This is a genomic window from Pseudomonas sp. B10 (assembly GCF_900156235.1).
GTDB classification, from domain to species: Bacteria; Pseudomonadota; Gammaproteobacteria; order Pseudomonadales; family Pseudomonadaceae; genus Aquipseudomonas; species Aquipseudomonas siliginis.
This window is the reverse complement of record NZ_LT707063.1, coordinates 5,756,768-5,813,721: the sequence shown is the minus strand read 5'-3', so window position 1 is coordinate 5,813,721 and position 56,954 is coordinate 5,756,768. Positions and strand designations below refer to the sequence as shown.

Sequence of the window (56,954 nt, the reverse complement as noted above, 5' to 3'; positions counted from 1 at the left end):
CACAGATTTTTCCTTGGCATTGACCATCGCTTATCAATTGGAAGCTGAACGTGACGTAATGCACGAAACCTGCTTTGTGCTCCGTGACCTGCATATTATTAGCTCACCTTATAGGCGCGATCCAACGCGCGGTGTCTTTAAGCTTGATTCTGCTGACTCGTTGCCGATTGGCATAAGTAAATCCCAATTCATATTGTTCAAAAAAGAAGATTTGGGGACCATCGATGCTTAAAAGCCTTTTCAAGCGCGGCGCTAAATTCACTACTTCTGAAGCCGCAGCGGACATCCGTAGCGAGAGGCCAAGGGCTGGAGAAGTCCGCGTCCGTGGAATGAATGAAACTTTGTTTCTATCGCCATTACCGGTCTATACAGGACAAACTCAATCCTCTCGCCGGAATTTTTCAGGGATGAACGAAGTATTCCTGGAACTCGGTGGAAGTAATTGGGGAATGGTTGAACAAGGAAAAATACTTGCCGCTGGAATTTGGATGGCATTGACGACAGCATTCATTGCTCCGGTGCTTATCTGTGCTTGGCTCGCACTTTTCAGCCCTCACGGAATAGATCGAAGGTTCGTCGACCTAATTGGTGACTCGTTACTGGTTTTTGCTAGTGGCTCTCTACTGTTTATTCTCCCTCTTGGTGCGTACTTATACGGAATGCTCTCCGGCGTCTTTAAAGCAGCAAAAACCTACCCCGTCCGCTTCAACCGCCAACGCCGCGAAGTCTGCTACGTCGACAGCAAAACCCGCCACGTCCTCATCGTACCTTGGGAAAGCGTCGTCGCTTGGGTCTCCAACACTCAGGGCGTCACCAGTTATGGCGCTACTCGCCAGTACACGTTCGGCATGGGTCTGGAGGATGAGGAGCAGGACAAAGTGCAATTCCTCCTGCTATCACAACCCAGCGATGCACATGCTTTAGGGATGTGGACTTCAATTCGTAATTACATGGAAGACGGTCAGTTGGTAGATGCTCCAAACCCGATGCTCAAGGCACTGGGTTTGACTCCATCCGGTGATCGGCTCAAACCGTACGAAGGCCTACACACTTTTGAAATCGAACGCGAAGACGCACGCGCGATGGGGTCGCTGGACGAGGGTGGCGACGAACTGACGCCCGAGCAGCGCGAGCATTACGGTTACTCGAAAAAATCCCATTGGCCACTGCGCCGCTGGTACATGTGGCGCGTGCTGAGCTTCTGGAAGATGCCTTACATGCTAGCCGAATGGGCGCATCGCAAAGGGCGGCCTACCCTTCCGGAGCAAGTGCAGACATGGTCTGAGGCGTTGCCACCAGAGCAATGGGCCAAGCCCACCGCTGCATTGGTGAAAGCCAATCAAATGGTCAAGACTGCCATGGACAAAAAAGGCGCCACGTTCGTCGAAGCGTGCAAAGCGGCGGGTTTGCATGGATGAAATGTGAGCAACCAAGGTCGTCTATTTCTTTGAATTTTTAACATCTGTTAAAACGTAAAGCCGATTTGTTTCGGTTTATCCGACACCATAAGTCGGAAATCTCGAGTCTGAAAAGCCAATGAATACCCGTCAGATAACGCTTGCCAATCGATGGACCGCAACCTTTCAAAACAACGGCGAGTTTCGCATGGGCGTCGAGGGCTGGAGCTTGCTTCTACAGGGTCCGGATAACCAGACGATCAAATACTTCGCAGATCAGATTGTTCTGGCGAACGACTGGGACGGCAACCAAGCCAACACCTGCATCCTGCTCTCGGTCGATGGTGTTTACGGCTATTTGCGTACGGCCATAGACGGCGGCTGGGTAATCGATTTTGCGCGAGAGATGATTGCCCCTCATCTAGTAACGATTCGCCACCATCACGACGCTTACGACGAAAGCCTTTCAGTATACGAACAGCCGGCCTTCAAACGTGCGCGCCAGTACGTCAGTGTTGTCGGAAAACACATCTACCTGACTTTTCCGCTAACCAGAGATGAGGATTTTCCCAAGGTATGGGACGAATACCTGGCAATCCGCAAGCGCCAACTGGATGAGCTTTACTTCGGAACCTGACAATCGCATGGAGAGGTCTGGTAGTCATCTCCAACCGTATAAGTCGTCATATTCCCGCAGGTCCAACCCTCCCAAATTAAGCTTCACCTAAGCTTCCCCCGCTAGCATCCCGGCTCATCAACCTGTCGTCTTGAGCCGTGGATGAGTCCCTCCGACATGAAAGCCTTTGATCTGCCTACCCTGCCGCATCCCAACTTCAGTCTCGTTCTGGTCAATTACAAGACCCCGGACATTACCCGCATGTGTCTGGAGCTGTTGCGCGAGCATGTTCAGGCGCAGGGCATTCCAGTGTGGGTGGTGGATAACGATTCGGCGGATGCCAGCCTCGATTATTTGCGTTCGCTGGACTGGATCAATCTGATCGAGCGGCCGTCGCCCGGTAAGGAAATGGGGCATATTGCCCATGGCAAGGCGCTGGATCTGGCCTTGGCGAAAGTTGAGACCGATTATTTGTTTCTGCTGCACACCGATACCTTTGTCTACGACATGGAAGTGTTCGCGATGATGATGCGCGAATGCACGAAAAGTGCGGACATGGTGGCGGTCGGTTGTGTTGAGCAACTTGATCGTGGGTTACTGCGTGATACCTGGCGGTTAACTTCGCGGTTCTGCAAACATCATGTTCGTCGGCTAAAAGTTCATTTCCGCCTGCGTTCGAAACCACCACGCCCGTATAAAGAAACGCATCTGAAAAGTTTCTGTACGCTGTGGAATGCGCGTTTGATGAAGTCGCTCGGGCTGCACTTCTGCATGGATGAGGAGGTGCCTGGTTACACGCTTCAGGATCGAATGGTCGGGTTGGGCTATGGCGTCAGGTTCCTCTCGCCGCGGAAGATTTTCCGCTATCTGGATCACATCCAGGCCGGCACCGTCGCGGCGGCAGGCACGTATGGCAAGGATCATCGCCGTACAAAAATGTACCAGCAGACACTCAAGCGCTTGCAGGGGCAGCATGGCAAAACCGGTATGCAAGCTTCGACTTGATCGAAAACAATAAAAAAGGGCGACTGCAAAGTCGCCCTTTTTGTTTGCAGATTCTGTATACAACTTTCGTCAGTAGTGGAGTTCGCCCAGTGTTACGGCCTGGCAATCCTTGCACCGGTAAAGAGCCCTGACACTGGGCGAACGCCGAGGATTTTAATTCAAACAAGTGGACCTGTCGTCATGGGCAAACATGAAATTTTTGCACTGAAAAGTTAAAAACTGTGTTTTACCGATTTATCCCGGGAATTGTCTTACAAAAAACTTTATATGATTGCTCTCATACATAAAGTTGTACAAGAGCAATAAACTTGTAGAGTTAATACTCAACTATCGTGCTGACTGGTCACTTTCAGGATATCGGTGTAAGTGACAATAACGCTCTGCCCTACTTTCAGATCTTTCAACTTGGCCTGAATCTCCGGCTTCTTCACATCGAGCGTCTTCGATTGTCCGGACGGATCTTGGAGGGTGACCTGATTGGTCTTCAAATCGATTTTGCTGATTTTCAGCTGCACCTGAACCTGACGATAGGCCTCGCCGCCCGGGTTATCGCTGCCCGGAGCCTTGCGCAGTTCGCCAGTGCGCTCGGTGGTGCCTGGCAGACCTTTATCTACATCGGTGTCGAGATAAGCGGCGACAGACCGCTGCACTTCGATCTTCACCAGGTCCCCCACCTTGAGATTGGCGAGGTTTTTCGCTTTGTCGCTGAGCTGAACGTGGGCCTGACGTCCCTCAGGGCCTTCCAGCACGACTTGGTGATTGGCCGGGTCGACGGCGAGCACTTTGGTGGTAACGGAATCGGCCTCAACGACGGCGGATAACGGAATGTCGGCAGCCAGAGCGCCGAAACTCGTGACAGAAAGCAGCGTTGCGAGGGTAATGGCCTTGGCCAGAGCGTCGAGCTTCATATGCATTACTTTCCCTGTGATGAAATGGCGACGCCCGCCACCGAAACGACTTCAGCAGCAGGCGTGCCAGTGAGCATAGACGCTGTTCAGGGCTTGACTTGGGTTTGTGGCCCTCGGGTGTGTGGCTTGGCAGTCTCCTGGGCGGTGGATTCGCCACTCGGGGTGCCTTTGCCGCTGTCCTGTCGCTGCTTGGGATCAGTCGGGCGCAAGGCATCATTGTCGCGCTCGGTTTCACCGGCCGGGCGTGGTTCGTCCGGGTTGTCGTTCTGGTTGTTGGTGGTATTCATGGCAGGAGTCCTCAGGCTTCGGGATCGTCGAGTTCGCGGGCGACGTTGACCTCGGGTGACTGCTTGTGCAGATCATCGGCTTTGGCGCGCATCAACTGCCATTGCTCAAGATCGATTGCGCCTTGGCCGAGCAGGTCATCGGCGATGCGCTGCAGATCGAAATAGTGAGCGTCGGGCGATTGCTGCCAAAGCGTCTGATCGTCGAACAGGCGTTGCCAGGTGTTGAGGTCCGGGAGTTGCACGTCGTCGCTCATGGGTGAGTCCGAAAATGGCGGGTTTCTGGGTAGAGCGTATTGGCGAAGGGAGAGTTCCGAGCGGTTTGATTAGTGGTGACCTTGCTGACGCCATCGCTGGCAAGCCAGCTCCCACAGGGATTGGGATTAAGCTGTAATTCATCGGTGTTTTTGAGATAGCTATCGCGAGCAGGCTCACTCCTACAAGAGCAAGAGCAAAAGCAAAAGATCGCAGCCTTCGGCAGCTCCTACAGTCCCACGTTCACCTATAGGCGGAGTGTCAGCTCGCCTGCTCTTGATCTTGATCTTGATCCACCGGCGACGTCGGAAGGCTGAGTGGAGGGATTGATCCGGGCGTGGGAGCGCAGCGACCGTCTGGCGAAGCCAGACACAGCGGAAGGAGGTGCAGCGAAGCAAACCGTAGCCGCTGCGCCCGGATCGATCCCGCAGCGAAGGAACCCGAGCCTGCGAGGGCCGAACGTAGGAGCTAGCGTTTTTTGCTTACTTTTTTGGCGCTTGTAAAAAAGTAAGTCGCCGTAAGGGCGAAACCCTAAGCAGCCGTTACCGCAGCAACGGATATGTACCCGGTCAAGCAGAACAAATCATCGCTCGACAAAAAGCCTTCGCGAGCAAGCTCGCTCCCACAGGGAAACTGCACCTACCGTTAATACCCGGTCATTTCCAGATAGCCTTGGCCAGGATGGCTACCATCAATCTTCACCGGCCCTTCCCAGTACGGGATACGCAAATTCATCCACGCATTACGGTTGATCGCGTCAACGCTGATATCGAGTTTCTTGTCTGGAATGCGGATCGACCATTTCACCGGCATCGGTCGATCAGCAACCTTAGCCGTATCCTGCGGCACGAGGCTGATCTGCTCGCTGCGCAATGTCTGAATCTGCCCGTCAGCGGCGATCCAGGTGCCGGTCAGATAAGGCGCGCCGTCCTTCTGCCGCATGCGGTAAAGCATCACATGTTCGCCGCTGTCCAGATGCAGCGAGAACCAGTCCCAGCCAGTCTGATTGGCGGTGAGTGGCTGACTGCTCCACTCGCGATCGAGCCACGCCGGGCCGCTGACGGTGTAGGTCTGGCCGTCGATCTGCAGCGTGCCGCTGGCCTGGAAAAATGGCTGGCTGTAGTAATACGACGCCTGGCCTTCTTCGGATTTTTGGCTGAAACCGTTGTCGCCCTGCAGCACCAGCGGTCGGCTGGAGGTGAGGCGCAGTTGATAAGCGAAATTCTTGTCACGAGCACTGAGTTGCATATCGCTCAACGGATCCTGCGCCTGGCTGGCAAACATCCAGTCGTCGATCCACGCCTCGAACGGCGCCAAGCGCACACCAGCCTGGCCTACTCCGCCCCGGGCGTAGCGCTCGGCGGCATGATGCACCGCGCGCGAAGTGACTGCCGCATGGCCCAGCCAGATCGTTTGGTTGCCCCAACCGGCCTGCTCGGCGACGGGTTTCAGGCCGCTGCGAAACAGCGTCCATTGCACGCCGAAGTCATTGCCCTGCTGATCCTTGAGGTTGGCGGTGACGTACCACCACTCAATGCGAAAACCATCATGCGCGCCATGATCGGCGGGGAAGCTGAATACCCGACCGGGCACCACCGGGGTGAAGGATTGCGCCTGATCGCCCATGCCGGCAAAACCCTTTTCCTCGGGTGCGGACTGATCGCAGCCACTCAGCAACAACACCAGCATCAGCACGACGCTGTTAATCCTCATGGGCAAACGTCCTCAGCAAGTCCGCCGGTTGTGTGCGGTACAGCGAATACAGCGGCCATGCCGAAGCCAACAGAGTCGCCAGCAAGGCCAGGCCCATCAGTTGCAGCAACTGCAACGGGAACACCCGCAGCGGCAAGTGCCAGCCGAACGCCTGCACGTTGATCACCGCATCGAGGCACCACGCCAAAGCAATGCCCAGCGGCAGCGCCAACAGCAACGTCAATACAGCGAGCAGCCAGGTCTGGCCGAGGTTGAGCAGCATCAATTGTTTGCGCGTCACGCCCAGCGCCCACAGCGGTGCGAGCTGACTGAGGCGACTCTGGCTCTGGGTCAGCAGACTGATGAACAGCGCCACGCCAGCCACGGCCAAGGTCAGGCTGTTCAACGCCGCCGTCGCGGCAAAGGTGCGTTCGAAGACCTGCACCGACCAGCCCTTGAGCCGCGCCTGATCGACGATGCGGTTGTCATCCAGCGCAAAGCGCGCCTGCAAGGCGTTGAGCAGCGCCGGAATCTGCGCTGGGTCGATACGCAAATTGAAGCGGTTCGGCGTGAGTTGCGGCCAGCCGCGCAGCAGGTGCTCACTGCTGATCAGCACGTGACCCTTCGGATTGCCGTAGTCGGCGTAGATGCCGACGATGCGCGGCGACCATGTGCCGTTCGGCGTGGGAACGTTCAGATGCTCGCCCGGCTTCACTTTCAGGCGTCGCGCCAGTTGTTCGCTGAGCATCACCGCATCATCCGTGGCCAGTTTGCCCCACGGATCGCTGCCACTGCTGTCGAGCAACGGCCAATGCTGGCGATAGTAGGAGTGGTCGATGATGCCGTAGACATCGGCCGGCCAGCCTTGCAGCGTCACCGAAACCTGCCAGTTGGGCAGCACAGCGGTCACGTTGGGCTGCTGCCTGAGCCAACTGTGCATCTCGCGGGCCTGCGCCGGATTGGCCGGGTTGATGTACAACTCGGCGCTCAGGCGTTGTTCGAGCCAGTCGTTGAAGGTCTGGCGAAAACCGGCGGTCATGCTGCCGGCGCCGATGTTGGCGGCGAGCGCCAACAGCAGCGCCATCAGCGCCAGACTCAGGGCTGGCAATTGCTGGCGGCAGTCGGCGAGAAACCATTGGCCGAGCACCGACCGACTGCGCCCGAGCAACGGGTTCAACAACGCGCTGAGCAACACCGGCAAGGCCAGCGCGGCACCGAGCAACAGCCCGGCCATCAGCACAAAACCGCTGCTCAGGCTGTCGCCCCAGATCAGCGCCGCCAGCGCAATTGTCAGCAGCGCTGTCGCCAGCCAACCCTGTCGGCGCAACCAGCGCGAATACTGTTGATGCCACGCCTGCGGATCGGCCACCGCCAGCAACGGCAGGCGCGCCGCCCGCAGCAGACTGTTGGCCCCGGCCAGCAACGCGCCGAGCAGACTCAGACCGATGCCGCTGAACCACCACCAGGGACTCAAACGCAACTGCCCCGCTACTTCCGCGCCATACAACCCGCGCAGGCTGGCGGCGACGTCCGGCAGCAGCACGCTGGCCAGCCAATAGCCGCTGATCACACCGAATAATCCGCCGATCAGCGCCAGCACACCCAGTTCAACCACCAGACATGCGATCAGCATTCGTGCACTGACGCCACAGGCGCGCAAGGTGCGCAGCAAGCCTCGGCGCTGTTCCAGAGCGAGGCCGATGGCGGCGTGGACGATGAACAGGCCGACCAGAAATGACAAAAATCCAAGGGCATCGAGATTGAGGTGAAAGCTCTCGGTCAGCCGCGCGAGATTGTTTTCTTCGCCGCTGCTTTTGAGCTGCAAGCGATCGGTGAAACTGGCCGGTAAGTCTTGATGAAAGTCCTTGGGTAGCAGCAGTCGCGACAATTGCTCGGGTTGTTCGAGCAGGCGCTGCGCTACGCCGATGTCGACCAGTAAGAGGCCGGGCGCCATGTCCTTCTGCGCGAGCAGTGGCGGCAGGGTTTGGCCGTTTACGCTTTGCGGTGTATCACCTTCGCGCAAGCCGAGCATTTGCAGGGTGTCCGGAGAAATCCAGGTGCTGCCCGGCGGGCTGAAAAAATCGACGATGCGCTCGATCGGCATCGCCTGCCCGGCTACTGCGGAATCCGACGGCAGCGACACCGGCTCAATGCCCATCACTTGAATGCGTTGATCTTCCTGGCCCTTGAGCGTCAGCCGGCCCTGCAACACCGGCGACACCGGCCAGCCCTGACGGCGCAATTCGATAAACCAGCGCTGGGGAAACAGTGCCCCATTTGGCGTGCTGAGGCTGGCTTGCGGTTCGCCGCCGATCATCTGGCTGGCCCGCGCGTAGCTGTCGCGCGCCTGACTATTCAGCGCCTCGACGCCAGTGAGCAGACTAGTGGCCAACCACAGCCCGGTCAGCACACTGAAAAACTGCACGGGATGGCGCCGCCAGTGGCTGAGCAGCGCGCGCAGGGTTTGCCGCCAGATCATCAGGCGACCCGCCCGTTCGACAACACCACACGCTGGGCCAATCGCGCCGCGACGCGCTGACTGTGGGTGACCATCAGCAGGGTCGTCGGCGTGTCATCGAGCAATTCCAGCAACAGCCGCAGCACTTCATCGCTGGTCGCTTCATCGAGGCTGCCGGTGGGTTCATCGGCCAACAGCAATTTCGGCTGCGAGGCCAATGCGCGGCCCAATGCGACTCGTTGCTGCTGACCGCCGGAGAGTTGCTCGGGATAACGCGAGAGCAGATTGCCCAGACCCAGACGCTGCACCAGATGCGCTTGCCAGCGCGGCTCATGGCGCCCGGCCAGGCGCGCCTGAAAGGCCAGATTGTCTTCCACGCGCAAACTGCCGATCAGGTTGAACTGCTGAAACACCAGACCGATTTCCGTGCGTCGCCAGTTGGCCAGTTGCGCTTCGCTCATGGCTTCCAGACGATGTTCGCCGCTGCGAATACTGCCGCTGTCGACCTTGTCCAGCCCCGCCACCAGATGCAGCAGCGTGCTTTTGCCACTGCCCGATTCGCCCATCAGCGCCAGGCTGCCACCGGCCTCCAGCGTCAGGTCGACGCCTTGCAGCACCGGCAACAATCCCTGTGGCGTGGCATAGCTTTTGAAAACGTCGCGAACCTCAAGCATGGGCAAACCCGATCAGTGAACCTGGGCCTAGGATAGCGGCCCTGAATGGTTTTTGTCCGCTGATGATCATCGTCAACCTAGCGCCGCGCCTTAAGCTGCTGGCTGTTCGGCCATAACGATAATAAAACCGGAGACACCCATGCCCCGTTTCAACCTGAGCCCGCGCGGCCTGCTGACCTGCCTGATCACCGCTTGCCTGAGCCAACCGTTGCTCGCTGCTGACGGTCCGGTGGCGCCGAGCGTGCAAACCGCTGCAAGCAACGCTGCCGTGCTGCAAACCCTGCCTTTCAGCGACCGCACCGATTTCGAATCCGTCAGCAAAGGCTGGATCGCACCGTTCAAGGGCCAGATCAAGGATGCCGCCGGCAAAGTCATCTGGAACGTCAATGCCTATGATTTCCTCGCCAAAGACAAGGCGCCGGAATCGGTCAATCCGAGCCTGTGGCGGCTGGCCCAGCTCAATGCCCACGCCGGTCTGTTCGAGGTCAGCCCCAAGCTGTATCAGGTGCGTGGCCTCGACCTGGCCAACATGACCATCATCGAAGGTGACGACGGGCTGATCATCATCGATCCGCTGACCATGGCCGAAACCGCCAGGACGGCGCTGGATCTGTACTACGCCCATCGCCCGCGCAAACCGGTCGTCGCGGTGATCTACAGCCACACCCATGTCGATCATTTCGGCGGCGTGCGCGGGGTGATCGACGAGGCCGATGTCAAGTCCGGCAAGGTCAAGGTCTACGCGCCGGTCGGCTTCATGGAACACGTGATGAGCGAGAACGTCATGGCCGGCAACGCCATGAGCCGCCGCGCGCAGTACCAGTTCGGCAGCCTGTTGCCGCGCAGTGAAAACGGCCAGGTCGACGCTGGCCTCGGCAAAAGCGCGCCCAGCGGTGGCACGGTCACACTGATCGCGCCTACCGATCTGATTGCCGAGCCGTTGGAAACCCGCACCATCGCTGGCCTGCAAGTCGAATTCCAGCTGACCCCGGGCACCGAAGCGCCAGCGGAAATGAACCTTTATCTACCGCAGCTGAAAGCCTTGTGCATGGCCGAAAACGCCACGCAGATGATGCACAACATCCTCACCCCGCGCGGTGCGCAAGTGCGTGATGCCAAAGCCTGGTCGCAATACCTCGACGACAGCCTCATGCGCTACGGTGACAAGGCCGACGTGCTGTTCGCCCAACACAACTGGCCGACCTGGGGTGGCGAGCGCATTCGTACTTTGCTCGCCGATCAGCGCGACATGTACGCGTTCATCAACGACCGCACCCTGCACTTGCTCAACCAGGGCCTGACGCCGCTGGAAATTGCCGAAGCAATCAAAAAACTGCCCGGCTCGCTCGATCAGAAGTGGTACACCCGTGGTTATTACGGCTCGCTGAGTTTCAATACGCGCGCGGTGTATCAGCGTTACATGGGTTTCTACGACGGCAACCCGGCCAACCTCAACCCGCTGCCGCCGGTCGATGCGGCTAAACGCTCGGTCGAGGCCATGGGCGGTGCCGCGTCGGTGCTGGAAAAAATGCGCAGTGCGATGGCCAGCGCTGACTACCGATGGGCCGCGCAGTTGGGCAACCAGTTGCTGTTCGCCGATCCGGACAACGCGGATGCCCGCAACGCTCAAGCCGAGATGCTGGAGCAGTTGGGTTATCAAAGCGAGAACGCCACCTGGCGCAACATGTACCTGACCGGTGCGATGGAACTGCGCAACGGCGTACCACCGCAGTCTGCCAATACCGTATCGGTGGACATGGTCCGGGCGATGAGTCCGGAAATGTTCTTCGACTACCTCGCGGTACGCCTGGACAGCGACAAAGCCGTGGCCCATGACCTGACGCTGAACTGGACGTTCGACGATGTGCAAAAGGATTTCACCCTGACCTTGCGCAACGGCGTGCTGACTCACCGCGCCGGTCTGAATCCGGCGGCGGATGCGAGGGTCAGCCTGAGCCGCGATACGCTGGAGAAGATCAGCCTGAAGCAATTGGACTTCCCGACAGCGATGCAAAAAGGACTGGTGAAGTTGCAGGGCAATGGTCAGAAATTCGGATTATTGATGGGCAGCCTGGATACGTTCGGGCCGCAGTTCAATATCGTCACGCCTTAGGCCAAACGCCCCTCATGCCTGACCGGGATTCAATCTGAACTGCTTCGGCGTAATCCCGAACTGTTTGCGAAACGCGCGGATAAAATTGCTCGGCTGGCGATAACCCAGCCGCTCAGCTATCCGTTCGATCGGTTGATCACCCGCCGTCAGCCAGTTCCGCGCCATTGTCAGATTGTCCTCACGCGCAGGTGCGCGAGTTTCAGCGTGCCAGTGACGCAGCATGCTCTGATGCAGAAACGGGTTGGCGCCCAGCAAGGCCTGATCGAGCCTGGAGCGCGGCAAGATCAGGCACAGATGCTCGCCCTGCTCCACCGCGATACCCACTCCACGCAGCCAGCCACCGGCCATTTGCGCCGGGCGCAGGCTGACACTCACAAACGAATCTCCAGGCGCCCCGCCCAATCGACGGGCAATGTTGCGCACCAGCGTTATCACTGCCGCATCCAGAGCGAAATGATGCAACTGCCCCTGCTGCGAACGCAGGCGCAAATGAGCGAAATCGCCCGCCTCGACCAGTTCCACCGCAACGTAATTGATCACCCTTGGCAAGCAGTCGATGAAGCACTTCAGACTGGCCCGCAAGGTCGCGGACGAGTCGAGCAGAATATTCAGTCCTTGCAGGCAATCGGTCGCCATCCCGTCGGCCAGTTCACAGCCAAACGTCGGCGCTACCCCGGCCCATTCACACTCACGCCACAACCGTTCAAGCGCTTGTGCGGCGATCAATTGAGGCTGCCCGGCGAGCACAGACGGGCAGATCCCGACGCGCGCCATCAAGCGTTGCGGGCACAGTCCGGACTGGCGAGCATGCGCGAGAATCGTGCGGGTAAACGCACTGGAGGCGAACAGAGACTGAGACATGAAGGCGTGCCATCGAAGAACAGGCGTGTACTTATGCCAGCGGACGTGCTATCGATCCAATGCATTAAAAGTATTAACAAAATGCAGGAGACGCATGATGGATCTTCGCCAGCTTCGCCATTTGGTCGCCCTCGCTGATTACCGCAACTTCGGTCGCGCCGCCGAGGCGATCAACCTCAGCCAACCGGCGTTCAGCCGCAGCATCCAGACTCTGGAACGGGATCTCGGCTGCGAACTGGTCGAGCGCAGCAGCCGTGAGTTTCGCCTGACCGGGCAAGGCGAACTGGTGCTGCAGCACGCGCGGCGCCTGCTCGCTGGCAGTCAGGCATTGCACAACGAATTGACTCAATACAACGGCCTCACCGGCGGCGAACTGCAATTCGGTTGCGGCCCGTATCCGGCGCAAGTGCTGGTGCCGGAAGCGCTGGCCGATTTCATTCAGGCGCATCCGGCAATTCGTACGCGCTTTCATCAGGGCGACTGGCAGCAATTGTCGCTGTGGTTGCGCGAGCAGCAGATCGAGTTTTTCGTCGCCGATGCGCGGCACTTCGTCAGCGATCCGCAGTATGAGGTGCACCTGCTGCGCACGCGGCCGGGACGGTTTTTCTGTCGCGCCGGCCATCCGCTTGCCGCGCAACGAGACCTGCGCTTGCGCGCCCTGCTCGATTACCCGATCGTCGGCACGCGCATTCCACCGATGATCCGCAAGGTGCTCGCCGATATCCTCGGTGAGCAGGACTTCACCCCGAGCGTCGAGTGCGCACAATTTGACGCGATCCAGCGCGTAGTGCTGCGTTCAGACGCGGTGGGGCTCGCCACGCTTGAGGCCTTGCGTGAACAACTTGATCGAGGCCTGATCGAGCTGCTCGACTTTGTCGACGTCCCCCATGACGAGCCTGCGCTGCAACTGGGTTACGGCATCGTCAGCCGCGCCGGCTTTACCCTGACGCCAGCAGCGCGGGCGATGATCGAGGCGATCCTCAGCGTCGATCAGCGTTTGCTGGCGGCTAACGGAGCGACGGGAGACGCGCGCACAACATGAGCAAAATCGATCCGCAACCCGTCAACGCTTTTTACGCGCCGACCCTGCTGCCGGCCATTGAAGAATTGCTCGCGCGCGGCGTTACCCAAGGCGCAATCGAAGCGCAGCTGCGCCGCAGCCTGTTCGATCTGCGCACGCCGTTCACGCGCATGCCGCTGCTGATGTCGCGGCGCTTCTGGGCGTTTGCCGTGGAACAGAGCGGGGATCCACTGATCGGTCTGGCGGCGGGTGAACGCTTCGTTTCGACGGCCACCAATGGACTGACCTATCTGTTCGATGTCGCCGTGTCGCTGGAACGTGCCTGTGAGTTTTTCGCCGAGTACTTCGCGTTTTTCAACGGACATTTCCGTGTGCAAATCCTGCGTGAAGATGGCGGCGTAACACTGCGTCTGGTCGAAGCCGGCAGTCTTGGTCCTCCGGCGGCGCTGACCGACTACCTACTCGTCAGCCTGTGCAGCCTGGTGCGACGCAAATTGCTCGCCAGCGGCGTGAATCGTGATCCGGTGCTGGGTGTGGCGCTGGTGTCGGCCAGCCGCGAGGAACATGAATCGGCATTGCGCACCCCGGTGAGCGCAGAGCAATCATGCGCGGCGATTTATCTGGATCCGCAGCTGTTCGTGATGCCGTTGACACCGGGCAATCCGGCATTGGAAACAACGCTTGTCGATCTGCTGGAGCAGACCCGACGTCTCAGTGAATCGACCTTGCTCGGACAGCTCAGCGATTATCTGATCGAAGATCTGGCTTCAGCGGATTGGCAGCAGTTCTGTGCTACACAGCATGTGCTTGAGCGCACGGCGGCAAGGCGTTTGAAGGCGTTGAGCTGGACTTTCAGCGAACTGCTTGATGAGCATCGGCGCTATCGGGCCGAGGACCTGTTGCAGTCCGGGGCGCTGGAACTGGTCGAAGTGGCGGATCGGTTGGGTTACAGCGATGTGCAGGGATTCAACCGGGCTTTCGCGCGTTGGCTGGGGTGCGCGCCTGGGGAGTATCGGGCGCGGTGGCTGAAGCTTTGAATTGGCTGGTGTCAGTGCTGGCCCCATCGCTGGCAAGCCAGCTCCCACAGAGGCCAGTGCTGACACAGGATTTGTGAACAACCTCGAACCCTGTGGGAGCTGGCTTGCCAGCGAAGAGGCCCGCCCGAGCAATCAAAAACTCACTGCCCCGAAGCCACACTCGCCGGCGCCCGCTCAGGCGTCACGATGCTGCCCAGATCGATATGCTTCCACTCAGGCTTGGCCCCCAATCGCGCATTGAAGCGGTAGTTGAAAGTGAACTCATCCGCCGTCGGCACGCTCAGCGGTTTGCCATACACCGCTTCGATCGCGGCCAAGTCGTAGCCCATCACCTGCAACAGTGTCGGAAAGATGTTGTAGTGGCTGGAGCGGTCCTTGTTTGCCGGCAGATTCGCCGCCCAGTCCGGCGTCCTGAGGCCACTACCCTGAATCACCACCAGCGGCACCAGCCCCTCCTCTTCCACCGGGTCGCCGCCGCAGTGGGTATTCAAGCCCGGATTGCCGCGCTCATGCAGATCCTGGCCATGATCGGAGGTGTAGATCAGCAGCGCATTGTCCAGATTGGCTTGGGCGAAAACCCGGGCGAAGAACTCGCCGACGTTCCACAACAGCGTGTTCTTGTAGGCGTTGCGATACAGCACCCAGTCGTCCGGCTGGCCGTTGAAACCGGGGCGTTCACCAGTGTCGGCGACTTCGGTGAACTGCCCGCGCGGCAGCGTCGGCCGGTAGGCCATGAACGCGTCCGGGTATTTGTCATGCACCGGAAAATGCGCGCCGACCTTGTTGATCACAATCAGCTCGGGGCGATTGTCGTTGAGCAGTTCGATCAGCTTCGCCGCTGCCGCCATGTCGCGGTCGCGCACGCTGGTCTGGTCGAATTGCACGAAACTGTCGATGTCGTTTTTCTCGGCGGCGGTCATCAGGTTCTGCAGGTTGCCGGCCGTGCGCTGGGCGTCGATGTAGACCGTGCCGAGCCCGGCCTTCTTCGCGTACTGCCAGATCGACGGCAACGTGCTGTTGATGCGCCTGTAATCGGCGCGGGTGCCGCCGTAGCGCAAGGTGACGTTGGTGTCGGCGCTGCAGTTGGCAATGGACGCGGCATAACCGAAGTTGAAGACATCGACCCCGGCCGGCGCTTGCTTGAGGTTGCTGTGCACGCCGAACGGCGCGTTGATGTCGAGATAATTTCCGGAAATGCTTTCGTCGATGATCAGCACGATATCGTGGCTGACGGCAGGCGTGGCGCGCGCAAGCGTCACCGCTTCACGGGGGCCGACGGTGTCATGCAGCGCTTCGTAGGCAAACAGGTTCAGGTAGGCCAGCGGCGTGTACATGATCGGCAACCCACGTGCGCCCTCACCCGCTCGTAGAAACAGCAATCCGCTGAGCATCAATACGCCGACGAGGGGCGCCGCGACTCGCAACGTGTTGGGAAAGAACAGCGCATGACGCGGTTTGAGTCCGATGCCGAACAACAGCAGCAAGCCACTGAGCAGCGCGCGCAGGATCGCGTCGCGGTACTGATACGCGGCTTCCTGAATGAAGCCGCCGGAGTACACCAGCGAGACAAAATCGCTGTACCTCAGGTAATCCGCGGTGACCCGCGTGTAAACATCAAAAAAAACCGCTGCGGCAAACATCGTTAATGCGAATGCATGTCGAACGAGAGCCTGACGTATATAGGCAGTTAGATATAACGCGAAAGTAAGCGCCAAAAACATCGCGCCAAAAACAAGTACATTCAAACCCCACCCGATAGCATTTAACCGATCCAGGTAATAGTCGGAAAAGAGCAACAGATAGGCAACTAAGAGCAGTTCCTTGGCGTATTTGAACATAGCGATACCGGCCGTCCGAAATGGGAAGTTGTCAAAGCTTTGTCGGTCAGAACCTGACACTAGCACCCGGCCATCAAAGCGCAAGAAATGACTGATAGCCGGGTAAAGCGTCAAAAAAACGGTGACTCAAATCTGACACACCTGCGGGGATTAAAGCCTTTAATTTCGGGGACTTAGACCGTCTGTCGGTTAAATGGAATCTGAACAAATCTGCAAAGAAACAACAAATTCAATCGCAGCAATGACTTGATGGCCAATCGCCAAAAACGCCTCAAGTGTTATACCCGTGCAACATGTCATTTTGCTGACACGCTTTTCAAACCCTGCGCTATACCCCTTTAACAATCTCATTCCGTAGTTAACTTTTCTGGTTTTATTGAGGTGCGCAGATGGACGTGAGCGTATTTGGCACTGGCTATGTCGGACTTATACAAGCCGCTGCACTTGCCGATGTCGGCCATCGGGTTTTATGCATTGATATTGATCCGAACAAGATCAAACAATTGCAACAAGCGGTACCGCCTATCAGTGAGCCAGGCCTGTCCGCAACACTTGAAGAAAACATCAAGGCCGGGCGCTTGTTGTTCAGCACTCAGGCCAGTGATGCGGTGACTCACGCCGAGCTGATTTTCATCGCCGTCGGCACCCCGGCGGACGAAGACGGCTCAGCCGACCTCAGCCATGTACTCAACGTCGCCCGGCAGATCGCCGGTCTGATGGAGGCCGATCGTACGCTGATCATCAAATCCACGGTGCCGGTCGGGACTGCCGATCAAGTCCTGGCCACGGCCAACAGCGAATTGCTTTTGCGCGGCAAAACCGAGCTGCAGGTGCGCGTGGTTTCCAATCCGGAATTTCTCAAGGAAGGCAGCGCCCTCGCCGACTGCATGCGCCCGGACCGGATCATCATCGGCACCCGCGACGACGCTGCCCGCGAGCAGATGAGCGAGCTCTACGCGCCGTTCTGCCGCAACCACGAAAAACTGATGTTCATGGACAACCGCAGCGCCGAGCTGACCAAGTACGCGGCCAACGCGATGCTCGCCACCCGCATCAGTTTCATGAACGAACTGGCCAATCTCACCGAACTGCTCGGCGCCGACATCGAAGCGGTGCGTAAAGGCATCGGCTCCGACCCGCGCATCGGCTACCACTTCATTTATCCGGGCTGCGGCTTCGGTGGCTCGTGCTTTCCCAAGGATCTGCGTGCCCTGCTGCACACCGCCGAACACAACGGCATGCCGTTGAAACTGCTGCGCAGCGTCACCGACGTCAATGACAGCCAACGGCACATCCTGTTCAGCAAATTGCGCGCGCAGTTTCCGCAAGGCCTGGCCGGCAAATCCATCGCCGTCTGGGGCCTGGCGTTCAAACCGAACACCGACGACATGCGCGAAGCCCCCAGCCGTTACCTGATGGACGCGTTGTGGGCCGAAGGCGCCAGCGTGCAGGCTTATGATCCGGAAGCCATGTCCGAGTGCCGGCGCATCTACGGTTATCGCAACGACCTGCACTTGTGCGCGACCCGCGACGACACCCTTGAAGACGCCGACGCGCTGGTGATCTGCACCGAGTGGAAAAACTTCCGCGTAGTCGATTTCGAACTGCTCGCCGAGAAGCTGCGTTCGAAGGTGATCATCGACGGGCGCAACCTGTACAACCCGGAACAGGTTGCCGCCGCCGGCCTGCATTACAGCGGCATCGGCCTGCGCCACATCGCCCCTGAAGGGCTACGCCCATGAAAATTCTGGTGACCGGTGCCGCCGGTTTTATTGGTGCCCATTGCGTCCTGCGCTTGCTGCGCGACGGGCATTCGGTGGTCGGCCTGGACAATTTCAATCACTACTACGACCCGCAGCTCAAGCACGATCGCGTGCAGTGGGTGCGCGAGCAGGTCGGCGATTTTCCGCTGGCGACGGTGGATCTGGCCCACGCTTCAGCGATCGACGCGTTGTTTGCCCGCGAGCAGCCACAAGTGGTGATCCATCTGGCCGCGCAGGCCGGGGTGCGTTATTCGCTGGACAATCCACGGGCGTATCTGGACAGCAACCTCAACGGTTTCCTGAACATTCTCGAGAGCTGCCGCCACCACCCGGTCGAACACCTGATCTACGCCTCGTCGAGTTCGGTGTACGGCGCCAATCAACACACGCCTTACTCGGTCAAGGATGGCGTCAACCATCCGCTGTCGCTGTACGCCGCGACCAAAAAAGCCAATGAACTGATGGCGCACAGCTACAGCCATCTGTTCGGCATTCCCTGCACCGGCCTGCGCTTTTTCACCGTGTACGGGCCTTGGGGGCGGCCGGACATGTCGCCGATCCAGTTCGCCCGGGCGATCAGCGAAGGCGAGCCGCTGAAGCTGTTCAATTACGGCGAGCACCAGCGCGATTTCACCTACATCGACGACATCATCGAAAGCATCGCCCGCCTCATCGATCAGCCACCACAAGCCAATCCGCAGTGGGATCGCGAGCAGCCCGACCCGGCCAGCAGCATGGCGCCGTGGCGCCTGTTCAACATCGGCGGGCAGCAGCCGGTTGCGCTGAAAACCTACCTCGCGCTGATGGAAAAACATCTCGATCAGCAAGCCATTGTCGAGCTGCTGCCACTGCAACCGGGCGACGTGCTCAACACCTGCGCCGAGGCCAGCGATCTGGCCCAGGCCACCGGATTCCAGCCCCGGATAGAACTGGATGAAGGACTGGGCCGCTTCATCGCCTGGTTCCGCGACTACTACCCCACTGCCCGTGCGCCGCTTGCGGCTGATTGAATGCGGAGGACGCCATGACTGGACATGAAAGAAGTGTGTCGATTGCACAGATGCGCCCTGACAAGCGCGTCGACCCGGAACATCGCATGCGCCTCGACGCAGCGATCCACCGTCAGGGTCGCGGCTGGCTCAGCGGCCGCGATGGTGGCCGCCCATGGCAGCTGTCGCGGACCAACCGGGTGGTCGCCTGCCTCGGCGCGCTGACGATTCTCGTGCTGATCTCGCCAGTGCTGCTGGGCCTGGCCCTGGCCATCAAGCTCACCAGCCCGGGGCCGGTGCTGTTCGTGCAGAAACGCACCGGTTATCGCGGGCGCAAGTTCGGCATGTTCAAGTTCCGCACCATGGTCAGCAACGCCGAAGAACTCAAAGAGTCGCTGCGCCACCTGAACAAGCACGGGGCAGACGCCATCGACTTCAAGATCGACAAAGACCCGCGCGTCACCGGCATCGGCAGTTTTCTGCGGCGCACCAGCCTCGACGAGCTGCCCAATCTGATCAACGTAGTGACCGGCGACATGCGCCTGGTCGGCCCTCGTCCGACCTCGTTCAACGCCTACCGCTACAAGGACAATCACCTCGCGCGTCTGGCGATCTACCCCGGCATGACCGGTCTGTGGCAGATCTCCGGACGCAGCAACATCGACTTCGACCAGCGCGTTGAGTTGGACCTCAGCTACATCGCCGAGCAGAGCCTTCTGCTTGATCTGAAGATTCTGTTGAAAACCCCCTTCAAAGTATTCAGCGGCCACGGAGCAAGCTAATGGACGGTTCAACCAATAAAAGCCTGAGCATCGCCAGCCCCAGCGAATCGAATCTGACTTCGACCGTGCTGGATCTCGATCTGCGCATTCTGTTCCTGACCGCCGCCAACCCCGGCGCCGGCACCACCACCAGCGCGCTGGCACTGGCCAGTCAGCTGGCGCAGATGAGCAGCGGCCAGGTGCTGCTGGTCGATGCCAGCCAGTCGGCGAACAACCTCACCCAGCAGATGAACCTCGGCAAGGAGCGCGGCCTGCGCGACCTGCTGTTCAACCCGGGCAACCCGCCGCTGTTGCAGGACTGCGTGGTGCAGGTGTCGAGCCTGCCCTTCCATGTGCTGCCCAACGGCCGGCCGATCCGCACGCTGGAACACCTGACCGCCGAGCGCCTGAGCCCGTTGCTCGACCAGTTGGGCAGCCAGTACCGCTTTGTGGTGATCGACGGCGACGCGGTGTATTCCGCCGCCGACACCCTGGTCATCAGCACTCAGGTCGACGGCGTGGTGTTTGTCGTACGCGCCGAAGACACCCGCTGGGAAGTCGCCCAGGCCGCTGTGCAACGCCTGACTCAGGCCGGGGCGAAAGTGGTCGGCAGCGTGTTCAACCGGCGTAAGTACTACATGCCCAAATGGCTTTACAAAAACCTGTAAGCGAACGCAAAGGATGACGCCATGAACGCCAGAATGCTTGTCCTGCTGTTGCTGCCGCTTGCGGGCTGCACCAGCACTTCCGAGACCCGCAACATGCCGGTGAATATTCTCACCGCCACACCGGCCAACGCCCAGGCCACCGACATGCCGCGGGTCGAACAGACCTTGCGCCCGAAAGACGTGCTGGATGTGATCTTTCACATCAGCACCAGCGGTTCGGACGCTTACCGCGTGCAATCAGGTGACCAGATCGGCCTGAATTTCACCGCCGCCAGTCAGCTCAACGGCACGCAACTGGTGCTGCCCGACGGCACTATCGAACTGCCGGGCGCCAACACCTCGGTGAAAATCGCCGGGCTGACCAGCGAAGAAGCCCGTCAGGAAATCCAGCGTGCGTATCAGCGCAAGCAACTGTTCCAACCCAACCGCAATCAGCTCTCGGTACAGATTCTCAGCCCGCTGAGCAACGAGCAGAACCTTAAAAGTGCGCTGAACCATCCGGCCACCGGCATGAGCCGCGAGATCACCGTCGGCACTGATGGCTACGCGAGTTTTCCGGAAATCGGCGCGGTGCCGCTGCAAGGCATGACCGTCAATCAGCTGGAAACCTTCCTCAATCAGAGATACGCGCAACTGCCGGGGCGGATGACCGTGGACGTGCTGCTCAAGTCCACCGCCGGCAACGAGATCTACGTGCTGGGTGAAGTCGCACAACCGGGCTCGTATCCGATCCGCCGGCCGGTGTCAGTGCTTGAGGCGCTGACTCTGGCGCGCGGCACCAACGTCAAGGCGCGGCTGGATTCGGTAGTGATCATGCGGCGCAACGGCAATCAGGTGCAGGCGATGAACTACGACGTCGAGAAAGCACTGTCCGGTGACGCGCCACAAATCGCCTATCTGCAGCCGGATGACATGCTCTACGTGCCAAAAACCAAACTGGCCAGCGCCGGCGAACTCGCCCGCCAACTGGCTGATGTGGTGCTGTTCCAGGGCGTCGGTTTCAGCTTCGGCTACCGCGTCGACAACAAAGGCAGTGACAACTGACTCTCAGGTGACCGACATGAACCCAAAAGAAAATTACCTGCACGAGTTCTTCAGGATTTTCTTCGCCAACAAGCAAACGGTGAAGCGCATCTTCCTGACCTTTGCAGTGATCGCCCTGCTCCTGCCGTTGCTGCTCAAACAGAGCTTCGATATCACCGCGCAGGTCATCGTACAGTCGAAAAAGCTGTCTCAGGGCGATGCGACCACCTCGCTGACCCAGGACAGCGCCACCTTCATTCCGCCATCGCTGGCGGACATGGAAACCGAAAGCAATATCCTCCGTTCGCCGGCGCTGATCCGTCAGACCATCAGCGAACTGCGCGACATGGGTCAGTACAACCCGCCGCCGGGGATGCTCAGCAAGCTGGCGGGCGAGCCGTTCAAGCGTTACGTCAGCACGCCGCTGCGCGAATACGTGATCAATCCGCTGCGTGATGCGCTGGGCATGCAAACCGATCCGGTGCGCGACACGGCACTGGACGGTTTGACCCAGGACGCCATCGACAACCTGAAGATAGAAACCCTGCCGGGTTCCAATGTGATCTCGATCGTCTACAGCTTTCCCGATCCGGCCCAGGGCACAACGTTTGTTGCCGCGTTGCTGCAGAACTATCTGGTCGATCGTCAGGCGTTGCAGTCGATCGAGCTGCCGCATTCGTTCTACGAAACCAAGAAGCATCAGTATCAGGTGCGGCTCGATGGTCTAGAAGGCGCGCGGCTGAGCCTGCTGGAAAGCGTCGGTTCTTCCGACCCGAAAGAGGAAATCACCTTTCGCCTCAACGCGATCAACACCGAAGAGCAGGCACTCAACCTGTATCGCGATCGCTTGCTGCAAAGTCAGCGCTGGCTCGATTATCTGAAAACCAGCCTGGCCGCCGCCAACACCAACAAACTCAACGACTACACCTTCCCGTTCACCTTCACCACGACGGTGGACAACATTGCCTTCGAGGACCGCGAGATCAGGCAGATGGGCGAGGCGCTGACCACTCAGGTCAGCCGCTATATGAATGACCTGGCGGTATTCCAGCCTGGCAGCGAGCCGATGTTGCTGGCCCGCGAGCAAATTGCCCGCACCCGCCAACAGTTCCTCAAAGTGGTCAACAACCGCATCCAGGAACGCACGATCGATCTGTCGGTGGTGAGCCAGGTCATCGAGCAGAAAACCGCGCGCATTGCCGAGTTCAAGAATCGCATCCATCAGTTGCAGCAGACCCAAAGCAAGCTGCGCCAGCTGGACACCGAGATCGGCGCGTTGCACGCCGCGTTTTCCACCTATGCGCAACGCTTTGCCGAGAGCAGTACGACACGCGCGCTGGACAACGACCTGTCCAACGCCCGGGTATTGAGTCCACCGTTCGAGCCGACCGAGGCGGCTTTTCCCAAGCCGATGCTGATCATTCCGTTCGGGCTGTTCACCGGGCTGCTGCTGGCAATCGCGTTCGTCTACGTGCGTGAGTTCTTCGACCATCGGTTCAAGCATCCGGCGCAAATCAGCCATGAACTGGGCGTGCCAGTGTTGTTGGTGCTCAACGAAGAAACGTCGCAGCCGGGCAATCCGCACAAGAACTGGACCATGCCGAGCCTGGTTCACTGGGTGCGCAATTGAACGCGGTGTCCACCCCAATCGTCGCCCTGCCGATCATACATTTGCTCAGCAGCGGCGGCTTCTACGGGGCCGAGCGGATGTTGCTGGATCATTGCCTGGCCACGCCGGGACAGCACCAGGTGCTGTTCCTCGACGCGCCGCCAGAACTGATCGCGCGCTTTCGTGAAGCCGGGGTGGACGCTCGCGCTTGTGCCGGGCTCGGCGAACTGCTGCGGCACTTGCGTCAGCGCCGTGGCGACCAACCGTTGCTCAACACCCACAACTTCAAAGGGCTGCTGTTCGGCTGGGTCGGCGCCTCGCTGCTGCGCCTGCCGCTGGTGATCACCCAGCACGGGTTCACGCCGCGCAGTCGCAAGCAGAAGTTCTACACCTGGCTGAGCCTGCAACTGTGCCGCACGGCGCCGGTGAAACGGGTGGTCTGCGTGGCGGAAAGTATCGCCGTGCTGCACCGTCAGGCCAACGTCCGGACGGAGAAGTTGCAGGTGATTCCCAACGGTTTGCCAGCGGCGCCAGCGATGCCGTCGCAGGCAGAGCGGCAACGCTGGCTGGCCGGTTACGTCGGGCGGTTGAGCAGTGAAAAAGGCCCGGACCTGTTCCTCGATGCGCTGATTGCGTTGTGTCACCAGCATCCGCAACTGGACGCGGTGATGCTCGGTGACGGACCGGAACGCGAGGCCTTGCAGGCGCGCATCGATGCTGCCGGGTTGCAGCAGCGGATTCGCCTGCCGGGCTACCAGACGGCGATGCAAGGCTGGTGGCAACAACTCGATGCGTTGGTGATCAGCTCGCGCACCGAGGGCACGCCAATGATTCTGCTCGAAGCGATGCAGGCCGGCGTGCCGGTGGTGGCGTTCGCGGTCGGCGGTATTCCGGATGTCTTGCAGGATCGTCACAACGGCCTGCTCGCGGCGCCGACGGATACCGCCGCCCTCGCCCGCCAGCTCGACACCTTGCTGGCCGAACCGAAGCTGGCTGCGCAGTTGCGCGACAACGCCAGACGCACCCAACAGGAGCGCTACGACCTCAAGGCATTGGCCGAACGCTGGTCGCAGCTGTACATCCAAACGGCACGGGAGACACGCGCATGATTTTCCCGCTCTCGATCGTCAGTCTGTTCGCCCTGGTCAGCCTCGGTCTGCTGGCCAGCCCCTGGCCGTATCTGGCACCGGGGGCGGTTATTGGTCTGGTCGGTTTCACCGTTCTGTACCGCAAGCCGACCTGGGGCCTGCTCGGCATTGCCGCGCTGGTGCCGTTCGAAGGTTTCTTCAAGGACAGCTCGGTATCGGGCAGCAAATTGATCGGTGCCTCGCTGGCAGTAATCGTGATGCTGCAACTGGCGCTGCACCAGATCCCGTCGCAACGCCTGCGCAGCAATCTGTGGCGTTACCTGATCGGTTTCATGGCGCTGTACCTGCTGAGCCTGTTCGCCAGCGACAATCTGGGCATGTCGCAGACTCATCTGCGTGAACTGAGCGTGGGCCTGGTCTTGTTCGTGATCACCCTGTTGATCGGCCGTGAGTTGAATCTGGATCTGTTCGCCCGACTGGTCACCCTCAGCGTCAGCACGACCTGCGCGATGGCGATGTTTTCCAGCCGATTCCAGGACAAGGGCCGCGCCGCCGGCCTGCTCGAAGACCCGAATGCCTTTGCCCTGCTGATCGCTTTCGCCGTGCCGCTGGGCCTGCTGCTGGTGATTCGCAGCCCGAACCTGCTGCACCGTTTGTTCTGGGCTGGTTGCTGTCTGTTGCTGCTCGGCGGCATGACCAAAACCGAGTCGCGCTCAGGGCTGGTCGTACTGGCGTTGAGTCTGGCAATCGGGATCTGGCACTACCGCCAGCAGTTGACCCGCATTCGTCCACGGCATTTCGGCTTCGCCATGCTCGGTGCTGCGATCATCCTGCCCTTGGCGATCTATGCGATGCCGGCCGGTTATCTGGCACGCATTCAATCGCTGAGCATCCTCAGCGCCGGGGCCAAGGCCCAGGACGAATCCCTCGGCCGTCGCGCCTCCTACATTGTCGTTGGCAGCCAGATCATTCGCGAGCATCCGCTGCTCGGCTCCGGCCCTGGCACCTTCCCGCTGCACTACGCGACCACCGGTTATGCCAAGGCGTTCTCGGCCAACCGCAAGATCGGCGACCTGTATCGCCGGGCGCATAACACTTATCTGGAGATCTTCAGCGAACTGGGGATTCCCGCCGGCCTGCTGTTTGTCGGCATGCTGGTGCAGGGTTTCTATAACCTGATCCGTGCACGACGCACGTGGCTGCAACGGCGCGAGTGGCAGCACGCAGGCATGGTTACCCATCTGGGCATGAGCTTTCTGTCATTGACGCTGTTCCTGATGTTCCTCAGTGCGCCGAACCTGAAATACCTGTGGATCATGCTGGCGCTGACGTGGGTGCTGCGCCTGAAAGCCGAGCAGGCAGCGCTGACGGAGGCCAAAGCATGAGCCGGATCAGCATTGTCATTCCGATGTTCAACGAAGCCCGGCATATCGGCCGAACGCTGCTGGCCGCCAGCAAGGCCGCGCACGCAGCCGACATCGACTGTGAATTGATAGTCGTCGACAACGGCTCCACCGACGAAGGGCCGCAGATTGCCCGCGCATTCGGCGCGCAGGTTCTGCTGCTGCCCGGCCTGCTGATCGGCGCCTTGCGCAATCGTGGCGCAACGGTTGCCCGTGGTGAATGGCTGGCGTTCATTGATGCCGATATCGAGATGCCGGAAGACTGGCTGAAGCAGATGTTGGCTTTGGCTGCGGGCGACCAGGGCGACGTCTTCGGCCTCGACCTGCACACCCCTGCTGCCGCGCCATGGTTCGCCGCCGCGTGGCAGCGCCGCTCTTTGCGCCCGTCGGGTGGCGCCACGCGCACTGTGCAATGGCTGCCCAGTGCCAACCTGCTGATGCGCAAGCAGTGGTTCGACAACGTCGGCGGATTCAACGAAACCCTGCGCACCGGCGAGGACAAGGAATACACCCTGCGTCTGCACAGACACGGTGCTCGTCTGCTGTCGGTCAATACCAGCGTCGCTCTGCATTGGGGCTACGAAATGACCTGGCGCGAATGGGTCGGCAAGGAACTGTGGCGTCAGGGCAGTCATCTGCAATTGGTCCGGGCCCACGGCATGAGCTTGCGTCTGCTGCGGTTTCCGCTGCTCTCGTTACTGGTGTGGCTGCTTGATGCTCTGGCGATTCTTGCGTTGCTGGGCGGCTACGCGCAGCAGGCGTTACTGCTGCTGATGGCAGGCCTGCTGCCCAGTCTGCTGCTCAGCCTGCGGCAAAGCATTCGCCAGCATAACCTCAGCCTGACCTTGCAGCTCTGGGGCCTGCACTGGGTGCGCCTGCACTTGGCAAGCGCAGCATTGATTCTCGGTCTGTGTCATTGGAATGCAAGGAGGCCTGCCCGTGGCTGAACTCATTTTTTGCCTGTGCCTGTTGTTGCCAGCGTACGCCTACATCGGCTATCCGCTGCTGCTCACCTTGCTCGCGCCACTGTTCCCGGCCTGGCGACATGCCCCCGCACCGCCGCTGAACGTCAGCATCGTGATTGCCGCGCACAACGAGGCACGCCATATCGAGCACAAGCTGCGCACGCTGCTGGCTCAGGACTATCAGCCGGCCGCGTTGCAGATCATTCTGGCCAGCGACGGTTCGACCGATGACACCGTGGCTTGCGCGCACAAAGTGATTGATCCGCGCATCACCGTGCTCGACCTGCCGCGCCAGGGCAAAGCCGCCACGCTGAATGCCGGCGCCGCCCTGAGCAGCGGCGACATTCTGGTGTTCACCGATGCCGACAACCAGTGGTCGCGCGACACCCTCGGCCACTTGCTCGCGCCGTTGAGCGATCCGCAGGTCGGCGCCTGCGCGGGGCACATGGTGATCCCGGTTACCGGTGGCGGCCTGAGCATCGGCGACAGCCTGTATCGGCATTACGAAGGCTGGTTGCGCCGGGTCGAGAATCGCACCGGCTGCATGGTCTCCGCCGACGGCGCCCTGCTCGCCTTGCGTCGCGAGCTGTTCCAGACCGTGCCGGCCGAGGTCAACGATGATTTCTTCATCAGTACCTGCGCACCGGTGGCGCATAAACGCATCGTCTACGTGCCCGAGGCGCAGGTGATCGATCAGGGCGTCGACGAAGCGGACAAGCAATGGCGTCGCCGCCAGCGGGTCACCGTCGGTGGCCTGCAGAGCCTGGCGCAACGCCGTGAACTGCTCAATCCCTTCAAGCACGGCCTGTATTCGATCGCGTTGATCAGCCACAAACTGATTCGTCGACTGGCGCCGGTGCTGTTGTTGCCGCTGCTGCTGAGCAATTTCTGGCTGTGGAACCAGCACGGTTTCTATCGCCTGAGCCTGCTCGCGCAATTGCTCGGTTACTCGATTGCCATCGCCGGCCTGCTGGATTCGCAACACCGTTTACCGAAACCGTTCCGCCTCGCGGCCTTCCTGCTGGTGACGCTGGCAGGCATGAGCGTCGGCCTGTGGCAGTTCCTGCGCGGGCAACGGTACGCACAGTGGAATCCTGACCAGAATCGTTGAGAGGGCGCATGCCATGGCTATCAAACAACTGATAAAACGCACCAGCGGCTGGCTCTATCTCAACTCGTCCGTGGGGCGCAGCCAGTTGCACGGGGCCGGAGTCATCCTGATGCTCCACCGAGTGCTGGCCAACGACCGTGCCGCCAACCTGCCGCACCGCAATGAACTTTGTGTCGGCCCGCAGGCGTTCGAACACTTGCTGATATGGCTGCGCAAGCATTTCGATTGCGTGCCGCTAATGGAGCTGTTGCAGCCCAACGCCCTGCGCACCGAGCGCCCGCGCGTGGCGCTGACCTTCGATGACGGCTGGCGTGACAACGCGGTTAATGCCTATCCGCTGCTGCAAAAATATCAGGTGCCGGCGAGCATTTTTCTTTCCACTGATTTCATTGGCAGTCGGCAACGGTTCTGGTGGGAAAGCGTCGGTGAAACGCTGTGGGGCAGCCATGGCGAAAAGGCGCGCATGCACCTGATCGAGCACCTGCGCATCACCGGTCATCCGCTGCCGGTGCTGCTCGACGATATCGATGTCGACCGGCGCAGCCTGGCACTGCTGCATTACCTGCAAGGGCTGAAGAGCCTCGATCCGCAGGAACTCGAACGTCTGACCAATGAGTGTCCGCCGGATTCTCTGCCACAAGCGCTGGACTGGCATCAGGTGCGCGCCATGGAAGCGTCCGGTCTGGTGCGCTTCGGCCCCCACGGCGCCAGTCATGCGATCCTCACTGGCCTGGATGACATGCGTCTACACGAAGAAATCAGCCGCAGCCGCGACGCCCTGCACAACGGCTGCAATCGGCCACTGCCGGTGTATTGCTACCCCAACGGCGACAACGATGAGCGCGTGCGCGAGCAGGTCGCCAATCACGATTATCCGTTTGCGCTTGGCACGTCCACCGGACTCTATCGCGGCGCCGGCGACCCGCTGAACCTGCCGCGCTTCGGCGTCAGCCAACGTACCGCGCGCAATCCGGAGCTGCTGTCGCTACGGATCTTTCGCGGGGCACGGCCATGAGTCGCGGCAGCTACATCAAGCACCTCGCCCTGAGCATGGGCACCAAACTGGCGATGATCGCCCTGCGCCTGCTGCGCAATGTGTTGCTGGCGCGGATTCTCGGGCCGAGCGAACGCGGTCTGTTCGCGCTGCTCAGCACCCTGCCGGATCTGATCAGTGCGGCGACCAGCGGCGGCCTGAATTCAGCGGTCGGTTATCAAGCGGCTAACCAGCGGCCGATGGGGCTGTTGCTCGCCCAGGTGCTGGTGTTCGGTTGTCTGCTGGCCGGGCTGCTGACGTTGCTGGTGGTGGCGCTGGCGCGAGAATTCGGCAGCGAACTCGACGTCACGATGCAGCTCGGTCTGCTGGCGTGGCTGTTGCTGCTGGCGGTACCGCTGACCGTGCTCAAAAGCGGCCTGCTGACCTTGCACAACGCGTCGGGTGGCGTGGTTGCCTTCAATGTCCTGCGTCTGATCGAATCGCTGGCACCATTACTGCTTTTTGTTGCGCTGTTCTGGATGTGGAAAGAGGCGGCACTCGAAGCGGCGCTCATCAGTTGGCTGGCCGGTATCAGCCTGGTGGTACTGGTGGGCTGGATGTGGCTCAAACGCGCACAGCCGCTGCAACTGCAATGGGATCGTGCAAGCCAGAAGGAGCTGCTGAAATTCAGTGCACGCAGCCATCCGGACCTGCTGTTCCAACAGGTGATCCTGCGCTCCGATTACTTGTTCATCGGCGCCCTGCTCGGTAGCAGCGCGCTCGGCCATTACGCCATGGCCAGCGCCGCTGCTGAACTGTTGCTGATCGTTCCGGAAGCAGTCACCACACCGCTGATGAAGCGTCTGCTGCAACAGGACAAGGGCATGGACAAGGTCACGCCGCTGGCGCTGCGCCTGACCGCGACGGTAATGCTCTGCGCCTGCGTCACGATGGCGCTGATCGGCGAATGGCTGATCATCATCCTGTTCGGCGTCGCCTACCAACCCGCGTATCCGGCGCTGCTGGCTTTGCTGCCGGGGCTGTTGGGCCTGTGCTACGCAAGCATTCTGCGCCTGGACCTGATCGGCAAGAATCGCCCTGCCACCGTCTCGCTGATGATGGGGGTGGGCGCGTTGCTGAATCTGGGCCTGAATCTGCTGCTGATCCCGAGCTACGGCATCGTGGGCGCAGCGGCGGCGTCCTCGATTGCCTATCTGGCAGTGACCCTGGCGATGCTGGTGCTTTATTGCAGGCTGAGCGGCGTACCGTTCTGGCACACGCTGTTCATTCTGCCCGGCGATCTCAGCCCGATGTGGCTGATGCTGCACCGCAGGAAAGCCGCATGAAGCGCCTGGCCCTGCTGTTCGGACTCGGCATGACGCTGAATGCCTTCGCTGCGCCCATGCAGTGGGGCGACATCCGCGATGGCAGCCTGTATCTGCAAGCCGACCGCCCGGATACAGTCACCGTGCGCTGGGTTCCGGCGTGGCAGGCCGAGGCCAATGAAGAGCATATCTACCTGCTTGACGGCCATGGCCGCTTGCAAGGTGATCGCTTCATCAAGGCCAGTGAGGTTCGCGGTTCGCAAAGCTGGCCGCTGGTGCCGGGAGCTGCCGGTTATCGCCTGGAGATTCCCGGCTACAGCTTCCGTAGTTACCGCGTCGAGCATGACGCAACCACCGTGGCGCTGTTCAGTCCGGCCAAAGTGCATTTCAGCGTCGAAACCCGCAATGGTACTGAGCTGTTTTTCCAGGTCGCACCGGGAGAGCATGCGGTGCTGAACGGCAAATACCATGGCGGCGTCAACGCGCTGCAAGCACAGCGTGTAGACGATGGACAACAGCTGTCGCTGGCCCTCAAGCCCCACCGCGCCTATTGGCAATTCGATCAAGTGGCCTTGCCGGTCAGTGACCGGCCTCAGGTCTGGCGCTTGCGCCTGCAGGGCAGCGGCAAAGCGGCGTTCTGGCTCGACGGCACGGCCAACCTGTTTGCGCAGAATCCGCAGCAGCTGCAGCCAGTGCATGAAGAATCGGGTGAGGCCCGCCTGACCCTGCACGCCATGGTGCTCGGGCGCACTCCGGATCTGGGCATCGCGCTGCCCAATCTGATGCCGCCCGCGAGCAGTCATGCCGCATTGGATGCGTTGAAACCGAGTGCGGCGAGCTACTACAGCTACGTTGACATAACGTCGAAAAGTGCCCGCTTCGAAGACCCGGTTCCTCAGCTTTATCAGACGCGCTTCGGCATCCGCCAGGACATCACCCTGCTCGCCGGCACCGGGCGTCAGGCCAATCTGCGCGCCGATGTGCAAAGCAGCAGCGGCCTCGATGCCTGGCTCGCCAGCACGCGCACGCTGGGTGGTCAAGGCACGCATTACATCGGCTTCGCCGACGAACCGAACCTCAACTATTCGAGCTACGACGAATACCGCTCGATTTTTGTCAGCATGGCCCGCCAGGTGCGCAGCGATCCCGCCAACGCCAGGGCCGGCGTGCGCATCGCCATGCCGGCCAGTTCGCGCCTGGTCAACGGCCCGTTCGCCAATAACGCCGCAGACAAACGCGGGATCGATTGGGCACGGCGTCTGCTCAGTGAAGCGCCCGATCAGATTGACGCGTTGGCCTGGCACGAATGGATGATCCGCGACCTGCTCGCCACTCGCGTCTACCGCGACAGCGTGCGCCAAGCCGCGCAACTGGTCGGCCTCGACGCAAAGGGTCAGCCGCGCAAAGCCTTGCTGCTCGATCAGACCAATCTGTCCAGTGGCTCGAGCCTGAGCCCGTACGACCAGGAAACTCATTACGCCGCGCTGTGGTGGGCATCGGTGGTCATCAATGCTTCTCAGGACGGTTTGCTGAGCATGCTCAACTGGTTTCAGGCGGCCGACGAACCGCCCTACGCCAAGGGCATGGTGCGCGTGTTGGCCGGCGATCGCTTCGAGCTGAAACCGGTGGGCCTGGCCCAGCAATTCATCGCCCGGCATTGGCTGCCGCACGTGCTGCAACTGGATAACGACGCCTTCGAAGTGGACGTACTGGCGATGGCCGGCGACGAGCAGCGCACTTTGCTCGGGGTGAACAAAGGCACGCGCCTGCAACGCGTTGCTCTGAGCGGTGCCAAGTGCCCGCTCAACCAAGGCGCCCTGCATTTCTTCGGCGCTGACAATCGCGCCCGCGACGCACCATTTGCCTGCGAACACGGGCGCGTGCGTTTCGAATTACCCGGGCAAACCCTGTTTGCCCTGAACTGGAACGCTTCATGAACCGCCCCTCCGCCCTGCGAGCGTGATGCTGCGCGCGGCACTTTCATCAGGAGAAGAGACCATGGAAATCTTGCAAAAACTCAGCGGACATATCCGTCGCAAAGGTCTGCGAGCGACCTTGGCGAAGATCCGCAGAATGTACATTTTTGCCCATCAGCAACTGCTGTGGATGGAACGGGATCTGGTCAGCCCCGTGCCGCCGCATAGCCTCAAACCCTACCCGCCGCTGCGCGTAAAGGAGATCACCGCAGACAACGCCAGCGCCTTCACCCGTTACTTCGGCGACCGTGTCGGCGTCATGGCCGAGCTGGCCAGTGAGGGTCATACCGGGCATATGCATGTCGACGAGCAAGGCGATGCCGTGGCGTTCATCTGGGGGACGCCGCGCGACTATTTTGATCGGCATTACTACGGTTGCCGGTTCCCGGTGAAACCTGGCGAGTTCTTCGAATTCGGTGGCGAAATGACCCGTGCGTACTGGGGCAGCGAATTGTCAGTCGATGTGCAAGTGCGCCTGTGGCAAGCCATGGCTGAGAAAGGCTGCCGCAAAGTGGTCGATGTCTGTGACTCGAGCAACATCCCGGCGCTCAAGCTGCACCTGCGCATGGGCTATACCGAGCAACAGCGGATCATGAATATCTACACGCTGTTCGGTCGCTGGCGCTTTTATCGCGAAACCCGCTACAGCGGCTCGCGCCTGGAGGCACTGCGGAAAAATTCTCGTCCACCTGTCCCAGCAACGGCGGTCTGAACCTATGGTGATGCGATTTGAATGGCGCACCTCCCTGTGCGCTGCCGACTTCCCGGCAACCGCGTATGAAACGCTGCGCTTTCACGTAGCCGATCACACGCCGTTCAACCACCTCGGCTGGTTGTGCGCAGCAGAGCAGGCGTTGGAAGAGAATCAGTGCCTGCACGTTCTGCTCGGCTGGGAAGCAGAGGCTTTGCGCCTGTGCCTGCCCCTGGTGTCCAGCCGCGAACGCTTCGCGGGCGTGCCATTTCGCGTCTTGCGCCACTTGGGTTATCCGCTGGCCGATCGGTTGGCCCTGCTGTCGTTGCTCGGCGCAGAGGATATGCGCGATGCGCTGATGCTGATCCGTCAGCGCCTGCCCCATGCGCTGCTGCAACTCAACGAACTGTCGGAACCTGCCGGGGAAGAAAGTGCCCTCACCGATTGGATGGCGCGTAGCTCCACCGCTGAACGGCGCCTGAGTTGCCGGGTGCCGGTGCATCTGATCAGCGACGCCGACCAGCAGGAAGTTTCCGGCGACCCGCGCTACAAACTGCGTCGTGCGCGCAAACGGATTGCCGCGTGCGGCGCTCAAGTACGGCGAATCACCCCCGATGCGCTGTCGATGCCTCCGGTTTTACAGGCGTTGCAAGAAGTCGAGTCGGTCAGTTGGAAAGGCGACGAGGGCGTCGGCATTTTCGCAACTGACCACAGTCGTCAATGGATACAGAACGCCTTCACCGCCCTCGCCGCTCAAGGGCTGGTGCGAGTGGTGATACTGGAGCTGGACGGCCGCTGCATCAGTTATCGGCTGGGCCTGCTCGAGCAGGGCCGCCTCTACGACTACAACCTGGCGTTCCTGCCGCAACATGCCGATCTGGGCAGTGGTCGAGTGCTGCTGGAGGAATGGATTCGCTGGGGCCTGGACGAGCAATGGCACTGGATCGATGCCTCGCGGGTCAGCCTGGAAAACTCCAGTCATCAACTGCACGAGCGCATGACCGGACAACTGGAACACTGGCGCTGGAGCTTCTACTCATGGCGCCCCAGTGGCTTGCTGCTGGGCCTGGGCCTGCGTCTTTGGTACTGCGTCAAACCGGCCCTGCAAAAATGGCGCGCACAGCGTGCCGGCAAACCGAAAGCGGCAAATACCTGCGCAACTCAACCGGCAACATCATCCACCACACCAGGGCTAGCGCCTCGGAGAGCATCATGAACGTCATCGACAAACTGCTTCTGCGCATCAAACAAAAAGGCCTGCGCCGCACCCTTGGCGCTTTCGGCAAACGTTATGTCTTCGCTCACCGTGAATTGCTGTGGATGGAGCGCGATCTGGTCACGCCGATCGCGCCGAACAAACTGCGCCCTTGTGAAGGTTTACATAGAGTCGACATCACCGAGGACAACGCCAAGGCTTTCGGCAAGTACTTTGGTGACCGTGTGCAGACCATGGCCGAATTGGCCGCTGAAGGGCACACGGGGCACATGTACCTGGACCAGGAAGGCCACACCGTCGGGTTCGTCTGGGCCAGTAGCCGCGACTATTACGATCGGCACTTCTACCGCTACACGTTCACGATCCAGCCCGGTGAGTACTTCCAGTTCGGTGCCGAAATTGCCCGGCCCTATTTCGGCAGCACCTTGACCGTCGACGCACAGACCGCACTTTGGCAAGCCATGGACGCCGGGGGGTATAAAAAAGTGGTGGATATCTGTGACAACGCCAATATCCAGGCCCTGAAGATGCATGTGCGCCTGGGCTATAAGGAACAAGGGCGGATCACGCATGTTTACGACCTGTTCGGCCACTGGCGCTTCTTCCGCGAAACGCGCTACAGCGAGTCGAGGCTGGAGGCGCTGCGCAAGCCGGAAAGACCAGTAGTAAGTACGCCCGCGCAGGCTTGATTCAGGCTGAATATTTGCGGCGGTTTTGATACCGCCATCGCGAGCAGCCTCGCTCCTACACTGGAATGCATTTCCCTGTGGGAGCGAGCCTGCTCGCGAAGAGGCCAGTAGCTGCACCCGCAGCTCTCACAAGCGATTGGCTGGTTGCCTACAAACTGTGACGACACTTCCAACATCCAGTAAAGACTTGGCCGACTGTTTGTCCGTATCCACTTGGATACAGTCGAGCAATGACTTATCTTATCCAGCAAACCGCAATATTCCAGGCTTGGCACCGTTCGATTAGAGACTTGCGCGCCAAAGTGGCTATCGCCCGGCGTATTGATCGGGCGTCAACAGGCAATCTCGGCGACGCCAAATCGGTGGGCGATGGAGTCTCTGAGATGCGTCTGGATGTTGGCGCGGGCTACCGGGTGTATTTCACAATCCGCAATGGCGCAGTAATCATTCTGCTGGCCGGAGGCGACAAATCCTCACAAAGCGCAGACATCCGACGCGCACAAAAAATGGCAAAGGAGGTTTAACCATGAGCCAGACTTTGACGAATTTCGACATGGTCGCGCTGCTCGACAGTGATGAAGCCATCAGTGAGTACCTGTCACAGGTGCTTGCAGACGGAGACAGCGAAGAATTCCTTCGCGCAATCGGCTACGTGTTAAAGGCGCGAGGAATGACGCAGATCGCCAAGGATTCAGGCATGGGTCGTGAAAGTTTGTACAAAGCTTTTGCTCCCGGAGCGAAGCCGCGCTTTGACACAGTGTTGAAGGTGATTCATGCGCTGGGCATTGATCTTTATGCGCAGCCGGGGCACGCAGTCAATCACGCCGTTCCCTGAATTTTCTGGCGGTCACAAGGCCGCCATCGCGAGCAGGCTCGCTCCCACACTGGAATGCGTTTCCCTGTGGGAGCGAGCCTGCTCGCGAAGAGGCCTGTCATCGCAATAAAGGTTCTCAGGCCTTGCTCGCCACCAGGCTAAAGCACATCGGCAGCTGCGCCTGCTGGTTCAGGTAGCAGTCATACACCTCTTCCCGGTTCGAATGCGCATATTCCTGAAAATCCACAATGCTCAGCCCCGCTCCAATGGCGCCGCTGAAGATCGCGCCCAGCGTATGCACGAACCAGTACGACTTTGCCGCCGGCTGCTCGACTTTACCTACGTAAACGATCGGCTCTTCCTGCACAAACGGCTCGGCACGGAAATACGAGCTGGCGAGGCGGTAGGGATCTTCAGCCTGCGGATCAACCATTTCCAGAAACGGATGGGTTTCGTAGATCACCAGTTTGCCGCCCGGCTTCAGCACCTGCGCGACATGATGGAAGAATTCGCCGATGTCAGGCATCCAGTTGAGTACCCCGATGGTGATCAGGGCAACGTCGAAGCGGTTATGCAGCGATGCGGGCAGATGGTGGATATCGCTCTCGACGAATTCGGTATTGTGCGGCGAGCGGCTGTTCAGCTCGCGGGCCTGCTCAAGAAACGCTGCCGATTGATCGACGCCGACGACACTGCGCGCACCCAGCGCAAACAACGACAGGCTTTCCCGACCGTTATTGCAGCCCAGTTGAATCACGTCTTTGCCGTCGACGTCCAGCAAGCCGCGCAAGGTGTCATCAAGGCAGCAAAACTCTGCCTGCGCGACATCGTTGAGCAATGCCTGCCAGTCCGGCGAATCCTGATGATGACGGGCGGAATCGTTCCACGCCTGTCGATTGCTTTCGATGGCGGTTTTGGGGTTGGGCACTTCCATGGCGCTACTCCGGGTGAGGCTCGTGATTGAGCGGCGTGAGTCTAGAACAGACGCGGGGTGGCGGTTGTTCCAATGTTGTAATCACACTGCGCAGTCCTCTTCAGCGAGTCCTACAGAAAAAGGAAGGAACTCGGGAAACCCCAACCGTTTTCCTACATCTTCCGTCGGTTGGCCGTCGGAAGCGCTCAGTCTAGGATTTGTCGAACTACAAATACTCATGGAGCTCGACCAAGATGCAGTTCATCCAGACAACGACGACAGCAATCCCTGTACCGAATAGACTGCCAGGCATTGATCCCGGAGGCACTATGGACGGCAAAATCTTTCCCCACGATTCAGGGTTTGAAAGCGACGAGCAGGCTGCCAGTCATGATCGCTGGTTGCGAGCCAAGGTGCAGGCGTCCAGAGATGATCCCCATCCGAGTCTCCCCCATGAGGACGTGATGGCGGACATGCATGCCTTGATCGAATCCATGCGAAAAAAGGCCGATGCAGATTGAGTGGCGGCCCGAAGCCAAGGCCGATCTTTCGAACATCCTCAGATACATTGGCGAGAGAAACTTTGCAGCCGCAGTGAGTCTGTCGAAATCCATCGAAGAATCCACAACCTCACTCTCCGTTCATCCCCATCTGTACCGTAAAGGTCGATCTCCCGGCACCCGGGAAATCGTTGTCCATCCTAACTACGTAGTGATTTATGAGGTGACGGATCGAATCGAGCTACTTAGCGTTTTGCATACCCGACAGGAATATCCATAAAGACATCGCAGGAAACGGTGTGACCTTCGCCCGATCGATAACACGCCGTTTGTTTGCCCAGTAGGCACCACTATCAAAGATTCACATGACTCTGGTTAAGCCGCTCACGCAAAAACTCCACCAGCGCCTGCACCGGCCGCGAAGCCTGGCGATGCTGCGGATAAACTGCCGACAGGGTCAGCGGCTCCGGGCGTAAATCATCCAGCACTGGCACCAGCCGCCCGTCCTTCAGTGCCGCACCGACGATGAAGGTCGGCAGATAGGTAATGCCCATCCCCTGCACCGCTGCGTCTCGCAGCAGTTCGCCGTTGTTGACGCGCATGCGGCCGGCGACGTTGATCAGCAGCGGTTTGCCCGGCGCTTCGTTGAAGCGCCATTGCACCGAGCGCCCGTGGCCGTAAGGCAGGCAGTCGTGGCTGTGCAGGTCTTCAGGCTTTAGCGGTGTGCCGCGTTCGGCGAGGTAGGCCGGGCTGGCGCAATAGACCCGTTCGATGCTGGCGATACGTCGGGCGATCAGAGTCGAGTCTTCCAGTACGCCGATGCGCAGGGCCAGGTCGTAGCCCTCGCCGAGCAGGTCGACCGGGCGATCGCTCAGATCCACTTCGACGGTGACTTCGCGATAACGCTGCAGGAACAGCGGTAGCAGACAACCCAGATGCGCCACGGCGAACGACAGCGGCGCGCTCAGGCGAATCGTGCCGCGTGGCTCAGCGGTTTCGCCGGCGATGCCCTGCTCGACCTGCTCTACCTCACCCAGCAAGCGCAGCGCCGATTCGTAGTAGCTCTGCCCCAGCGGGGTGACGTCGAGGCGGCGGGTCGAGCGATTCAACAAGCGCACACCGAGGCGCTCTTCCAGTTGCATCAAACGGCGGCTGACGAACTGCTTGGACAGGCCCAACTGATCGGCCGCGGCGGTAAAGCTGCCGGAGTCCATCACCTGGCAAAAAATACGCATGTCTTCGAACGGGTTCATTGTCACTCTCTGGTGGACAGTTAAACGCTTTATAGCCGCTTTTTCGCTTTTCAGCAGCCCATTAATCTGTGCTCACGGTGTTGCTGAGGCCGCAAACCCAGTGCCACAGCAGCCCGCAATTCAGGCAAACAATCAAAATCATTCAAAAGGATTTCCACCCATGAACATCGTCAAGAAAACCCTCGCCGCGTCCCTCCTCGCCCTGTCCGTCAGCAGCGCTTTCGCCGCTGGCAGTCCAGGCGTCGAACACAACACCCAAGCGTTCCTCGATGCCCTCGCCGCTGGCGGTGGTCGTCCGCTGGAGCAACTGAGCCCGAAGGACGCCCGTGCAGTGCTGACTGGTGCACAGGCTTCGGTAAAGGTTGATCTGTCCGGCGTGGAAGTCAGCGACAAGGCGATCAAGGTCGACGGCCAGACCATCAACCTGAAAGTGGTGCGCCCGGCCAAGGTCAAAGGCGAGTTGCCGGTGTTCATGTTTTTCCACGGTGGCGGCTGGGTGCTGGGTGACTTCCCGACGCACCAGCGCCTGATCCGTGATCTGGTGGTCGGCTCGGGCGCTGTTGCGGTGTATGTCGATTACACGCCGTCGCCGGAAGCGCAGTACCCGGCCGCGATCAATCAGGCTTACGCCGCGACGAAATGGGTGGCCGAGCACGGCAAGGACATCGGTGTCGATGGCAAACGTCTGGCGGTGGCCGGCAACAGCGTCGGCGGCAACATGGCGGCGGTCGTGGCGTTGATGGCCAAGGAGCAGAAAACCCCTGCCCTGCGCTTTCAGCTGTTGATGTGGCCAGTAACCAATGCGCAATTCGATGACGGTTCGTACCAGCAATTTGCCGAGGGCCACTTCCTTACCAAGGGCATGATGCAGTGGTTCTGGGACAACTACACCACCAACCCGGCCGAGCGTGCGCAGATCCATGCCTCGCCGCTCAATGCCAGCGCCGAACAACTCAAGGGCCTGCCCGCTGCGCTGGTGCAGACCGCCGAGTTCGACGTGCTGCGTGATGAAGGTGAAGGCTATGCGCGGCATCTGGATGCGGCCGGCGTACCGGTGACCTCGGTGCGTTACAACGGGATGATTCATGACTTTGGCCTGCTCAATCCGCTGAGCCAGATTCCGGAAGTCAAAGCAGCGGTGCGTCAAGCGGCGGCTGAACTGAAGACTCATCTGAATCCATAAAAGCGAAAGATCGCAGCCTGCGGCAGCGCCTACCCTGGAATACGATTCCCTGTAGGAACTGCCGCAGGCTGCGATCTTTTTTCTCACCAGCGTCGCGGAGTACCGGTCATGACTCTTTTCTACGCCCACCTGCTGTCCTGGAGCGCCGTCCTGCTCCTGCTCGACGCCGCACTCTGGCACTTCTCGCCCTTCACCCATCGCGCGCCGCGAGTCGGCGTACGTCTGGCGTTGTTTCTGGCATTCAGCGCGCTGGTGATCAACGCCGGTGTCAGCCCCTTGCAGGCGCCGCTGTTCGCTGATGATCGCGTGGCACAACTGGGGGCGACGGCGCTGGGGATTCTCTGGTGGTTGTACGCAGCACGGGTGCTGACCGAAGTGATCGGCCTGGCGCTGATGCGCCGCATCGGTCACAGCGGTCGCTTGCTGCAGGACGTCATCGGTGCGCTGGTGTTTCTGGTCGCGATTGTCGCGGCGGCCGGTTACGTGCTGGAACTGCCGGTCAAAGGTCTGCTCGCCACCTCCGGGGTGGTCGCCATCGTGGTCGGTCTGGCGCTGCAAAGCACCCTCGCCGATGTGTTTTCCGGCATCGTCCTCAACACCACCAAGCCGTATCAGGTGGACGATCTGGTGATGATCGACGGCGTCGAAGGCAAGGTCTTCGATATCGACTGGCGCGCCACGCACCTGCTGACCAGCGCCGGAACCATGGCCGTAGTACCGAACTCGGTGGCGGCCAAGGCGAAAATCGTCAATCTCAGCCGGCCGAGCAACATGCACGGTGTCTCGATCAGTATCAAAGTGCCGAACCACATTCGTCCGCGTCGGGTATTGGATGCCCTTGACCGGACCTTGCAGGGCAGCAGTTCGCTGTTGCTCAGCCCGGCGCCGAAAGCCGTACTCAAAGAAGCCGGCGAAACCATGTCGGAATACGTTGCCAGCGGTTTCATCGCTGAGCTGGGCAAGAAGAGCGAAGTGCGCAATCAACTGTTCGACCTCGCCCACCGCCATCTCGAAGCGGCGGGTATTTCCCGGCATCCCGACGGCGTGATCGAACCGTCGAGCCGTGCTCGTGCGCTGCTGGATGAGGTGAAGATTTTCCGCTCGCTGAGCAGCGAGGAACGTGATCGTCTGGCTGAGTCGATGGTCGCGCAGCAGTACACGGCCGGTCAGGTGGTGCTGGATCTGGACGAGGTGCCGGACAGCCTGTTCGTGATTGCCACGGGCGTGGTCAGCGCGACGGTGCCGGACGGCAACGGCCAGACCGAGGCCGGGCGCATGGGGCCGAGCGAAGTCATGGGTGAGCAGAGCATTCTTGCCGATACACCGTCGCAGGCGACGTTCACGGCGCTGACGTCGAGCATCATCTATCGTCTCGACAAACAGTTGACCCGTGAGTGCATGGACAAGCGCAGCGAAGTCGGCCGGGCCTTGAACAAGTTGCAGGCGGTGCGTCAGCAGAACAGTCGCCTCGCGTTGATGGCCAAACCGGTGGCGGTGAAAAAAGGTGGTTTTTTGGGGTGGTTGCAGAAGCGTTGAAAGCAAAAGATCGCAGCCTGCAACAGGCTGCGATCTTTTCGTCTTACTTGGCAGTGAACTTGGTGTAGCTGTTGATCAGGTTGCGATAGTTAGGCAGACGCTCGGACAGCAGATGCGCCAGGCCTTCCATGTCGTTGCGCCAGTCGCCCTGCAGCTCGCAGGCCACAGCGAACCAGTTCATCAGGTGTGCACCGGCGGCCGACATCCGCGCCCACGCCGCTTGTTGTACGGTGGTGTTGAAGGTACCCGACGAGTCGGTGACGACGAACACTTCGAAGCCTTCAGCGATCGCCGACAGGGTCGGGAAAGCTACGCAAACGTCGGTCACTACACCGGCGATGATCAGTTGCTTGCGGCCGGTGGCCTTGATCGCTTTAACGAAGTCTTCGTTGTCCCAAGCGTTGATCTGGCCTGGACGCTGAATGAACGGCGCGTCGGGGAATTGCTCGAGCAGCTCTGGCACAATCGGGCCGTTTGGACCTGCGTCGAAGCTGGTGGTCAGAATGGTCGGCAGCTTGAAGAACTTGGCGATGTCGCCCAGTGCCAGCACGTTGTTCTTGAACTCGTTCGGCGAGAAATCCTGCACCAGCGAGATCAGACCGGTCTGGTGGTCGACCAGCAGGACGACGGCATCATCTTTGTTCAGACGCTTGTAAGGAACGCTCATGGCAAAACTCCTGGATGGATGGTTGTTGCGGGAAGCGCCGGCCCCGATGACCGGCGCTTTTTTCAAACTCAGAACGCGAAGCAGGAACAGCCGAATGCGCCCCAGAAACCGGCGAAATCGCTGACCGGCGCATTCGACATCCGCGCTTTTTCATGGCTGTGGGTGTGCACGGCGCAAGGCCCGCTGCACTGGTGAACCTGCGCCTGCAACGGCGAGTTCGGGCGCCAGTGGCCCGGCACCTTGACCACGGGCGACCAGTCCGGCAGTACCGGAATCGAACGCGGGCCGAGGTCTTCGAAATCGCCGGCGGCGTAGACAATCTTGCCGCCGACCACGGTCATGACCGACTCGATCCACTTGATCGCTTCTTCTTCAACGCTGAAGAAGTCCGCGCTCAGTGCCGCCAGGTCTGCCAGTTGGCCGACACGGATCTGGCCCTTCTTGCCCTGCTCCGAGGAGAACCAGGCGCTGCCATGGGTGAACAGCTCCAGTGCAGTGCTGCGTGGCAGACCTTCTTCGTAAAGCGCCAGACCGCCAACGGTGCGGCCGCTGACCATCCAGTACAGCGAGGTCCACGGGTTATAGCTGGACACGCGGGTGGCGTCGGTACCAGCGCCGACCGGCACGCCTTCGGCGAGCATGCGCTTGATCGGTGGCGTGGCTTCGGCGGCTTGCTTGCCATAGCGATCGACGAAGTATTCACCCTGGAACGCCATGCGATCCTGAATCGCGATACCGCCGCCCAGCGCTTTCACACGCTCGATGTTCTGCGGGGTGATGGTTTCAGCGTGGTCGAAGAACCACGGCAGACCGTTGAACGGAATGTCGCGATTGACCTTCTCGAACACGTCGAGCATGCGGCTGATCGATTCGTTGTACGTGGCGTGCAGACGGAACGGCCAGCGCTGTTCTACCAAGTGGCGCACCACCGGCTCGAGTTCCTGTTCCATGGTCTGCGGCAGGTCCGGGCGCGGCTCGAGGAAGTCTTCGAAGTCGGCGGCGGAGAACACCAGCATTTCGCCGGCGCCGTTGTGGCGCAGGTAGTCGTCGCCCTGATGCAACTTGACGCTGCCGGTCCAGTTCTGGAAATCGGTCAGCTCTTCTTTCGGCTTCTGGGTGAACAGGTTGTAAGCGATGCGTACGGTCAACTGGTCGTCTTTGGCCAGTTGCTCGATCACTTGGTAATCGTCCGGGTAATTCTGGAAACCACCACCGGCGTCGATTGCACTGGTCAGGCCGAGGCGATTGAGTTCGCGCATGAACTGGCGGGTCGAGTTGACCTGATATTCCAGCGGCAGCTTCGGTCCCTTGGCCAGGGTCGAGTAGAGGATCATCGCGTTCGGCCGCGCGACCAGCATGCCGGTCGGGTTGCCGTTGCTGTCGCGCACGATTTCGCCACCCGGCGGGTTTGGCGTGTCGCGGGTGTAACCGGCCACGCGCAGGGCAGCGCGGTTGAGCAGCGCACGGTCGTAGAGGTGCAGGATGAACACCGGAGTATCCGGCGCGGCCTGGTTGATTTCTTCCAGGGTCGGCATGCGTTTTTCGGCGAACTGGAATTCGTTCCAGCCACCGACCACGCGCACCCACTGCGGGGTGGGCGTGCGATCGGCCTGATCCTTGAGCATGCGCAGCGCGTCGGCGAGCGATGGCACGCCTTCCCAGCGCAGTTCGAGGTTGTAGTTCAGACCGCCGCGAATCAGGTGCAAGTGCGAGTCGTTGAGGCCAGGGATGACGCAGCGGCCCTTCATGTCGACCACTTGTGTGGCGCTGCCCTTGAGGGCCATGGCCTCGGCATCGTTACCGACGGCGACGAAGCGGCCATCCTTGATCGCCACCGCACTGGCCAGTGGTTTTTCCCGGTCTACGGTTTGAAATTGGCCATTGAATAAAATCAGATCGGCGCTCATCGCAGTTCCTCAAGCAAAAGTGAAAAGAAGCAAACCCCGCTCAACGCGACGAGGTTTCTTGGGAATCGAGGTGTTCATGGGCCTGACTGGCTTCCAGCCACGGGGTGAACAGACGGGTGACCGGCGGCATCACCACGTAGACCACCGAGAGGACGATGGTCAGGGTAATCAGGAACGTGGCGACCACGTAGTTGGACAGAAACGGATGCAGCGCCAGCAACGGCCCCCAGATCAGCGGCACCAGCAGGGTGTGCGGCAGAATCACTAACAGGGTGACGACAGCCTGCTTCCAGCGCGGCGGCGAGCCGGCTTCGGCCAGCGGTGTGAACCAGAACTCATTCACCGGCGCGACTTCGGTCTGATCACCGTCGGCCAGCATCGGTGCGGCTTCAGCCACCAGCGCCTGACGCTCGGAGGATTCCAGCCAGCCCTGCATCGCTTCGGTGGAGCTGAAGCGCAATACGCAAGTGTAGAAATCCAGACGCCCGCGCTTGCCGCGCACCACGTCAACACCCAAATGCCCTTCGCGCTGCCCGGCGACGCGCACGATGTTGCGCAGCCATGCTTCATAGGCCGATTCGAAACCGGTTTTGACCGAGTGTTTGATGATCAACGTGACGGTCTCATCGGCCCCCGGTGCTTGTGAATTGAGGACTTCAGGCATAACGCAGCACTCCGGGCAAACGAACAGGAATCGCCAGCCGTCCCGGCCCGGCGATCAAGACGGTGGTGAAAAGAATCAACAGCAACCAGCCAAACTGCCCTTCAGCCACACTCCATTGCGGATGCACGACCAGCAACGCCACGAGCAGTACAAAGAGAATAGGCAAACAAGCCAATCGCGCCAGCACACCGGCGACGATCAGCAACGGGCAGAGGACTTCGGCGAAAATCGCCAGGATCAGGGTCAGGTGGGCGCCGAGGTGGAACGGGTCTTCGATCAGTTGCAGTTGCGCGGTGAAGTCCAGCAACTTGGGCAAGCCGTGCACCCACAACAGAAACAACCCGCCGCTGACCCGCAGAAACAGCAACCCGATGTCGCGCGCCTGTTCATCCCTCGTAGCAATCATGACCCGACCCTTTGAATGTCATTGACGGGAATCATGCCAAGGCCGGCGCGGGAGAAATTGGATGGGTGTGCTTAGTTGCTTTTCAGGTCTTTGATGTTCTGCCGCCAGCCACAAAACAATGCGGGAGCGAGCTTGCTCGCGATTGCGTCAGGTCAGTCATATATACGTTGATTGACACACCGCTTTCGCGAGCAAGCTCGCTCCCGCAGGGATTGGCGGCGTGCATTCAATTTGCAGACCGCCACAAAAACAATGTGGGAGCGAGCCTGCTCGCGAAGGCGTCAGGTCAGACGCATCCACACTAACTGACACACCGCATTCGCGAGCAGGCTCGCTCCCACAGGGATTGGCGGCATGCACTCAATTTGCAGACCGCCACAAAACATTGTGGGAGCGAGCCTGCTCGCGAAGGCGTCAGGTCAGTCATATATACGTTGATTGACACACCGCTTTCGCGAGCAAGCTCGCTCCCGCAGGGATTGGCGGCGTGCATTCAATTTGCAGACCGCCACAAAAACAATGCGGGAGTGAGCCTGCTCGCGAAGGCGTCAGGTCAGTCACATCCGCACTGACTGACACACCGCTTTCGCGAGCAGGCTCGCTCCCACAGGGATTGGCGGCATGCATTCAATTTGCAGACCGCCACAAAAACAATGTGGGAGCGAGCTTGCTCGCGGAGGCGTCAGGTCAGTCACATCCGCACTGACTGACACACCGCTTTCGCGAACAGGCTCGCTCCCGCAGGAGAACTGCTTGTGTAATCGAGGGCACTTAAAGCGCCGGAATATCCAGCGGCGCCGCCATGAACTGGCTGATGCGCGAGCGCAGCCACTTCTCCGCCGGGTCGTTGTCATGCACCCCGCTCCACGCCATCGACAATTGCGCGGCATCGATCGGGAATGGCGGATCTTCGGCACGCAGGGCGCAGCCTTCAACCAAGGCACAGGCGGCGTAGTCCGGCACCGTCGCGATCATCTCGGTACCGGCGAGCAAGGCGCGCAAGCCGCTGAACTGCGGTACGCCGAGAACGACTCGGCGGCAACGGCCGATCTTGGCCAGATCCAGGTCGATATTGCCGCTCAGGTCACCGGAGAACGACACCATCGCGTGCGGACGCTCGCAATATTCGTCCAGGGTCAACGGCCCCGGACGGTCGTCGCCTCGCAGTACTTTGCAGGGAATATCACGCAACTTCTTGCGCTTGGCATTGGCCGGCAGATCCGTGGTGTAGCTGACGCCCACGGAAATTTCTCCAGAGGCCAACAACGCCGGCATCAACAGATAGTTGGCGCGGCGCACCACCACGACAATCCCCGGCGCCTCCTGCTGAAGCTGGCGTAACAGCGGCGGAAACAGACCGAACTCGGCGTCGTCCGACAGACCGATGCGAAACACGTCGCAACTGCTGGCCGGTTCGAACTCCTTGGCGCGGCTGACTGCGCCGGAAATCACGTCCATTGCCGGTTGCAATTCCTTGAGGATCGCCAGCGCCCGCGCTGTCGGCTCCATGCCGCGACCGTTGCGCAGCAGCAACGGATCGTCGAACAGATCACGCAAGCGCCCCAGCGCAGCACTGACCGCCGGCTGGCCCATGAACAGTTTTTCCGCCACACGGGTCAGATTCTTTTCGAACATCAGCGCTTCGAAAATCACCAGCAGGTTCATGTCGACGCGGCGCAGATCGTTACGGTTCATGAGTGTGGTTTCCTTATCGGTGTCAGACGCTTTTTGCCACAGGCGTTGGGCACTTTACTCGATCAATGGCACTTTCGCCGCGCGTTTGTAGGGGCCGTACTCCACCGGCACCCATTGGAAATGTTTGCCCTCGGCGGTGATGTGGCCGATGCCCGGGAACGGCAGATGCGCTGCCGTCACCCAGGTCTTGCTCGCCGCCGCAGCACTGAACACTGCCTGACGACTGCTGATCGCTTGCTGACTGTTGACGTCGAAACCGATCGACACTTCCGGGTGCAAAAACTGCACTGCCAGGTTATGCACCAGATCGCCCATGAACACGATGCTCTGCTGCTGCGAGGTGAAGCGGTATGTGGTGCTACCCGGCGTATGCCCGGCTTCGAGGGTTGCTTCGACCAGTCCCGGCAATGGCGACTGCCCGGCGGCGAACGTCTTGAAGCGGCCAGCGGCAACATAGGGCGTCGTAGAGTCCTGGGCTATCTTGAAAAACTCTTTGGCGCCGGCCGCAGCCTTGGCCAGTGCTGCCGGATCAAGCCAGTAATCGGCCTCGGCCTTGGCCGCATAGACGGTGGCATTGGTGAACAGCGGCTTCTTCTCTGCGTCGACCAGACCACAGACGTGATCGAGGTGCAGGTGCGTCAGCAGAATCGTGTCGACCTGCTCGGGCTTGTAACCGGCGGCCTGCATGTTGGCCGAGAGTTGGCCTGCGGTGGCGCCGATGCACTGTCCTGCGCCCGTGTCGACCAAAATCAGTTGTTTGCCAGTGTTGACCAGAAAGGCATTGAACGCCGTCTGCACGCCCGGGGTTTCAATCGAACGGCGCGCAAGCAGCGCGCGAATCTGACTCTGGCTCATGCCCTGCAACAACTTCGGCGACAAATCGTTGTAACCGTCGAACAACGCGGTGACTTCGTAATCGCCCACCGCCAAGCGGAAATAACCCGGCGCCTGAGTGCCCACCTGCGGTGCCTGCGCCATCGCGCCGGACATTGCCAGCATGACCGCCAGGGCCGTTGCTGCTTTCACCAAGCCTTTCATTGCATTCCCCTTTGAACCTGGCCAGCGGCGGCCGTGCTTTGTCGACATCGTCGCGCAAAGCACCGGGCGCTGACTTGCAAGGATGTGCTGAGTTCCAGCCTGAGCGAGGAAATTAACAACGATTAACTCGTCAGCCTCACGCCCTCACCCAACAATGAAGCCCTCTGCGCAGCGTTGCTTTTTTGACCTGAGGGAATGCGCCGACCGTGCCTTCCCCACCGACACGGACCTTGGCCATGGCTTATCTACAGCAAACCGTCGCCCTCGCCCCTGCTTGCGAACCGCGGAAAAACACGACTGGCGGACTCAGTCCACAGCGCGAACGCCAGATCAAACAGTTGATCCTCGATCGCTTGGGCGAAAGTCTCGAAGTGGCTGAACTGGCCCGTGCCTGCTCACTGTCACGCAGTCATTTCTCCCGCGCATTCAAATGCAGCACCGGCCTGTCGCCACAGGACTGGATCCGCGCCCAGCGCCTGGCCCGGGCCAAGTTGCTGATCCAGCACACCGACCTCAGCCTGACGCAGATCAGCCTGGAATGCGGCTTCTGCGATCAGGCGCACTTCTGCCACATGTTCACCCGCAGCGAGGGCATCAATCCCTTCGCCTGGCGCTGTCGAGTCATGGGCAGACCGAAAAACACCGCAGCGCAGCCTGCGGTGTTTTGACTGCTGCCGTTACGCCACCCGTTGCACTGATGCTCAAACCTGAGGATTATGCCCGGACACCCCGGATCAGACGGCCTGCGCTTGCGCCAGGCACTGATTCGCCCTGTCCGCCGCATCACCGCAGGAGCGCGCTGTTGAGTTTTTCCCCGAATCAGGCCATTGCGTTTGGCCCCTATCGGATTCACCCCGGGCAACGACTGCTGCTTGAAGGCCAACAGCCTTTGCGCCTGGGACGGCGGGCGATGGACATCCTCCTGATTTTGCTGGCCCATGCCGGTGAAGTGGTGAGCAAACAGCAATTGATGGCCGCGGTCTGGCCAGACAGTGTCGTTGAAGACATCAATTTGCGCGTGCACATGGCGGCGCTGCGCAAAGCGCTTGGCGACGGGCAGAACGGCCAGCGCTACATCGTCACCGTGGCGCAGCGCGGCTACAGCTTTGTCGCACCTTTCGTGCTCGACAGCATCGAAGCAACGCCTGCGGTCGCCGCGCCCCGGCACAACCTGCCGCTGCGTCGTACGCGGATGATTGGTCGCCAACCCCTGATCGATCACTTGATTACGCAACTGCCGCGCCGACGCTGCATCACTCTGGTCGGCCCCGGCGGCATTGGCAAGACCACCGTCGCCCTGCGCGTCGCCGAACAATTGCTCGACCAGTATCGCGACGGCATCCGCCTGGTGGATCTGGCGCCCATCGCCGATCCCGCGCTGATCGGATCGCATCTGGCGACGCTGCTTGATCTGTCCGCAGCTGAAGGCGATGCGCAGGCTGGTCTGGTCGACGGCCTGCGAGAACAGCAAATGTTGTTGGTGATCGACAACTGCGAGCACTTGATTGATGCGGTGGCCGCGCTCAGCGAGCAGATTCTGCGGGGGGCACCAAAGGTGCATATCCTCGCCACAAGCCGCGAGAGCCTGCGCGCTGAGGGTGAGTTCGTGCAGCGCCTGGAATCGCTCGAATGCCCGTCCATGTCGCCCCCGATGGAGCCGGCCCAGGCGCTGGGCTTTGCTGCGATGCAGTTGTTTGTCGAGCGCGCCACCGCAGCCAGGGAAAACTTCCGACTGAGCCACGCCGAGCTGCCGCAAGCGATCGAAATCTGCCAGCGCCTGGACGGCATTCCGCTGGCACTGGAACTGGCCGCCGCGCAGGTCAGCGAATTGGGCATGGACGGATTGCTCAAACAATTGCGCGAGGGTTTGCCGCCATTGTCGGCCGGACACCACAGCAGCGCCGAACGCCACCTGACCCTGCGCGCGACGATGGACTGGAGCTTTAACCTGCTCAACGCCTGCGAACAAACCTGTCTGCGGCGACTGGGGATTTTCCGCGGCAGCTTCACCCTCGCCTCGGCGGCAGCGGTGGTCATCGGCCAACAGATCGATCCCGGCGCGGTGTTCACCGCTGTCACGCAACTGGTGGCCAAATCCCTGCTGAGCGTCGAAGTGGGTGACGAAGATGTTTTCTACCGGTTGCTCGACACCACGCGCCACTACGCACTGGAAAAACTCGAACAGGCCAACGAGCTCAGCGCAACCCGCCAACGCCACGCCGAGCGCTGCCTGACACTGATGCAGCAGGCGCAGGCGGATTGGGACAATACTCCGACTGTATTGTGGATGGAGCGCTATGCCCGGGGTCTGGAGGATTTGCGCGCGGCGCTGGACTGGAGCCTCAATGGGCCGGGACCGGACGAGTTGGGGGTGCAACTGGCAGCCGCGTCGGCGCCTTTGTGGCAGGAGCTGTCGTTGCTGCGCGATTACAGCCGCTATGTGCGCCGGGCACTGAGTCTGCTGGAGGCTTCGCCAGCAGACTCGCTGCTACCGCCCTGCCCTCGCCTGCAAATCGCCTTGAAACTGGCGCTCGGCAGCGCCAGCTATCACACCTGGGGCGGCACGCCACAAACCATTCAGGCCTTCGTCGACGCCTGCCAATTGGCCGAGGAACACGGCGATCTGGCCGGGCAACTGCGTGCGATATCGGGGCATATGGCGGTCAATCTGAGTTGCGGGCATTACCGCATGGCTTTGGCCCAGAGTGAGCAATTCGACCGCATCGGCCTGCACGGCGAACCGCTGCTGTCACTGAGCACACATCGCTTGCGCGTGCTGGCCCTGCATTATGCCGGCGACCAGCCGCAGGCACGCGTACATGCCGAGCAGGTGCTGCAACGCATGGCCCACAGCGGCCATCTCAATCGTTTCACCCATGGTTTTGGCGTGCAGTACGATCAGAGCGTCGCTTCGCTGACAGTACTGGCCCGAGTGCTGTGGTTGCAGGGTCTGCCCGAGCAAGCCTGGCGCGCCGCACGGCAGGCGCTGGACATCGCCGTGCAGATCAATCACGGCACATCGATCTGTTACACCCTGGCGCTGGCCAGTTGCCTGATCGCGCATTACAACGGCGACGCTGCCAACGCCCGCGCCTTGTTGCAATTACTGCTGGAGCAGTCGCAGAAGCATTCGGTACTGCTGTTCAATAATTGGGGCCGGCAGTATGCGCAGGTGATCGATCCGGATAATGCCGTGCCCGTACCAGCACAGAGCAGCGGTCTGATTCGGGAAGTGATGGTTACGCTGGATGAGCGTTTTGTCGATGAGGCACTGGTGGGGCGCGCGAGCAATGGCGATGCGGGATGGAGTGCAGCGGAGATATTGCGGGCGCGGGCGGCGGCATTGTTGAAGGGTTCATCCTGTGGGAGCGAGCCTGCTCGCGAATCGGCCCGCTCAGACACCGCTGAAACCCGAGAAGCCGAACAAACTCTGCAACAAGCTCTGGCCATCGCCAGAAGCCAGGGCGCCCTCGCTTGGGAACTGCGCAGCGCCACGGACCTCGCCCGATTATGGCAGCGCCAGTCCCGCCATCGCGAAGCATGGGATTTGCTCAGCCCCATTTACCAGCGCTTCACCGAAGGCTACGCCACACCGGACTTGCGCAAGGTCCGCCTGCTACTCGACAGCCTCCACGAGCAGTGCCCGGCCTGAAGCGTTGCGCGTTCTGCTGAGATAGCGCGCATGGCGCTGTTTCAGTTCGAACTTGTCGTCACTGCGCTCGAACTGATCACGAGCATAGCGGCGCACGGTGTTGAGCATCCAATAGCGGGCCGTCGCACGGTTGGGTTCTCGAACAAGCAACGATTTGCGCGCCAACCCTTCGATAATTGCGCTCAACCTGGATCCCGCCAGATCCACGCTGCTGATCACGCTCAGTGCAGCCTCCAGGGTAAAGCCCGTGCTGAACACCGACAGACGCAGCAGCACACGCTGTTCCATTGCCGTCAGGTACTGGAAGCTCCAATCGATCGCAGCGGCCATCGACTGATGGCGCGGTTCCGCGGTGCGCCGGCCTTGGCCAAGCAACTGCAGGCCGTTTTCAACCTGTGCCTGCAAGCCGATCAAGCCCAGCGCGTCGATCTGCGCAGCGGCGAGCTCGATCGCCAGCGGCAGACCGTCCAGTTGACGGCAGATCTCGCGCACACCTGGCAAATCCTGCTCACGCAAACAGAAGCCATGCTGCCGTGCCCGCGCGCGATTGACGAACAACTGCACCGCCGGATAGCCCATGGCTTCTTCGACGGTGTTCAATGTCGAGCGCTTGGGAATCGCCAACAGCGGCACGTAATGAACGGTCTCCTGCACGACTTGCAAGGCTTCGCGGCCGGTGACCAGAATCGACAGGCGAGGCGCAGCATGCAACAGCGTTTCCACCAGTGCCGCACAGCTGTCGCGCTGGTGGTCGCAGTTATCCAGTATCAACAAGGCGTGCCGGCCGGTCAGTGTGAAAAAGTCTGTGTTCAGGGTGTGCAACAGGCGCTCGAGCAATGGAATGTCATCTTCGAGGCTGGCAAGGTCGACCCACCAGGCGCCATCGCGAAAGTATTGCAACAGCAATTCCGCCACGCGCAGTGCCACAGTGGTTTTGCCAACGCCCGGTGCACCGGTAATCGTCATCAAGCGGCATACCGGCATTTGTCGAACCAGACCACCGATCAAGGCGTCGCGCCCACTGACTGGCGTCAGTCGTGCCGGAAGATTGTGCAGGGGCGTGAGCGCGGCAGCGGGCATAGTCAGCGCATCACTGGTTCCCTGCTCCACCGGGGCGACAAAACTGTAGCCGCAGTGCGCCACGTGAATGATGAAACGCTGCCCGTTTACGCCGTCACCCAGTGCGCGGCGCAACGCCGCAATGTGCACCCGCAGGTTGATCTCTTCGACGACCGAGGTCGGCCATACTCGAGCAATCAACTGCTCTTTGCTGACCACCTCACCCGCGTGTTCGAGCAGCGCCTGAAGGATGTCCATGGCGCGCCCGCCCATGCGCAGCGGCTGCGCCCCTTCAAGGACCAGACGTTGGCGCACATGAAAGGCGTAGGGGCCGAAACGCAGCACTGAACCGTGGCTTGTGTCGTTGTGATTATTCATGCCAAACATCTTGGCACTCTCGCGTGACGATACAACCGCCAGAGCCGACGCAGCACGGACATCCCGCTGCGTCAGACGGACAGAACCGCTCTAGCTGAACTGTTCGCGGTATTGTAACGGCGTAAGACCGAGCTTTTCGGCGAACAACGAGCGCATGTGCCGGACACTGCCAAAGCCGCTTTTGTAGGCGATGGTCTTGAGCGGCAGATCGCTGGTTTCCAACAGGTTTCGCGCGCAGTCAATGCGGGCATTCTGCAAAAACTCCATCGGCGTCATATTGACGTCACGGGCGAACAGGCGAGCAAAGTGCCGTGCGCTCATGTTCGCCAATCCAGCCATGCGCTCGACGGTGAACGCTTCATCCAGATGTTCAAGGACGTAATTCTGTGCGCGGGTGATGGGCGTTTCTTGCGGTGAGACTGCCGCCATCAACGGGCTGAACTGCGCTTGCCCGCCTTGGCGCTTCATGACCACCAACAAGACCTTGGCGACGTCCTGGGCGATTTTCTTGCCGTGATCTTTGGCCACCACCGCCAGAGCCAGGTCGATACCGGCCGTAACGCCACCGGAGGTGATGAGATTACGATCCTCGACGTAGATCTGATCGGTGGTCACCGTGGTTTTCGGGAAAGCCTTGATCAGCCGTTCGGTGTAGTTCCAATGCGTGGTGACGCGATAACCATCAAGCAGGCAAGCGTGGCCGAGGATGAATGCGCCAGTGCAAATCGAACCGTAACGCTCCGCGCGCGGCACGGCTTTTTTCAACCAGCCAAACAGCTCGGGAAATCTCTGGTTATAGGCGCCGGGTCCGCCCGGCACCAATAGCAGGTCATAGCGCTCGGCCGCTTCGTCGATGTGCAAGTCAGCCTGAACCTGTACGCCGTTGGACGCCCTCAGCAAGCCGCGCTCTGTGCCGAGAGTCGTCAATTGATAGTGCAGATCAGGTTTCAGATAACGGTTGGCGACTGAAAACACCTCCAGCGGCCCCGCCATGTCGAGCATCAGAAAGTCAGGGAACAGCACCATTGCCACGGTTTTCATGGGAGGTTTCACACATATTCAAGGGTCAATACGCACGCTTCAGCCAAGGCATTATGGCGGACCGAGTGTTCAGGAGCGTGATCGAATGGGTGAACCATAACGCAAAACTGTCAACCTGAGCCGGACAGTCTTTCAATTTCCATCTACTTATTGCCTCACCGGGTAACCAGTAACCTTCTCCTCACTCGGACGAATTCACGTCCCGCCAGGAGATTTCATCATGCTGACTCTTCGCAAAGCCTCCGATCGCGGCCTCGCCAATCACGGCTGGTTGAAGTCGTTTCACACCTTTTCATTCGCCAGCTACCGCAACCCGCGTGAACAGGGTTTCTCCGATCTGCTGGTGATCAACGATGACCGGGTCGCCGCCGGCAAAGGCTTTGGCCAGCACCCGCACCGCGACATGGAGATTTTTTCCTATGTGCTCGAAGGCGCGCTGGAACACAAGGACACCCTCGGTACTGGCTCGGTGATCCGCCCCGGGGACGTGCAATTGATGAGTGCCGGCAGCGGCGTGGCGCACAGTGAGTTCAACCACTCGGCCACCAAGCCCGTGCACTTTCTGCAAATCTGGATCGTGCCGGATGTCAGCGGCGCCAAGCCGCGCTATCAACAGGAACACTTCAGCGCGCAGAAAAAACGCGGTCGCCTGCAACTGATCATCTCGCCGGACGGTAGCAATGGCTCCCTGAAAGTCCGTCAGGATGCGCGGGTCTACGCCGGGTTATTTGACGGCGAGGAAAGTGCCACGCTGAAATTGCCGGCCAATCGTTACGCTTACGTGCACGTTGCGCGTGGCAGCGTCGAACTCAATGGCCAAGCCTTGCAGGAAGGCGACGGCGTGCGGGTTCGTGAAGAACAGCTGCTCACCTTGAGCAACGGGGTCGATGCCGAAGTGCTGGTATTCGACCTGCGGCCTCAGGAGTTGCCGGAAATGCCATGATCTGGCGCGATGCAGAACGGCCTTCCACAGAAGGCCGTTTTTTTATTGTGGCGGCACTGGTGAGGGTTGTACGACAGGTTTGGGTGACGATATCTCTTTGCCAATCTGAATCGCTGCCAGCGTGGTTTGTATTGTGGTCAACACCGCCGCCTGATTGGCGAAATGTGCGCCAACAAGCAAGGAAGCCACGCCGAGGAAATGCACAGTGGTGGCAGCCCAGTAATTGGCCTTCACCGTCGATGCCTGTCTGATCGCTTCGCGCGATTCGTCGGCAATTTTCTGCACGCCCATCCACATCACGTCATAACGCTTGTCCCGTTCCTGTAGTGCCTTGTCCCGTTCAAGATAGACCTTGTCCCGCTCTGCCTGAGCAGCCAGGAACCCGCGAATGTCGGCGCGCATTTCTGCCACGCGGCCATCCATCCTCGTCTCGATGGTTTCTATCCTGGCATCGAATTCTTCGCGACTTATGCTGCTCATGATTTGCCTGTCCCGCCCCGCGTCCGATCTGTCCGTGACTGCATATTGATTCACTTCCCTGATTTTCAATTCGACACCTTTCTGCGGCTACGCGGCCTTCCCTGGCTCTTCGTTTCGATGCGTCACTGAGGTCTGCATCGAGCTGCAGTGACAATAGAACTCATCACGGACTACAACAAGCCGGCCCATTCTGTCTCGGACGTAGGCTGTTTCGTCAGCAGTTGTAGCCTCGGCAAAACCCTGAACCACTTATTCGTTTTCCAGCGCAAAAGCCTCAACGATCTGCTCGATGACCGCCCGTACCCGCGCGGTGTGACGCAGGTCGGCGTGGGTGACCAGCCACACTTCATACGGCAGCGGCCGGGTCCGCTCCGGCCAAAGTCTGACGAGGCCATCGCGTTCGCCCATGTATACCGGTATCTCGCCTATCCCGAGGCCTGCGGCAAGGGCTCGACGCACCAAAAGGCTGGAGCTGAGCGTGGCGACGATGCGTCCGCGGGTAAACGGTTCAGAGACCAGCGTTAGGTCTTTTTTGCTCTGTAAGTACGGCTGATACACCACCAGATCATGGCCCTCGAAAGCGTTGCCGGGCTGCGGTTGTCCATGGCGCTCGACATAGGCCTGTGCTGCGAAAAGTCCTACAGGCCAACGGGCGATTCGCCGAGCGATGAGATCCGGGTTATCCGGCCGAGTATTGCGCACCGCGATATCGGCTTCGCGCTTGGCCAGACTGAGGATTTGCGTCGACGCATCCAGCTGAATCTGCACGTCGGGGTGCTGGTCATGCAGGCGCGCCATCGCCGGGATGATGAAGTCGATGGCCATCGAGTCGGTGGTGCTGACCCGTACGTTACCGGTCAGACGATCGTCCAGCCCGTGGATGTGCCGCTCCAGTTCCAGTGCCGAATGTTCCATTTTTTCCACACTTTTACGCGCCGCTTCACCAACACTGGTCAGCGCGTAGCCATCGGAGGTACGCAGGAACAGCGTCGCGCTCAAAGACTTTTCCAGCGCGGTAATACGCCGCCCGACAGTGGCCTGGTCCACGCCCAGAACTCGTGCAGCTCCGCGCAAGGTGGACTCGCGACAGACCGCCAGAAAAACCCGCGCATCATCCCAATTCATGCTGGTCCTCATCGAAGCATTTTTGCATCACTCTGCCGCTTAATCGCTGCATATGCGCAGCCAAGATAGCCGATAAGCTGAGCGCCATACACCTCTTGTGAGATCGCTATCATGCGTACTGCAAATTCCTCCGGCATCTGGCTGCCGATCTTCGCCGGGCTTTGTGCCAGCCTGGTCAGCATTGGCCTGGCGCGTTTCGCCTACACGCCGCTGATCCCTTCGCTGATTCAGGCGCAGTGGTTTTCCGCCAATGATGTCGTCTATCTCGGCGCGGCCAATCTGGTCGGCTACTTGATCGGCGCCCTGCTCGGTCGGCCCATGGCCCATCGACTGGGTAACCGCAACGCCCTGCGCCTGATGATGCTCGCGGTCACGGGAGCATTTTTTGCCTGTGCTTATCCGCTCTCGGTGAGCTGGTTCTTCGGCTGGCGTTTGCTGTCCGGCATTGCCGGTGGCGGGATCATGGTGCTGGTGGCGGCAACCGTGCTGCCTCACGTTCCGGCGCCGCGCAGAGGTCTGGCCAGTGGCGCAATCTTCCTGGGCATCGGCCTCGGAATCGCCGGCTCCGGGACCATCGTGCCGCCGCTGCTGAGCCTCGGCTTGCAAGCGACCTGGCTGGGACTGGGCGCGCTGGCGTTGTTGCTGACCGCGTTGAGCTGGTTCGGCTGGCCTGCGGATACCGCGCACCCTGTGGCTGCGCACGCAACGTCGGCTGATGAGCCGACACCGCCGGGCGTCTACCTGTTGTTTGCTCAATACGCGTTCATGGCCGCCGGGCTGGTGCCTGCCATGGTGTTTCTGGTGGATTACGTGGCTCGCGGACTGGGCGCCGGGGCGCATATCGGCGCAATGGTCTGGGTGATGTATGGCCTGGGAGCGATTGTCGGGCCGGTGACGTACGGTTTTCTGGCCGACCAGCTTGGTGCACGCACTGGCATTCGCGTGGTGCTGGTAGTTCAAGCCATTGCCCTCGGTTTGCTCGCCGTCTCCCATGCGTTTCTGGCGCTGGCTTTACTGGCGGTGATTCTCGGCTCGTTCCCGCCGGGCATCGTGCCTCTGGCTTTGGCCCGCGTGCATGAGCTGGTGCCGTCGCATCACCGTCAGCAGATCGCCTGGAGCCGTGCCACTGTGTCGTTCGCCACTTTTCAGGCTCTGGCCGGGTTTGCCTACTCGGCGCTGTTCAACGCTTCAGGTGGTCAGCACACACTGCTTTTTGTAATCGCCGCTGGCGCGATCGTCGTCGCTCTACTGCTGGAGCAAGCCATGCGCTGGCTGCCCTCTACAACTGAAA

At 60.4% G+C, this 56,954-nt stretch carries 53 protein-coding genes (2 of these 53 running past the window's edge); 33 read left to right on the top strand and 20 right to left on the bottom strand.

Annotation, left to right across the window (positions count from 1 at the left end):
* The 4 genes from BXA01_RS26485 to BXA01_RS26470 form a co-directional block, all read left to right on the top strand.
* On the top strand, window positions 1-232 hold the 3' portion of the coding sequence (locus tag BXA01_RS26485) for a toxin VasX (protein ID WP_076567445.1). The gene continues 3,188 nt to the left of window position 1, outside the view; 232 of the gene's 3,420 nt are visible here — the last part of the coding sequence; its start codon lies off the left edge, out of view; its stop codon occupies window positions 230-232.
* Window positions 233-407: 175 nt separating this feature from the next.
* Entirely contained in the window at window positions 408-1,418 is a 1,011-nt protein-coding gene (locus BXA01_RS26480) for a DUF6708 domain-containing protein (RefSeq protein ID WP_231990999.1), read from the top strand.
* Between the two features lie 118 nt (window positions 1,419-1,536).
* A complete protein-coding gene (locus tag BXA01_RS26475) occupies window positions 1,537-2,034 on the top strand; it encodes a hypothetical protein (protein WP_076567442.1) in 498 nt (165 codons plus the stop codon).
* A 156-nt stretch (window positions 2,035-2,190) separates the two neighbouring features.
* Window positions 2,191-3,018, top strand: a complete 828-nt coding sequence (locus BXA01_RS26470) for a glycosyltransferase family 2 protein (protein WP_076567440.1) — start codon at window positions 2,191-2,193, stop codon at window positions 3,016-3,018.
* A gap of 323 nt (window positions 3,019-3,341) precedes the next feature.
* Here the strand turns inward: BXA01_RS26470 and BXA01_RS26465 are convergent, their stop codons facing one another.
* The 6 genes from BXA01_RS26465 to BXA01_RS26440 all read right to left on the bottom strand — a co-directional run bounded on the left by BXA01_RS26465 (window position 3,342) and on the right by BXA01_RS26440 (window position 9,289).
* Window positions 3,342-3,926, bottom strand: coding sequence for a hypothetical protein (locus BXA01_RS26465; RefSeq protein WP_076567437.1), 585 nt, complete (start codon window positions 3,924-3,926; stop codon window positions 3,342-3,344).
* Window positions 3,927-4,012: 86 nt separating this feature from the next.
* The gene (locus BXA01_RS26460) at window positions 4,013-4,213 is read right to left on the bottom strand and encodes a hypothetical protein (RefSeq protein WP_041478610.1); all 201 of its coding nucleotides are present in this window, start codon (window positions 4,211-4,213) and stop codon (window positions 4,013-4,015) included.
* A gap of 11 nt (window positions 4,214-4,224) precedes the next feature.
* Complete coding sequence (locus BXA01_RS26455; protein WP_076567434.1) at window positions 4,225-4,467, bottom strand: hypothetical protein; 243 nt, start codon at window positions 4,465-4,467, stop codon at window positions 4,225-4,227.
* Between the two features lie 643 nt (window positions 4,468-5,110).
* Complete coding sequence (locus tag BXA01_RS26450) at window positions 5,111-6,178, bottom strand: lipocalin-like domain-containing protein (protein WP_076567433.1); 1,068 nt, start codon at window positions 6,176-6,178, stop codon at window positions 5,111-5,113.
* Window positions 6,168-8,636, bottom strand: a complete 2,469-nt coding sequence (locus tag BXA01_RS26445; RefSeq protein WP_442961857.1) for an ABC transporter permease — start codon at window positions 8,634-8,636, stop codon at window positions 6,168-6,170. Before BXA01_RS26445 ends, BXA01_RS26450 begins: the two co-directional genes overlap by 11 nt.
* Window positions 8,636-9,289 (bottom strand): ABC transporter ATP-binding protein, encoded by a 654-nt coding sequence (locus BXA01_RS26440; RefSeq protein ID WP_076567429.1) that lies wholly within the window; start codon window positions 9,287-9,289, stop codon window positions 8,636-8,638. The genes BXA01_RS26445 and BXA01_RS26440 overlap by 1 nt, the downstream gene beginning before the upstream one ends.
* A 139-nt stretch (window positions 9,290-9,428) precedes the next feature.
* Here BXA01_RS26440 and BXA01_RS26435 point away from each other — a divergent pair, with 139 nt between their 5' ends.
* A complete protein-coding gene (locus tag BXA01_RS26435) occupies window positions 9,429-11,402 on the top strand; it encodes an alkyl/aryl-sulfatase (RefSeq protein WP_076567427.1) in 1,974 nt (657 codons plus the stop codon).
* 12 nt (window positions 11,403-11,414) lie between these two features.
* Here BXA01_RS26435 and BXA01_RS26430 read toward each other — a convergent pair whose 3' ends face one another.
* Window positions 11,415-12,263 (bottom strand): helix-turn-helix domain-containing protein, encoded by an 849-nt coding sequence (locus tag BXA01_RS26430; protein WP_076567425.1) that lies wholly within the window; start codon window positions 12,261-12,263, stop codon window positions 11,415-11,417.
* A gap of 97 nt (window positions 12,264-12,360) precedes the next feature.
* On the opposite strand from BXA01_RS26430, the gene BXA01_RS26425 reads away from it, so the two are divergent.
* Both BXA01_RS26425 and BXA01_RS26420 read left to right on the top strand, forming a co-directional pair.
* On the top strand, window positions 12,361-13,305 hold the full coding sequence (locus BXA01_RS26425) for a LysR family transcriptional regulator (protein ID WP_076567423.1): 945 nt from the start codon (window positions 12,361-12,363) through the stop codon (window positions 13,303-13,305).
* Window positions 13,302-14,321, top strand: a complete 1,020-nt coding sequence (locus tag BXA01_RS26420) for an AraC family transcriptional regulator (protein WP_076567421.1) — start codon at window positions 13,302-13,304, stop codon at window positions 14,319-14,321. Before BXA01_RS26425 ends, BXA01_RS26420 begins: the two co-directional genes overlap by 4 nt.
* A gap of 140 nt (window positions 14,322-14,461) precedes the next feature.
* Here the strand turns inward: BXA01_RS26420 and BXA01_RS26415 are convergent, their stop codons facing one another.
* Window positions 14,462-16,159, bottom strand: coding sequence for a sulfatase-like hydrolase/transferase (locus BXA01_RS26415; protein WP_076567419.1), 1,698 nt, complete (start codon window positions 16,157-16,159; stop codon window positions 14,462-14,464).
* A gap of 389 nt (window positions 16,160-16,548) precedes the next feature.
* Between BXA01_RS26415 and BXA01_RS26410 the strand changes: the two genes are divergently transcribed.
* The 18 genes from BXA01_RS26410 to BXA01_RS26325 all read left to right on the top strand — a co-directional run bounded on the left by BXA01_RS26410 (window position 16,549) and on the right by BXA01_RS26325 (window position 35,244).
* Window positions 16,549-17,901: a UDP-glucose dehydrogenase family protein gene (locus BXA01_RS26410; RefSeq protein ID WP_071171772.1), complete on the top strand. Its 1,353-nt coding sequence runs from the start codon at window positions 16,549-16,551 to the stop codon at window positions 17,899-17,901.
* On the top strand, window positions 17,898-18,932 hold the full coding sequence (locus BXA01_RS26405; RefSeq protein ID WP_076567416.1) for an NAD-dependent epimerase: 1,035 nt from the start codon (window positions 17,898-17,900) through the stop codon (window positions 18,930-18,932). The genes BXA01_RS26410 and BXA01_RS26405 overlap by 4 nt, the downstream gene beginning before the upstream one ends.
* A gap of 14 nt (window positions 18,933-18,946) precedes the next feature.
* Window positions 18,947-19,693: a sugar transferase gene (locus BXA01_RS26400; RefSeq protein ID WP_016774101.1), complete on the top strand. Its 747-nt coding sequence runs from the start codon at window positions 18,947-18,949 to the stop codon at window positions 19,691-19,693.
* Window positions 19,693-20,340: a CpsD/CapB family tyrosine-protein kinase gene (locus BXA01_RS26395; RefSeq protein ID WP_024012451.1), complete on the top strand. Its 648-nt coding sequence runs from the start codon at window positions 19,693-19,695 to the stop codon at window positions 20,338-20,340. Before BXA01_RS26400 ends, BXA01_RS26395 begins: the two co-directional genes overlap by 1 nt.
* Before the next feature lie 21 nt (window positions 20,341-20,361).
* Window positions 20,362-21,384, top strand: a complete 1,023-nt coding sequence (locus tag BXA01_RS26390; protein WP_016774099.1) for a polysaccharide biosynthesis/export family protein — start codon at window positions 20,362-20,364, stop codon at window positions 21,382-21,384.
* A gap of 16 nt (window positions 21,385-21,400) precedes the next feature.
* Complete coding sequence (locus BXA01_RS26385) at window positions 21,401-22,993, top strand: GumC family protein (protein WP_076567413.1); 1,593 nt, start codon at window positions 21,401-21,403, stop codon at window positions 22,991-22,993.
* Complete coding sequence (locus BXA01_RS26380; protein WP_076567410.1) at window positions 22,990-24,081, top strand: glycosyltransferase family 4 protein; 1,092 nt, start codon at window positions 22,990-22,992, stop codon at window positions 24,079-24,081. Before BXA01_RS26385 ends, BXA01_RS26380 begins: the two co-directional genes overlap by 4 nt.
* A complete protein-coding gene (locus tag BXA01_RS26375; RefSeq protein ID WP_076567407.1) occupies window positions 24,078-25,445 on the top strand; it encodes an O-antigen ligase family protein in 1,368 nt (455 codons plus the stop codon). Before BXA01_RS26380 ends, BXA01_RS26375 begins: the two co-directional genes overlap by 4 nt.
* Window positions 25,442-26,410 carry a glycosyltransferase gene (locus BXA01_RS26370; RefSeq protein WP_076567404.1) on the top strand — a complete coding sequence of 323 codons (969 nt, stop codon included), beginning with the start codon at window positions 25,442-25,444 and terminating at the stop codon, window positions 26,408-26,410. Before BXA01_RS26375 ends, BXA01_RS26370 begins: the two co-directional genes overlap by 4 nt.
* Window positions 26,403-27,539: a glycosyltransferase gene (locus tag BXA01_RS26365; protein ID WP_056784525.1), complete on the top strand. Its 1,137-nt coding sequence runs from the start codon at window positions 26,403-26,405 to the stop codon at window positions 27,537-27,539. Before BXA01_RS26370 ends, BXA01_RS26365 begins: the two co-directional genes overlap by 8 nt.
* 13 nt (window positions 27,540-27,552) lie before the next feature.
* On the top strand, window positions 27,553-28,554 hold the full coding sequence (locus BXA01_RS26360) for a polysaccharide deacetylase family protein (protein ID WP_024012445.1): 1,002 nt from the start codon (window positions 27,553-27,555) through the stop codon (window positions 28,552-28,554).
* Window positions 28,551-29,858 (top strand): oligosaccharide flippase family protein, encoded by a 1,308-nt coding sequence (locus BXA01_RS26355; protein ID WP_056784521.1) that lies wholly within the window; start codon window positions 28,551-28,553, stop codon window positions 29,856-29,858. Before BXA01_RS26360 ends, BXA01_RS26355 begins: the two co-directional genes overlap by 4 nt.
* Entirely contained in the window at window positions 29,855-31,774 is a 1,920-nt protein-coding gene (locus tag BXA01_RS26350; RefSeq protein WP_076567401.1) for a hypothetical protein, read from the top strand. Before BXA01_RS26355 ends, BXA01_RS26350 begins: the two co-directional genes overlap by 4 nt.
* Before the next feature lie 61 nt (window positions 31,775-31,835).
* On the top strand, window positions 31,836-32,525 hold the full coding sequence (locus BXA01_RS26345) for a GNAT family N-acetyltransferase (RefSeq protein WP_076567399.1): 690 nt from the start codon (window positions 31,836-31,838) through the stop codon (window positions 32,523-32,525).
* 4 nt (window positions 32,526-32,529) lie between these two features.
* Window positions 32,530-33,720 carry a GNAT family N-acetyltransferase gene (locus BXA01_RS26340; protein ID WP_076567396.1) on the top strand — a complete coding sequence of 397 codons (1,191 nt, stop codon included), beginning with the start codon at window positions 32,530-32,532 and terminating at the stop codon, window positions 33,718-33,720.
* The gene (locus tag BXA01_RS26335) at window positions 33,717-34,409 is read left to right on the top strand and encodes an N-acetyltransferase (RefSeq protein WP_076567393.1); all 693 of its coding nucleotides are present in this window, start codon (window positions 33,717-33,719) and stop codon (window positions 34,407-34,409) included. Before BXA01_RS26340 ends, BXA01_RS26335 begins: the two co-directional genes overlap by 4 nt.
* Window positions 34,410-34,639: 230 nt before the next feature.
* Window positions 34,640-34,933: a type II toxin-antitoxin system RelE/ParE family toxin gene (locus tag BXA01_RS26330; protein WP_076567390.1), complete on the top strand. Its 294-nt coding sequence runs from the start codon at window positions 34,640-34,642 to the stop codon at window positions 34,931-34,933.
* 2 nt (window positions 34,934-34,935) lie between these two features.
* On the top strand, window positions 34,936-35,244 hold the full coding sequence (locus tag BXA01_RS26325) for an addiction module antidote protein (RefSeq protein ID WP_076567387.1): 309 nt from the start codon (window positions 34,936-34,938) through the stop codon (window positions 35,242-35,244).
* A gap of 115 nt (window positions 35,245-35,359) precedes the next feature.
* On the opposite strand, the gene BXA01_RS26320 is transcribed toward BXA01_RS26325, so the two are convergent.
* A complete protein-coding gene (locus BXA01_RS26320; protein WP_076567384.1) occupies window positions 35,360-36,157 on the bottom strand; it encodes a class I SAM-dependent methyltransferase in 798 nt (265 codons plus the stop codon).
* A gap of 308 nt (window positions 36,158-36,465) precedes the next feature.
* On the opposite strand from BXA01_RS26320, the gene relB reads away from it, so the two are divergent.
* Complete coding sequence (relB, locus tag BXA01_RS26315; protein ID WP_076567829.1) at window positions 36,466-36,657, top strand: type II toxin-antitoxin system RelB family antitoxin; 192 nt, start codon at window positions 36,466-36,468, stop codon at window positions 36,655-36,657.
* Window positions 36,647-36,916: a type II toxin-antitoxin system RelE/ParE family toxin gene (locus tag BXA01_RS26310; protein WP_076567382.1), complete on the top strand. Its 270-nt coding sequence runs from the start codon at window positions 36,647-36,649 to the stop codon at window positions 36,914-36,916. The genes relB and BXA01_RS26310 overlap by 11 nt, the downstream gene beginning before the upstream one ends.
* Window positions 36,917-36,989: 73 nt before the next feature.
* On the opposite strand, the gene BXA01_RS26305 is transcribed toward BXA01_RS26310, so the two are convergent.
* Entirely contained in the window at window positions 36,990-37,889 is a 900-nt protein-coding gene (locus BXA01_RS26305; protein ID WP_041478583.1) for a LysR family transcriptional regulator, read from the bottom strand.
* A 160-nt stretch (window positions 37,890-38,049) separates the two neighbouring features.
* Between BXA01_RS26305 and BXA01_RS26300 the strand changes: the two genes are divergently transcribed.
* Together BXA01_RS26300 and BXA01_RS26295 are read left to right on the top strand one after the other, a co-directional pair.
* Window positions 38,050-39,072 (top strand): alpha/beta hydrolase, encoded by a 1,023-nt coding sequence (locus tag BXA01_RS26300; protein ID WP_076567379.1) that lies wholly within the window; start codon window positions 38,050-38,052, stop codon window positions 39,070-39,072.
* Window positions 39,073-39,180: 108 nt separating this feature from the next.
* Window positions 39,181-40,608 (top strand): mechanosensitive ion channel family protein, encoded by a 1,428-nt coding sequence (locus BXA01_RS26295; RefSeq protein ID WP_076567377.1) that lies wholly within the window; start codon window positions 39,181-39,183, stop codon window positions 40,606-40,608.
* Window positions 40,609-40,651: 43 nt separating this feature from the next.
* On the opposite strand, the gene ycaC is transcribed toward BXA01_RS26295, so the two are convergent.
* The 6 genes from ycaC to BXA01_RS26265 form a co-directional block, all read right to left on the bottom strand.
* On the bottom strand, window positions 40,652-41,275 hold the full coding sequence (gene ycaC, locus BXA01_RS26290; protein WP_016774080.1) for an isochorismate family cysteine hydrolase YcaC: 624 nt from the start codon (window positions 41,273-41,275) through the stop codon (window positions 40,652-40,654).
* A gap of 68 nt (window positions 41,276-41,343) precedes the next feature.
* Complete coding sequence (locus BXA01_RS26285) at window positions 41,344-43,182, bottom strand: amidohydrolase (RefSeq protein WP_076567374.1); 1,839 nt, start codon at window positions 43,180-43,182, stop codon at window positions 41,344-41,346.
* A 40-nt stretch (window positions 43,183-43,222) separates the two neighbouring features.
* The gene (locus BXA01_RS26280) at window positions 43,223-43,846 is read right to left on the bottom strand and encodes an antibiotic biosynthesis monooxygenase (RefSeq protein ID WP_076567371.1); all 624 of its coding nucleotides are present in this window, start codon (window positions 43,844-43,846) and stop codon (window positions 43,223-43,225) included.
* Window positions 43,839-44,252, bottom strand: a complete 414-nt coding sequence (locus BXA01_RS26275; RefSeq protein ID WP_024012430.1) for a DoxX family protein — start codon at window positions 44,250-44,252, stop codon at window positions 43,839-43,841. The genes BXA01_RS26280 and BXA01_RS26275 overlap by 8 nt, the downstream gene beginning before the upstream one ends.
* 771 nt (window positions 44,253-45,023) lie before the next feature.
* Complete coding sequence (locus BXA01_RS26270) at window positions 45,024-45,947, bottom strand: LysR family transcriptional regulator (RefSeq protein ID WP_039762138.1); 924 nt, start codon at window positions 45,945-45,947, stop codon at window positions 45,024-45,026.
* A 54-nt stretch (window positions 45,948-46,001) separates the two neighbouring features.
* Window positions 46,002-46,985, bottom strand: a complete 984-nt coding sequence (locus tag BXA01_RS26265; protein WP_076567368.1) for an MBL fold metallo-hydrolase — start codon at window positions 46,983-46,985, stop codon at window positions 46,002-46,004.
* A 236-nt stretch (window positions 46,986-47,221) separates the two neighbouring features.
* On the opposite strand from BXA01_RS26265, the gene BXA01_RS26260 reads away from it, so the two are divergent.
* On the top strand, window positions 47,222-47,653 hold the full coding sequence (locus tag BXA01_RS26260) for a helix-turn-helix domain-containing protein (RefSeq protein WP_076567366.1): 432 nt from the start codon (window positions 47,222-47,224) through the stop codon (window positions 47,651-47,653).
* 134 nt (window positions 47,654-47,787) lie between these two features.
* Window positions 47,788-50,637, top strand: a complete 2,850-nt coding sequence (locus BXA01_RS26255) for an ATP-binding protein (protein ID WP_076567364.1) — start codon at window positions 47,788-47,790, stop codon at window positions 50,635-50,637.
* Here the strand turns inward: BXA01_RS26255 and BXA01_RS26250 are convergent.
* On the bottom strand, window positions 50,602-52,074 hold the full coding sequence (locus tag BXA01_RS26250; RefSeq protein ID WP_076567362.1) for an ATP-binding protein: 1,473 nt from the start codon (window positions 52,072-52,074) through the stop codon (window positions 50,602-50,604). The two genes, BXA01_RS26255 and BXA01_RS26250, sit on opposite strands and share 36 nt — an antisense overlap.
* A 90-nt stretch (window positions 52,075-52,164) precedes the next feature.
* Window positions 52,165-53,115: a GlxA family transcriptional regulator gene (locus BXA01_RS26245; protein ID WP_076567360.1), complete on the bottom strand. Its 951-nt coding sequence runs from the start codon at window positions 53,113-53,115 to the stop codon at window positions 52,165-52,167.
* Window positions 53,116-53,335: 220 nt separating this feature from the next.
* On the opposite strand from BXA01_RS26245, the gene BXA01_RS26240 reads away from it, so the two are divergent.
* A complete protein-coding gene (locus tag BXA01_RS26240) occupies window positions 53,336-54,058 on the top strand; it encodes a pirin family protein (protein ID WP_056784475.1) in 723 nt (240 codons plus the stop codon).
* 42 nt (window positions 54,059-54,100) lie between these two features.
* On the opposite strand, the gene BXA01_RS26235 is transcribed toward BXA01_RS26240, so the two are convergent.
* Window positions 54,101-54,538, bottom strand: a complete 438-nt coding sequence (locus tag BXA01_RS26235) for a hypothetical protein (protein WP_076567828.1) — start codon at window positions 54,536-54,538, stop codon at window positions 54,101-54,103.
* A 249-nt stretch (window positions 54,539-54,787) separates the two neighbouring features.
* A complete protein-coding gene (locus tag BXA01_RS26230) occupies window positions 54,788-55,663 on the bottom strand; it encodes a LysR family transcriptional regulator (RefSeq protein ID WP_076567358.1) in 876 nt (291 codons plus the stop codon).
* 111 nt (window positions 55,664-55,774) lie between these two features.
* On the opposite strand from BXA01_RS26230, the gene BXA01_RS26225 reads away from it, so the two are divergent.
* A protein-coding gene (locus BXA01_RS26225) for a YbfB/YjiJ family MFS transporter (protein ID WP_076567356.1) crosses the window boundary here: on the top strand, window positions 55,775-56,954 show its 5' portion. It continues 20 nt past the right edge of the window; the window shows 1,180 of its 1,200 coding nt (coding positions 1-1,180); the start codon lies at window positions 55,775-55,777; its stop codon lies off the right edge, out of view.

Bases quoted from the DNA above. Each gene is read 5' to 3' on its own strand.
- BXA01_RS26480 (WP_231990999.1), top strand. From the start codon at position 408: ATGAACGAAGTATTCCTGGAACTCGGTGGAAGTAATTGGGGAATGGTT.
- BXA01_RS26475 (WP_076567442.1), top strand. From the start codon at position 1,537: ATGAATACCCGTCAGATAACGCTTGCCAATCGATGGACCGCAACCTTT.
- BXA01_RS26470 (WP_076567440.1), top strand. From the start codon at position 2,191: ATGAAAGCCTTTGATCTGCCTACCCTGCCGCATCCCAACTTCAGTCTC.
- BXA01_RS26465 (WP_076567437.1), bottom strand. From the start codon at position 3,926: ATGAAGCTCGACGCTCTGGCCAAGGCCATTACCCTCGCAACGCTGCTT.
- BXA01_RS26460 (WP_041478610.1), bottom strand. From the start codon at position 4,213: ATGAATACCACCAACAACCAGAACGACAACCCGGACGAACCACGCCCG.
- BXA01_RS26455 (WP_076567434.1), bottom strand. From the start codon at position 4,467: ATGAGCGACGACGTGCAACTCCCGGACCTCAACACCTGGCAACGCCTG.
- BXA01_RS26450 (WP_076567433.1), bottom strand. From the start codon at position 6,178: ATGAGGATTAACAGCGTCGTGCTGATGCTGGTGTTGTTGCTGAGTGGC.
- BXA01_RS26445 (WP_442961857.1), bottom strand. From the start codon at position 8,636: ATGATCTGGCGGCAAACCCTGCGCGCGCTGCTCAGCCACTGGCGGCGC.
- BXA01_RS26440 (WP_076567429.1), bottom strand. From the start codon at position 9,289: ATGCTTGAGGTTCGCGACGTTTTCAAAAGCTATGCCACGCCACAGGGA.
- BXA01_RS26435 (WP_076567427.1), top strand. From the start codon at position 9,429: ATGCCCCGTTTCAACCTGAGCCCGCGCGGCCTGCTGACCTGCCTGATC.
- BXA01_RS26430 (WP_076567425.1), bottom strand. From the start codon at position 12,263: ATGTCTCAGTCTCTGTTCGCCTCCAGTGCGTTTACCCGCACGATTCTC.
- BXA01_RS26425 (WP_076567423.1), top strand. From the start codon at position 12,361: ATGGATCTTCGCCAGCTTCGCCATTTGGTCGCCCTCGCTGATTACCGC.
- BXA01_RS26420 (WP_076567421.1), top strand. From the start codon at position 13,302: ATGAGCAAAATCGATCCGCAACCCGTCAACGCTTTTTACGCGCCGACC.
- BXA01_RS26415 (WP_076567419.1), bottom strand. From the start codon at position 16,159: ATGTTCAAATACGCCAAGGAACTGCTCTTAGTTGCCTATCTGTTGCTC.
- BXA01_RS26410 (WP_071171772.1), top strand. From the start codon at position 16,549: ATGGACGTGAGCGTATTTGGCACTGGCTATGTCGGACTTATACAAGCC.
- BXA01_RS26405 (WP_076567416.1), top strand. From the start codon at position 17,898: ATGAAAATTCTGGTGACCGGTGCCGCCGGTTTTATTGGTGCCCATTGC.
- BXA01_RS26400 (WP_016774101.1), top strand. From the start codon at position 18,947: ATGACTGGACATGAAAGAAGTGTGTCGATTGCACAGATGCGCCCTGAC.
- BXA01_RS26395 (WP_024012451.1), top strand. From the start codon at position 19,693: ATGGACGGTTCAACCAATAAAAGCCTGAGCATCGCCAGCCCCAGCGAA.
- BXA01_RS26390 (WP_016774099.1), top strand. From the start codon at position 20,362: ATGAACGCCAGAATGCTTGTCCTGCTGTTGCTGCCGCTTGCGGGCTGC.
- BXA01_RS26385 (WP_076567413.1), top strand. From the start codon at position 21,401: ATGAACCCAAAAGAAAATTACCTGCACGAGTTCTTCAGGATTTTCTTC.
- BXA01_RS26375 (WP_076567407.1), top strand. From the start codon at position 24,078: ATGATTTTCCCGCTCTCGATCGTCAGTCTGTTCGCCCTGGTCAGCCTC.
- BXA01_RS26370 (WP_076567404.1), top strand. From the start codon at position 25,442: ATGAGCCGGATCAGCATTGTCATTCCGATGTTCAACGAAGCCCGGCAT.
- BXA01_RS26360 (WP_024012445.1), top strand. From the start codon at position 27,553: ATGGCTATCAAACAACTGATAAAACGCACCAGCGGCTGGCTCTATCTC.
- BXA01_RS26355 (WP_056784521.1), top strand. From the start codon at position 28,551: ATGAGTCGCGGCAGCTACATCAAGCACCTCGCCCTGAGCATGGGCACC.
- BXA01_RS26350 (WP_076567401.1), top strand. From the start codon at position 29,855: ATGAAGCGCCTGGCCCTGCTGTTCGGACTCGGCATGACGCTGAATGCC.
- BXA01_RS26345 (WP_076567399.1), top strand. From the start codon at position 31,836: ATGGAAATCTTGCAAAAACTCAGCGGACATATCCGTCGCAAAGGTCTG.
- BXA01_RS26340 (WP_076567396.1), top strand. From the start codon at position 32,530: ATGGTGATGCGATTTGAATGGCGCACCTCCCTGTGCGCTGCCGACTTC.
- BXA01_RS26335 (WP_076567393.1), top strand. From the start codon at position 33,717: ATGAACGTCATCGACAAACTGCTTCTGCGCATCAAACAAAAAGGCCTG.
- BXA01_RS26330 (WP_076567390.1), top strand. From the start codon at position 34,640: ATGACTTATCTTATCCAGCAAACCGCAATATTCCAGGCTTGGCACCGT.
- BXA01_RS26325 (WP_076567387.1), top strand. From the start codon at position 34,936: ATGAGCCAGACTTTGACGAATTTCGACATGGTCGCGCTGCTCGACAGT.
- BXA01_RS26320 (WP_076567384.1), bottom strand. From the start codon at position 36,157: ATGGAAGTGCCCAACCCCAAAACCGCCATCGAAAGCAATCGACAGGCG.
- relB (WP_076567829.1), top strand. From the start codon at position 36,466: ATGGACGGCAAAATCTTTCCCCACGATTCAGGGTTTGAAAGCGACGAG.
- BXA01_RS26310 (WP_076567382.1), top strand. From the start codon at position 36,647: ATGCAGATTGAGTGGCGGCCCGAAGCCAAGGCCGATCTTTCGAACATC.
- BXA01_RS26305 (WP_041478583.1), bottom strand. From the start codon at position 37,889: ATGAACCCGTTCGAAGACATGCGTATTTTTTGCCAGGTGATGGACTCC.
- BXA01_RS26300 (WP_076567379.1), top strand. From the start codon at position 38,050: ATGAACATCGTCAAGAAAACCCTCGCCGCGTCCCTCCTCGCCCTGTCC.
- BXA01_RS26295 (WP_076567377.1), top strand. From the start codon at position 39,181: ATGACTCTTTTCTACGCCCACCTGCTGTCCTGGAGCGCCGTCCTGCTC.
- ycaC (WP_016774080.1), bottom strand. From the start codon at position 41,275: ATGAGCGTTCCTTACAAGCGTCTGAACAAAGATGATGCCGTCGTCCTG.
- BXA01_RS26285 (WP_076567374.1), bottom strand. From the start codon at position 43,182: ATGAGCGCCGATCTGATTTTATTCAATGGCCAATTTCAAACCGTAGAC.
- BXA01_RS26280 (WP_076567371.1), bottom strand. From the start codon at position 43,846: ATGCCTGAAGTCCTCAATTCACAAGCACCGGGGGCCGATGAGACCGTC.
- BXA01_RS26275 (WP_024012430.1), bottom strand. From the start codon at position 44,252: ATGATTGCTACGAGGGATGAACAGGCGCGCGACATCGGGTTGCTGTTT.
- BXA01_RS26270 (WP_039762138.1), bottom strand. From the start codon at position 45,947: ATGAACCGTAACGATCTGCGCCGCGTCGACATGAACCTGCTGGTGATT.
- BXA01_RS26265 (WP_076567368.1), bottom strand. From the start codon at position 46,985: ATGAAAGGCTTGGTGAAAGCAGCAACGGCCCTGGCGGTCATGCTGGCA.
- BXA01_RS26260 (WP_076567366.1), top strand. From the start codon at position 47,222: ATGGCTTATCTACAGCAAACCGTCGCCCTCGCCCCTGCTTGCGAACCG.
- BXA01_RS26250 (WP_076567362.1), bottom strand. From the start codon at position 52,074: ATGAATAATCACAACGACACAAGCCACGGTTCAGTGCTGCGTTTCGGC.
- BXA01_RS26245 (WP_076567360.1), bottom strand. From the start codon at position 53,115: ATGAAAACCGTGGCAATGGTGCTGTTCCCTGACTTTCTGATGCTCGAC.
- BXA01_RS26240 (WP_056784475.1), top strand. From the start codon at position 53,336: ATGCTGACTCTTCGCAAAGCCTCCGATCGCGGCCTCGCCAATCACGGC.
- BXA01_RS26235 (WP_076567828.1), bottom strand. From the start codon at position 54,538: ATGAGCAGCATAAGTCGCGAAGAATTCGATGCCAGGATAGAAACCATC.
- BXA01_RS26230 (WP_076567358.1), bottom strand. From the start codon at position 55,663: ATGAATTGGGATGATGCGCGGGTTTTTCTGGCGGTCTGTCGCGAGTCC.